Here is a 55605-nt window from a genome sequence, read left to right as displayed (position 1 = left end):
CTCCTTGTCGGGGAACACCTCGTCCCAGGTCGGCAGGTTCGCGCCGCCTGAATCGACCAGATAGATGCAGGGCAGCCGGTTCTCGCGCGCGATCTCCTGCGCCCGCAGATGCTTCTTCACGGTAATCGGGAAATAGGTGCCGCCCTTCACCGTGGCGTCATTGCAGACGATGACGCATTCGCGGCCCATCACGCGGCCGATGCCGGTGATGATTCCGGCAGCATGGATATCGCCGCCATACATGTCCCAGGCGGCAAACTGGCTCAGTTCGAGAAACGGCGAGCCCGGATCCAGCAAGGTGCGCACCCGGTCGCGCGGCAGCAGCTTGCCGCGCGCGAGATGCTTCTCGCGGGCTTTTTCGCCACCGCCCTGCTTGATCTTCTGCACCTTGGCCTTCAGGTCGTCGACCAGCGCCTGCATCTGCGCTGCGTTTTCGCGGAAGGCTGCCGAACGGGTATCGAGTTGGCTGGTGAGCACGCTCATGGTCAGGCGTTCTGCTTCTCGTTCTCGGGCAATACCGGGCGAACATGCCAGTGCCCCCTCCCCGCCGCAAGGGGCGCGGCGGCAAAAGGATAGGCTTCGCGCAATGACTTGATAATATCGCTTATCTATCGGCAATATCGAGAAAATCTATGGAGGAGACGCCCGTGGAAAATTTTGATCTCAAAGGCAAAGTCGCCCTGATAACCGGAGGCAACGGGGGCATCGGATTGGGCATGGCGGAAGGCCTGGCGGCCTCTGGCTGCGATCTGGTGATCTGGGGCAGCAATCCCGGCAAGAACGCTGCCGCAGAAGCCAAGCTGAAAGGCTTTGGCCATCGCGTGTTGGTCCAGAAAGTGGACGTATCCGATGAGAACCAGGTCGAAGCGGCTTTCGCCGAAGCCTTGAAGACGATGGGCCGGATCGATGGCTGCTTTGCCAATGCGGGCGTCAGCCAGAGCCGCTCGGCTTTCCATGAATTGAGCACCGCGGAATGGCGGCGCGTGCATTCCGTCAACACCGATGGCGCCTTCTTCACCCTGCGGGCTGCCGCGCGGCATATGGTCGAGCGCAGCAAGGCGGGCGATACGACGGGCGGCCGCCTGGTCGGCATGGCGAGCACCGCGGCGATCCATGGCGCGGCGCGCGCGCAATCGTATGCGGCCAGCAAGGGCGCGATGGTGGCAATGATCCGTGCCCTGGCAGTGGAGATGGCACGTTACGGCGTCACTGCAAATTCCATCCTGCCGGGCTGGATCGAAACCGAGATGACGGCTGGCGGCGTCGCCGATCCGAAATTCAGCGGCGCCGTGCTGCCCCGCATTCCGGCGCGCCGCTGGGGGCAGCCGGACGATTTCGGCGGCATCGCCGTTTATCTGATGAGCGATGCCAGCCGGTATCACACCGGCGACAGCTTCGTGATCGACGGCGCTTATACGATCTTCTAAGGCGCCGCCTGCTGCCTGGCCATCCGCGCCTGCAGCCACTGCATGCGAACCACGCCGGCGAGGATAATGATCCCGCCGGCGATCTGCTGCAGCGTAACCGTGCTGCCGAAGAACAACGCCGCCACCAGAACCGAGAAGACCGGCGCGAGGCTGGTATAAAGCGTCGCCACCGGCACGCCGACATGGCTGACGCCATAATTCCAGAACAGGATTGCAAGTCCCGCGCCGCCGATGCCAACCCAGGCCAGCATGGCAATCGCAGCGCTGGACGGCATCTCGCTGGGGATTCGCAGCGGGTCGAACCACGCCAGAACGGCGAACAAGCCGCAGATCAGAATGCCGCCGCATAGCGACGTCAGGAACGTGATGCGCATCTGGCTCCAGCCCAGTGGGCCGAGCCAGAACTGCACTTTGATCGAATACCAGCTCCAGCTCATCATCGCGATGACCAGCAGCATCTCGCCCAGATAGCCATGATCGCCTGGCGAGCCTGCTTTCGGGCGCACCGCATCCAGCGCCACCAAGGTCGCGCCGATCATTGCCGCGATGGCTGCGGGCCAGAAGCCGCGCGCCAGGGGAACGCGGATCATGATTTTCGTCATGATTGCAGCGATCAGCGGACTACAGCTCATCGCAATGGCGGCGCGCACGGGCTCAGACAACATGATCCCGATCGTGTAGAACACGGAAAATGACGCCATCCCGCCGCCGAGCAGGAAAACCTTCGGCCAGGGCAAGGGCGCCCGGAACGGTGATGCCCCGTCGAAGGCGACACTCATCGCCAGCAGCAGCGGCGCCGGGATCAGATACCGGATGGCCGATACGAAGAACGGATCGAGATGCCTGGTCGCCAGCGCATGCGTCATCGGGATCATCGCCCCCCACAGCAAGGCGGTGACGATGAGCCCGATGGCCGCAAGCGGCGTAGCGCCGCCTGATGATGATGCGTTCACGGCAACGCCTTAAGCGCGGCGCGCCAGCCAGCGGTCGATATGGTCGATGCGGTCGGAGCCCCAGAACATCTCGCCGTCGATCATGAACGTCGGCACGCCGAAAGCCTTGATCTCAACCGCCTCACTCGTGGCATCGATCACTTTCTGCCGCGCCTCCTTGTCCTCGGCGGCAGCAGCGATCTCTTCTTCCGGAATGCCGAGTTCCTTGAGGATCGCCGTCAGATGCTCCGGCGCGGCAATGTCCCGCCCCTCGCCCCAATATTGCCGGAAGACCGCCTTGGCAAAAGCCACAGCCTTCGCGGGATCCTGGGCTTTCAGGCGGTAAAACAGCAGCCGCGGCAGCTTGGCGTCGGTGGGAAATGGCGTCGGCAGCTTCACGATCGGCAGATCGGCCAACTGCGCCGAACGTTCCCAGTCGCGCATCATGTAATCCATCTTGATCTTCGGGAATGGCGTGCGGTCGGGGATCGCCTTCCACAGATGCCCAAGCGAAATGGGCCGCCAATCCACCTCGCGCCCATGCTTCTTGGCCACGGCCTCAATCAGGTTGGCACCCAGATAGGCGTAGGGAGAGGTGAAATCCCAATAGAAGATAATTGCCGCAGACATCCCGGAAGGCTCCTCTTCGTTGTCGTTTTTTGCAGATGTTCTGTGCCGATCTTTTACCAGCCGCCTCGTTCGAGCCAGCGGTCTATCATGTCGAGGCGGTCGGCACCCCAGAAAGGTTCGCCATCGACGAAAGTGAACGGCGATCCGAAGACGCCGCGATTCTGTATTGCGTCGTCGGTGATCTCGCGCAGCTTTGATTTGATCTCAGGGCTGTCGATGGCCTGCAGAAATGCGCCGCTATCCACGCCAACACCCGACGCGACATCGGCGACCAGACCGGGGGAGGATATGTCCCTGCCCTCGACGAAATAGGCCGCATAAACCGCCTTGATGAAAGGCACCGCCTTTTCCGGCATCGCCTCTTTCAGCCAGCAGGCGCCGCGCGCCGCCGCCTGGGTCGCCAGCGGAAACTTGGCTGGCATGTTAAACGCGATGCCATGCTCACGCGCACAGCGCTTGAAATCATGAATCGAATACTTCCCTTTCAGGGGATATTCGGTCAGCGGCTGCGTACCGGCCACCTTGAACACCGCGCCCAGCAGCATTGGCCGCCAATCGACGGTGCGGCCATGCTTGGCAGCGATACCGTCGATGCGATGGGCTGCGATATAGCCGTAGGGCGAGGAGAAGTCGAAATAGAACTCCAGCGGGGCGGCCATGTTTCCTCCACTTTCTTGTCAGCGTACCGTTTTATCTAGCCCCATTTAGTCAAAACCGAACGCGCGACGGAAGCCGCGCAGGATGGGATTCTCTTCGGGCTCCAACTCGATGCCGACGGAGCTGATCCGTCCGCCCCGCATCTCGCGCACGATGAGCTCGATAGGCCCAACGCGCAATCTGTCGCCTACGACCGCCGCACGCCGCAGCCGCCGGCGAATGAACGCGCCGATGGGATCGTTGCGGTCCTTCTCGTCGACGGGAATGCCATAGAGCGCCGAAACCTCGCCCATCAGCGCGTCGCCCGAGACGACAAATTCGCCGAATACCTCGTCGCCACGCCCCTGCTCTTTGCGCTTCGCCATGCGGCGGGCGGTGAACAGGCGATCCAGAGAAAAGAACTGCTCCGGCGGCGCCAGCACCAGCAGGAAGTCTCCGGGCTCCAGCCGCTCCAGCTTGCTGCGATCCATGACGGCGCCGCTGCGGATCACGGTGATCACCCGGCAGCGCCGTGGCAGCGGCAATTCGCTGAAGCGATAGCCCAGGGCAGGACAATCCGGCTCCACCCGATAGCTGGCGATATCGCGGTCCAGCGACGGATCGCCGAAGTCGATCTCGGTGCGGGTCGGCGCCTCCGGGCGCGCTGGCAGTTCCAGGCCGAAGAACCGAGCCACCGGGCCAATTGTCCATCCCTGCACGGTCAGCGAGGCAAGCACGCAGCAGAAGGCCGTGGTGACGTAGAGTTCGGAATTGGGCATGCCGGCCAGGACGGGAATCGTGGCCAGGAAAATCGGCACGCCGCCGCGAAGGCCGATCCAGGAAATGAAGCCGATCTCGCGCCACGTATACCGGAACGGCAGCAGGCAGATCAGCACCGCCAGCGGCCGCGCGACGAGGATCAGCGCAAAGGCGACGATCCCGCCGCCGATGGCATAAGGGGTCATCTTCTCCGGCGTCATCAGCAGCCCCAGCAGCAGGAACATGACGATCTGACTCAGCCAGCTCAGTCCGTCGTAGAAGCGCAAAATGACCTGAGCGCCGCGATGCCGCCGGTTGCCCAGCACAAGTCCGGCCACGTAGACCGCGACAAAGCCGGAGGCGTTGAGGAAATTGGCGCCCGAGAAGATCAGCAGCGCGGCCGCCATCGCGACAATCGGGTACAAGCCGCCTGCCACCGGAACGCGGTTGAACAAGGCAACCAGCAGAAAACCGCCGGCTACGCCGATCGCCAGACCGCCGACCATCTGGGCCGCGAACAGCCCGAGCAAGGTGAGGGTTTCCGGCGGCTGCCCCAGGCGGATCAGCTCGACGCAGGCCATGGTAAGGAAGATGGCCATCGGATCGTTGATGCTGGATTCCACTTCCAGCGTGCCGCTGACGCGCTTTTGCAGCGTCACGCCCTTCATGTTGAGCAGGAAAAAAACCACTGCCGCATCGGTCGAGCCGACGATGGAGCCGACCAGGAAGGCTTCCAGTACGGTGATATCCAGGGCGAAATAGGCCGCGACGCCAAGCAGGGCTGCGGTGCCTACCACGCCTATGGTGGCCAGCACGAAGGCGGGCCCGGCGACGAGCCGGACGGTAGAGAAATTGGTCCGCAATCCGCCGTCGAAGAGAATGATCCCAAGCGCTGCGGAGCCGATGGTGTAGGTGAGCTGATAATCGCTGAAGATGATCCCGCCAGGACCGCTCTCGCCGGCCAGCAGGCCGAAACCAAGGAACACCAGCAGGAACGGCACGCCAAAGCGGCTGGACGCTGATCCGAAGAAGATGCTGACCAGGACCAACAGAGATGCGATGAAGACTATCTCGTTGCCCTGATACAATCGCCCCCCTCTAGGTCTGGTTCAAAGCCCGGCTGATGACCAGCCGCTGGACGTCGCTGGTGCCCTCGTAGATCTGGCAGACGCGGACATCGCGATAAATCCGTTCGACTGGAAAATCAGCGAGATAGCCGTAGCCGCCATGGATCTGGATGGCATCCGAGCATACGCGTTCGGCCATTTCCGATGCAAACAATTTGGCCATGCTGGCCTCTTTCAGGCATGGCGCGCCGGCATCCTTCAGCCGTGCGGCGTTCAATACCAGTTGGCGGGCCGCCTCGATGCTGGTTGCCATGTCTGCCAGCCGGAAAGCCACCGCCTGATGGTTGATGATCGCGGTACCAAATGCCTGCCGCTCGCCCGAATAAGCCAGCGCCGCCTCGAACGCCGCGCGCGCCATGCCAACTGACTGCGCGGCGATGCCGATCCGGCCGGATTCCAGATTGGCCAGCGCGATCCGGTAACCCTCGCCTTCCGCGCCGAGCAAGGCATCCTCACCCACCGTCAGGTCTTCGAAGACGATCTGGCAGGTATCGGAGCATTTCTGCCCCAGCTTCTTCTCGATGCTGGCGACCCTGTAGCCGGGGGTGTCGGTTGGCACGACAAAGCAGGAGATGCCGCGCTTGCCCTGGTCCGGGTCGGTGACGGCGAAAACCAGGGCGACCTTGGCAATCGAGCCAGAGGTGATGAACTGCTTCACGCCGTTGATCACCCATTTATCGCCCTGCTTGCGTGCCCGCGTCTTGAGGGCAGCGGCATCCGAGCCAGCCTGCGGCTCGGTCAGGCAGAAAGCGCCGATCCATTCGCCGCGCGCCAGGGGCTTCAGGAAACACTCCTTCTGCGCCGGGCTGCCATAACGCAGCAAAGCCGCGCAGACGGGAGAATTGTTCACCGACATGATCGTGCTGACCGCGCCATCGGCAGCGGCGATCTCTTCCAGCGCCAGCACGTAGGAAATGAAATCGGCGCCCGCCCCGCCCCATTCCTCGGGTACGCACATGCCCATCAGGCCAAGGCTGCCCATGGCCGAAAGCAGGTCGCGTGGCGGCTCGGCGGTGCGGTCGCGCTCCGCTGCGCCGGGCAGCAGCTGCTCACGTGCAAAATTGCGCGCCATCTCGCGGACCATCTGCTGCTCTTCGGTAAACATCGCGTTCCCCCTATGCCCTTGCTGGCTATGCCCGTTGCCAGGCGCGTTTCCTGGCGGTCACTTCGATCTCCAGCTTCATGGCGGGATCGATCAACTGGCAGATCAAGGCCGTGGCCGCCGGCCTCGCCTTGGCGAAATGGCGGCCGCAAACCGGCGCGATCAGCGGGAAGTAGTTCGCATCGGTCAGGTAGTAATGAACCCGCACAACATCATCGAGGCTCGCGCCTGCCTGAGCCAGCGCGGCCGATATGTTGCGGAAAGTCTGCTCGGTCTGTTCGACGACATCCTCGGAGATCGTCATCGTGGAATAGTCGTAGCCGGTGGTCCCGGAGACATGAATCCACTCGCCATCCACCACGGCACGAGAATAGCCCATGGTCGCTTCAAACCTCGACCCGGAGGAGATCAACCGACGCTCAGCCATGGTTTCAGCCTGTTCTTGTTGTGGTTATTTCTTCATCTCGGGCGCTGGCGTTGCCGCTTCTCGGCCGAGCGTGAGCCCTTGCGCAACAGCGCTGGCGCGTGCACTCGTCATCTTTTCGCCTGCCGTGGCGCAATAGACGCCATCGACGCGGATGCTGCCTTCCGTCAGCATGATGCTTTTGGCTGGCGGCTTGCCATTTGGCGCCGCATAGAAGCCGATCACCAGACATTGCCGGGCGCCCAGCTCGAAACGCAGCGCTGAAGCCAGCCCATTCGGCGTGGCTTCCGCGTGATCGGCTTTATCCAGCGCCTTAGGCGTCGGGGCCTCCAGGCCCTTGAGGACCGTGGTAGCGAACTTCATCAAATCCACCGGACCGCTGAGATAGTGGTCGTCGCCGGTCAGGTCGCGCAGAACGACGATGGCAAAGGCACCAGCGGGCTTCTGCGCCCGCCAGAAATACCGCTCCAGCCGATAGCCCAGCGGCGCGGTGAAGACCTCGGCCATATGCGGCGTGGCCGCCAGTTCGTCGGCGGCCCACCGCACCTGCTGCTCATCCAGCGCAATCGGATCCCATGACTTGTCGCCTTCCGCCGCATGCGCTGACACGGCAGAAAGCAGCAAAGCCAGAGAGACGGCGCATTTCCGTAACAGCAGGGCCACGCTTATTTCGTCTCCTCGAAGATCTCGCGCCCGATCAGCATGCGGCGGATTTCCGATGTGCCAGCGCCAATCTCGTAGAGCTTGGCGTCGCGCAGCAGACGGCCGGTCGGATAATCGTTGATATAGCCGTTGCCGCCGAGGATCTGGATCGCATCAAGCGCGATCTTGGTCGCCTTCTCGGCCGCGAAAAGGATAGCGCCAGCGGCATCCTTGCGCGTGGTCTGGCCACGGTCGCAGGCCCGCGCGACGGCATAGACATAGGCTCGCGCCGCGTTCATCTCGGTATACATGTCGGCGATCTTGCCCTGGATGAGCTGGAAGGTGCCGATGGGCTGGCCGAACTGCTTGCGCTCATGGATATAGGGCAGAACGACATCCATCGCTGCCTGCATGATGCCCAGCGGACCGGCGGCGAGCACTGCGCGCTCGTAATCCAGGCCGCTCATCAGCACGTTCACGCCGCGGCCAACCTGGCCCAGCACGTTCTCTTCCGGCACTTCGCAATCCTCAAAGACCAGCTCACCGGTATCCGAGCCGCGCATCCCAAGCTTGTCGAGCTTCTGCGCCGTCGAGAACCCCTTGAAGCCCTTCTCGATGATGAAGGCCGTGATGCCGCGCGGGCCTGCATTCGGATCGGTCTTGGCATAGACCACCAGCACATCGGCCGTCGGACCGTTGGTGATCCACATCTTGTTGCCGTTCAGGATGTAGCGGTCACCCCTCTTCTCGGCGCGCAGCTTCATCGAAACGACGTCAGAGCCGGCATTCGGCTCGCTCATCGCCAGAGCGCCCAGATGCTCGCCCGAGATCAGCTTGGGCAGATAGCGCCGCTTCTGCTCCTCGTTGCCGTTACGGCGGATCTGATTGACGCAGAGGTTGGAATGCGCACCGTAGGACAGGCCGACGGAAGCCGAGCCACGGCTGACCTCTTCCATGGCGACACAATGTTCCAGATAGCCAAGGCCCGCGCCGCCATATTCCTCTTCAACAGTAATGCCGTGCAGGCCGAGATCGCCCAGCTTGGTCCACAGATCGCGGGGGAATTCGTTGGTCTTGTCGATGGCATCGGCGCGCGGCGCCAGCTCGTTGTCGACGAAGCTGCGGACGGTCTGGCGCAGCATATCGGCGGTTTCGCCGAGCCCGAAATCGAGCGTCGGATAAGTGTTGGCGATCATGATGGAACCCCTCTCGGAATCGGGTGAAAGAATAGTAGCGGATCGGAAACGGGAATGCAGCCCTAGCCCGGTGAACGGGGCGCATCGGGACGCCCTTGAAGACACATCATCGTCGCCAGCCCTGTTGCACAGGGCGTGACCTTCCCTGCCTTGTGGGCGAAGACGTCGATGGCGCAGATCGTCAGGGTGCGGCCATGCTTGGTCACGATGCTGCGCGCCACCAGACGCTCGCCATCGGCGGGCGCAAGCAAGTTCAGCTTGTATTCGACGGTGAGTACGGTTGAGTCTGCGGGAAACAGGCTGAAGGCCGCGTAACCCGCCGCGCTGTCGGCGATCATGCCGACCACGCCGCCATGGACGAAGCCATGCTGTTGCGTGATCTCCGTCCGCCGCGGCAATTCAATTTCGCAATGCCCGGGAGCCACCAGGCTGAGGCGTGCGCCGATCAGATGCATCGCGGGCTGGCGATTGAAACTGTCGCGCACCCGCGCCTCGAAATTCAGGTCGCTGGGTTTGAATTCGGCCATGGCATTCATGCGGCTGCCCTCGATCCAGGTCGATCCGGGCGGAATTCCCCCGCGCCGATGCCGGCCAGCCGGCTTTTGTGGCCTGTTGCCGACTCAGGTTCGTTTCCGCCCGTCTCTGGGATAACGCCTAGCGGAGCATAGAGGAAATCAATTGTCTTTATGGCATAAATAGTCTTTTTCTATGCCCATGAACCTGACCCTGATCCGCTACTTCATGGCGGTCGTCGAGACCGGCAGTTTCACCCGGGGCGCCGAGCGCGCCAATGTCACCCAGCCAACGCTTTCGGCCGGGATCAAACGGCTGGAAGAGGCCCTCGATGTGGCGCTTTTCGAGCGCGGCCGCGGCGCCCAGCTCACCCCGGCCGGGGCCCGTTTTCTGCCCCGCGCGCGGCTTCTGCTGCAGGAATGGACTACCGCCCGCCGCGAGCTGCGCCAGGCACAGGCGCCGCGGCAGCGGCTGCGTTTAGGCTATATCCCTGGCCTGCCGCAGCACCAGCTGACAACCCTGTTGGGCAGCTTCATCGCTGCCCATCCCGATACCTCGCTGGAGATCCTCGAAGCGCCCGCCGCCAACCTGTCGCGCCGTCTCCAGCTCGGGCGTATCGATGCCGCGATCCTGTTCCTCGACCAAGAACCAGGCGAAATGGCCCTGCCTCTGTTCCGACAGCGCTATGTTCTGGCGGTGCCGCCGCATCACGTGCTGGCTCATCGCAGCACGGCACGCATCGCCGACCTGCAGGATCAGCCCTTCGTCATCCGCCCTCATGCCGAGATCATGCCGGCCGCCGAGCGGTTGTTCGCCGCGCAGAATGTGCGGCCGCGCATCATCGGGCGCGTCGAAAGCGATGCGGGACTGTTGGCTTTGGTGCAGGCCGGCGTGGGCATCGCCATCGTGCCGCATTGGCTGCCGGGCAAGAATGTCGCAACGCTGACATTGCCCGAACTGCGTGAAACTCATCGCGTCGGGCTCATCTGGCGCGATGCCGAAGGCGCCGCTGCTGCGCAGCTACGGGAGTTCGCAGCTGGCCACGACTGGGATACCGAAGTCCAGCACCCCATCATCGGTCACTGACGGTCTCGGCTGGGACGGTATCAGCTCGCGGTCGGCAGCCAGTCCGGCGCACCGCCGAATACCGGGTTGAACTTTCCGGTTTCGGGATTGCGCACCAGAAGCTGCCCGCTGGCGATACCGAAATACGCGCCATGCAGCTGCAGCTTACCGCGCTCGACGAGGATCCGCACGCAGGGAAAGGTCATCAGATTCTGCAAACTGAGTTCGACGGAAGCGAACTCAAGCCGGCGCAGATATTCGAGATCGTTTGCCTTGCGCGGGCCGAGCGTTTCAGCCGCCGGCGCGATCTGCGACATCCAGCGCCCAATGAAGTCGCCGGGCGACAGCGGCTCCATATCATCGGCAAAGGCGCGGATGCCGCCGCAAAGCGCATGGCCCAGCACAACGATATGCTTCACCCGCAAGGCCTGCACGCCGAATTCCAGCGCCGCGCTGGTGCCATGCTGATGGCCGTCGGGATCGTAGGCCGGTACGATATTGGCGACGTTGCGCACCACCAGCAATTCGCCCGGCGCCGCGTCGAAGATGACTTCCGGCGAGACGCGGGAATCGACGCAGCCGATCACCATGATCTCCGGCCGCTGGCCTGCCTCGGCGAGCATTTCGTAGCGCGAACGCTCGCTGGAGAAACGGCCGTCGAGGAAAGCGCGATATCCCTTGGCCAGCCGTTCGGGAAGCATCGATCCCACCCTTAGCTCTTGAGCCACTGGCCCATCGCGCCATCGGCATGATCCTGGGCATCGACTACCGCCACGGCGCTCATATTGACCAGGCCGCGCACCGTGACATTGCGCGAAACGATATGGGCCGATTTCGCCATGCCCATCAGGATCGGGCCGACATAAAAGCCCTGATCGATCTGGCGCACCAGATTGGCGGCGATATTGGCCGCATCCAGGTTCGGCATCACCAGCAGATTGGCCGCGCCGCGCAACTTGCCATCGGGCAGCAGCTTGTCGCGAATGGCTTCCGACACGGCGGCGTCCGCCTTCATCTCGCCTTCGATCTCGATATCGGGCAGCAGTTCCTGCAGCCGCTGCACGGCCTCGCGCATCTTGCGCGAGGACGGCGTCGGCGCGCTGCCGAAATTGGAATGCGACAGCAGCGCGATCTTCGGCACCAGGCCGAAGCGGCGCACCTCTTCCGCCGCCAGCCGCGCGATGGCAACGATCTCGGCGGTGGTCGGATCGAAATTCACGTTGCTGTCGGCGATGAACAGCATGCCTTGCGGCAGCACCAGCAACTGCATGGCGGCGGGCAGTTCCGCGCCGGGACGCAGGCCGATCACGTCCATGATGTGCGGAAGATGCTGCTCGAACTGGCCGATGGCGCCACAGATCATCGCGTCCGCTTCGCCGCGATGCACCGCCATGGCGGCGATGACCGTCGTATTGGTGCGGATGACGATGCGCGCATCGTCTGGCGCGACGCCCTTGCGCTTCATCAACGCCAGATAGCCGGTCCAGTATTCGGTGTAGCGGTCGTCGCGCTCGGGGTCGATGAGCTGCACGTTCTCGCCGATCTTCAGGCGCAGGCCGAGACGCTTGATACGATGCTCGACCACCGAGCGGCGGCCGATCAGCGTCGGCTGCGCCAGCTTGTCGTCGAGCACGATCTGCGCCGCGCGCAAGACGCGTTCGTCCTCGCCCTCGGCATAGATCAGCCGCATCGGCCGGCGCTTGGCGCGCTCGAAGGTCGGCCGCATGACGAAACCGGTGCGGTAGACAAACCGCTCGAGGCTTTCGCGGTAAGCCTCCAGATCGGCAATCGGCCGTGTGGCCACACCGCTATCCATGGCCGCCTTCGCCACCGCAGGCGCGATCTGCAGGATCAGGCGCGGATCGAAGGGCTTCGGGATGAAATATTCCGGGCCGAAGCTGAGCTGCTCGTCGGCGCCGTAGGCGCGCGCGACGATGTCGGAAATCTCGGCCATGGCGAGATCCGCGATTGCGCGCACGGCCGCCAGCTCCATTTCGGTGTTGATCGTCGTCGCGCCGACATCCAGCGCGCCGCGGAACAGGAACGGGAAGCACAGTACGTTGTTGACCTGGTTCGGATAGTCCGAACGGCCGGTGGCCATCACCACGTCCGGACGGGCCGCCTTGGCCACTTCCGGCAGGATTTCCGGCGTCGGGTTCGCCAGTGCCAGGATCAGCGGCCGCGGCCCCATCTGCTTGACCATCTCCGGCTTCAGCACATTGGCGGCCGAGAGGCCAAGAAAGACATCCGCGCCGACGATTGCGTCGGCGAGGGTGCGATGGTTGGTCGCCCGGGCGTAGCGCGCCTTGAACTCGTCCATCTGCTCGGTGCGGCCCTCATAGACCACGCCGACGATGTCGGTGACGACGATGTTTTCCTTCTTCATGCCCAGCGCGACCAGCAGGTCGAGGCAGGCCAGGGCGGCTGCGCCAGCGCCGGAGGCGACCAGGCGAACCTCCTCAATCTTCTTCTCCACCACGCGCAGGCCGTTGAGGATCGCCGCCGCGACGGTGATCGCCGTGCCATGCTGGTCGTCGTGGAAGACCGGGATATTCATGCGCTCGCGCAGCTTGCGCTCGACCACGAAGCATTCCGGCGACTTGATGTCTTCGAGGTTGATGCCGCCGAAGGTGGGCTCGAGCGCGGCGATGATCTCGACCAGCTTGTCCGGATCGGTTTCGTTGATCTCGATATCGAAAACGTCGACGCCGGCGAATTTCTTGAACAGGACGGCCTTGCCCTCCATCACCGGCTTGGACGCCAGCGGCCCGATATTGCCCAGGCCCAGCACGGCAGTGCCGTTGGAGATGACGCCGATGAGATTGCCGCGGCCGGTCAGTTCGGCGGCCTGGGCGGGATCGTCGATGATGGCGCGGCAGGCGGCGGCGACGCCGGGGCTGTAGGCCAAGGCCAGATCGCGCTGAGTAGCAAGCGGTTTGGTCGGGGTGATTTCAAGCTTACCCGGCTTCGGCAGCCGGTGGTATTCCAGCGCCGCGCGGTCCAGGTCGGATGTCATCTTCGGGTAACCCTAATCGGAATCGGTCAAACGGTGAGCGGCAGTATGCCAAAAAGCCGCCCAGAGGCGGAAGCCTCAGGTCGCCTGAAATAACCGGATATGTGAGAACAGGCCCGGAATTAACATCCGCTGGCGCGGAAATCGATGGTGCGGTCGAAAAGACTCGAACTTTCACGGCCTTTCGGCCACAGCGACCTCAACGCTGCGCGTCTACCAATTCCGCCACGACCGCATATCGGGCGACGCGGGGAGATAGCAAATCCCGCCGCGGGGTTCAAGCCGGGGCGGCCGGTTAATCGTCTGACATCGTGTCGGTAATGGAGATCGCAACCTTCTCGCCGGAAATGACGATTTCCCCTCGGGCGATCAGCTTGTTGTTGGCATAGATCCAGGCATGGTCGTCCACGCTGGCGTCCAGCTCGATGACCGCGCCGCGGCCGACCTTCAGCACCTGGTGGATCGGCATGGTCGCCTTGCCCAGAACCACCGAGATCTCCACCGAGACGTCATTGACTGCTGTATTGGAGGCCATGGCATACCTTCCTTCCGGCCGCTACTGCCGCTAAGTAAGCGGGTGAAGGTTAGCACAGCGTTAAGCCTGATGGTCTGAAATGCTTATTCCGCCCCCCGCCTCCGAAATCATCGATACCCCCGCCGGCCCGGTGGAATGGGCGATCAGTGACGACCTGGTCCCCTACGAGGCGGCCCTGGCCGCCATGGAGGAACGGGTGGCGGCCATCCGCGCCGGACAGGCCCGGGAGCTGATCTGGCTGCTGCAGCACCCCCCGCTCTATACCGCCGGCACCTCGGCCAAGGCGGCGGACCTGCTGGATCCCCGTTTCCCGGTCTATACCGCCGGCCGTGGCGGCCAGTACACCTATCACGGCCCCGGCCAGCGGGTCGTCTACCTGATGCTCGATCTCAACCGCCGCGGGAAAGACGTCCGGGCTTTCGTCTGCCGGATGGAAGACTGGGTGATCGCCGCGCTGGCCCGGTTCAACATCAAGGGGGAGATCCGCGACGGCCGGGTCGGGGTCTGGGTCGACCGTTCGGCCACCCTGGGCCCGGGCCGGGAGGACAAGATCGCCGCCATCGGGGTACGGGTCCGCCACTGGGTCACCTTCCATGGCCTGAGCTTCAATGTGGAGCCGGACCTGAGCCATTACGACGGCATCGTCGCCTGCGGGATCAAGGCGACCGAAACCGAGCCCTACGGTGTGACCTCGCTGGCCGATCTCGGCCAGATGGTGACCATGCCGGAGGTGGACCTGGTGCTGCGGGATACCGTTGAAGGCGCCTTGCTAGACCGGCTGGGTGCGAAGGCCTGCGCGACCGCGATCTAAACTAATATCTCTATAATTCCATATAATATATGGAATTACTTGGCTTTTACCTTGCGCTCCAGCGCCCGCCGCTGCTGTCGAGATAGCCCCTCGGTGGACAGCGCACGCGTTTCAGTTTCTGTAACCTTGCCTGCCAAATAAAATACGTAAGCCGCTGTAAAAGCTATAAGAACGCCACCACCGATCCAGGGGCTGCTGGTGGCCCACCAGGCTAGGCCACCAAAGCCGAGCGAGCCGGCATAACAGATCGCCCACTGCTTTAAGGTGAGCTTGAATTTCTTTTTCTTTTCCATAATTTATGATTGTTTCTTTGCAGGTTTTATCATTTGGCCCTACTCTGTCGGCACCTGCTCGAAAACGGTTGCCGTCGAGGTCAGCTCGGTTTCTTCAGGCGTCACCGGAGCGGGTACGACACCCTGAACCAGGGCCGCAGGCGGGCCCTCCGCCAGCTCGCGCTCAAAGCCGTCCAGGACCGAGCGGTCGCCATAAGCCAGAACCTCGACGCGCCCGTCCCGCCGGTTCCGGACCCAGCCGACCAGACCGTGGTGTCTGGCCCTGCCGACCGTCCAGTAGCGGAAGCCGACGCCCTGCACGCGCCCCTCGATGAAATAACGCCGTGTCTCCTTGCTCATGGCCGGGAGTCTAGCGGCCCGCCTTCGTCCCGGCCAGCCGGTGCCCGCCTTCAGGACGAGGTTTTTCCGAGTTCTGGCCGGTTTACAAAGCCTCTATTCCAGGTTGCAGTCGTCCAGCCCTAAGACCGGGCCTCAGGCCGCGTGGACGGCCAGCACCTTTTTCACCGCCGGACGCTCCATCATCCGTTTCATATGCGCCTGCACCTTGGGGAAACGGGCGACATCAACCTCGTCGCCCTCCAGCCAGGTGGTGAAGGTAAAAAGATACGGGTCGACGATGGTGTAATCCTCCCCCATCGCCCAGGGGCCCCGGAACAGCTCACGCTCGATCAGATCGAAGCACTCGCCCATGGTCTGGGGCACCTTCCGCTGCATGTCGGCCAGGGCAACCGGATCGTCGGCCCAGCGGGTGCCGCGGACCTTATGGGCATGGGCGACATGGACGGTGGAGCAGAGATAGCTGTTGAAAGACTGCACCTGGGCAAAGGCAAAGGCGTCGTTCAGGGGCGCCAGCTTCGCCTCCGGGAAGCGCTGCGCGATATAGGTCAGGATCGCAGGGCTTTCAGTCAGCACCCCTTGCTCGGTCACCAGGGTCGGGACCCGCCCCTTGGGATTCATCTTCAGATACTCCGGCTTGCGCTGGTCCCCGGCTTTAAGATCCAGCCGCACGGCCTCATAGGGCACCCCCGCCTCCTCCAGCGCGATATGCGAGGCGAGCGAACAACTATTGGAGGAGTAAAACAGTTTCATCGTTTCTCTCTTTCAGAAGGTGATCGGATAACTCAGGAAGCCGCGGAAGCGCGCCCGGCCGCCGCGGACGAAATCCCCGCTGCGGCGGAAATTTGGAAATCGTGCCAGCAGGCGGCCAATGGCAATCTGTCCCTCGAGGCGGGCCAGCGACATGCCGGCACAGGCATGAATGCCTGCGCCGAACGCAAGATGGCGATTGGGCTGGCGCCCGACATCCAGACGGTCCGGATCGGGGAACTGCGATGGATCGCGATTGGCGGCGCCGATGCATAGCGTGATCAGTGTGCCGGGGGCGAAGGTCACGCCGCCGACGCTCACCTCCTCCACCACGCGTCGGTTGCCCAACTGGTTGGAGGATTCGAAGCGCAGGAATTCTTCCACCGCCATCCTGATAAGGCTCGGGTCATCCAGCAGACGCTGCTTCTGATCCGGCCAGTCGAGCAAGGCGGCGACGCCGTTGCCGATCAGGTTGGTGGTCGTTTCATGCCCGGCATTGAGCAGAAAGATGCAGTTCTGCACCAGTTCATCGGCGGTCAGGCTTTCGCCATTCTCACCGCGGATCAGAGACGTCAGCACGTCGCCATAGCCATCGCGCGGCTCCTGATCACGCCAGGCGGCGATGTGCTTTTCCAGATAGGCCTCGAACTCCATCATCGCCCTGTTGCCGGCCTCCGCCCGCTCGGGCGTCAGCACTGGCTCCAGCGCGCCGAGAATGGCCAGCGACCAGTCGCGCAGCAGATGGCGGTCCTCGCCGGGCACAGCCAGCATGTCGCCGATGATCTCGACCGGCAAAGCGGCGGCATAGTCGGTGATCACATCCATGCCGCCCTGTCTGGCGGCGCGATCCAGCAGACGATCGACCAAGGCAATGAACCGCGTTTCCAGCAGCTTCAGCGCCCGCGGCGTGAAAGCCGGCGCCAGCAGCCGCCTTACCCGCGTATGCAGCGGCGGATCATTGAAGACGAGGCTGGTGGTGTGATGGCGGTATAGCGGCGTGTCGCCGAATTTCGGCTTGAACTCAACCTTCTTGTCGGAACTGAACCGCTTGTTGTCGCGATAAACCGCCTGCAGGTCGTCGTAGCGGGTCAGGAAATAGCTGCCATCCGGCATCTGCCGGACCGGCTCGTATGTGCGCAGCAGATGATAAACGGGATAAGGATCGTCGAAGAAATCAGCGTCCAGCCGGCGCAGATCAAACGCGGCGACAAAGGCGCGCCGCTCTGCATCGTTCAGGCCGTCGAAACGGCCGAACCGTAATGCGCCGGGACCGTCAGGGCGTAAAGCCGCCGTTCGTTCCCTCGCTTGGCTTAAGCTGGCCAATGGGCTTTCCTCCTGCCGTGCTCTGCGGCACGTTTCTCTCCGGCGGCACGATCACGCCACAGGAGATGATCAGTTTCATAGCTTCGTCGACCGTCATCGACAAGATGATCACGTCGCTGCGGCGGTAATAAGTCATGTAACCGCCAGTGGGATTGGGCGTTGTCGGCACATATACGGTGACGAGATCGGTGCCGAGCTTATTGGCTACTTCGCCCTGCACGTAATTGGTGACAAAAGCGATGGTCCAGGACCCGGCTGAGGGCCAAGGCACCAGCGCCACCTGCCGGAAGGATTGCCCCGACTGGCTGAAGACGGTTTCAAAAATCTGCTTCAGCGCACCATAAAGGCCGCGGATCACCGGCATGCGCGCCACTAGCCGCTCGCCCACATTGAGCAGGGTGCGGCCAAGGAAATTGGTGGCCAGGAAGCCGATCAATGTCAGCAGCACCACGGCAACCACGATGCCCAGGCCCGGAAGACCGTAAGGCAGCTGGAACGGCAGGAAGCGCTCCAGTTCGTAGCCAGCTGGGATCAGGCCCTTCACGTTCCGGTCGATCGCCTCAATCGTGATGACGACCAGATAGATGGTGAGCCCGATCGGCGCAGTGACGATGATGCCGGCCAAGAAGTAGTTGCGCAGCCGGGCGAACACGCCGAGCCTCGGCGGCGGCAGGATGATCTGCGGCGCATTGGGGTCTTCGGAGGGAGAGTTGATCTGCTCGCTCACAAGGTCCTCTTCCTCAAATCGAATGCCTGGCGACCACCACCCTTTTGCAAGCTGTGCTTATAAAAAGGCCCAGGCAGCCTCCCGTAGGCATCCCGATATGCGTATCCCGGCGCTGATCGTCTGTCCAGACCGGGCTGGGGCGCACCCAAGTGAATTTTCGTAATATGGCAAAGCACTTGCACCGGCCCGCCCCACCGCTACGATGCAGGCCGGAGCAAGGGAGGAATGTCTATGCGTCTGGCGAATAAGGTGGCGATTGTAACAGGTGGCGGATCAGGCTTTGGCGAGGGGATCGCCAAGCGCTTTGCCGCCGAAGGAGCCGCCGTGGCAATTGGCGATCTCAACCTGCAAGCCGCCGAACGCGTCGCCGGCGAGATCGGCAAGGCCGGCGGCAAAGCAATCCCGGTCGCCGTGGACGTGAGCAAAAGCGATCAGATGCGGGCGCTGGTGGAGGTGACGGTGAAGACCTTCGGCGGCCTTGACATCATGATCAACAATGCCGGCATGCCGCAACGCAACGGCCCCATGCTGGATGTCGACGAGGCCACTTTCGACCGAATCTTCGCGGTCAATGTGAAGAGCATTTACCTCTCCGCCCAATACGCCATCCCGGAGATGCGCAAGCGCGGCGGCGGCGCCTTCGTGAATATCGCCTCCACCGCCGGCGTGCGCCCCCGTCCCGGCCTGGTGTGGTACAACGGCAGCAAGGGCGCGGTGATCACGCTGACCAAGGCGATGGCGGTGGAACTCGCACCCGAGCAGATCCGGGTCAATGCGTTGAATCCGGTGGCGGGCCTGACGCCCATGCTGAAGGAATTCATGGGCGGCACCGAGACCGAGGAAATGAAGGCGAAATTCGTCAGCACGATCCCCATCGGCCGCTTCAGCACGCCGCAGGACATCGCCAACGCGGCGCTTTACCTAGCCTCGGATGAAGCCAATTTCATCACTGGGGTATGCATGGAGGTCGATGGCGGAAGATGCATCTGATCCGTCCCTCAGCGCTGCTGATCGCTGGCTGCCTGCTGGCAGCGGTTCCCGTTGCCGCCCAGCAGCCGGCCCAGCAACAGCCACAGCAGCAGACGCAGCAGCAGACGCAGCAGCAGCCTCAGCCGCAAGCACCGCTGGCCCAGCCCGATCCACAGGCGCAGCAGCCTGAGAGCAAGCCGATTGCCCCTCAGGCCCAGCCGCAGCAGAAGCCGGCGCCGAAGCGGGACGCCAATGCGCCCCGTAACCGCACCATGCAATTCGATCTGCCGCCGCTGGTGCCGATTGCCGAGATTCCGCGCGGCAAGGCGGTGATGATCCAGGGCATCGTGCATTCGCCGCAGCCGACAACCTTCGTGCTCAATGACGGCAACGCATCGATGGTGATCAATCTCGGGGCTACGTGGCAGGAATTGACCAAGGTGAAGGCCGGCGACCGTGTGCGCGTGATCGGCCAGATGGATCCTTACGGCGCGTCCGTCTTCCGCGCCGGCAGCATCGTGCTGGAAAACAACCGGATCATCGTCGTCCCCAATAGCTGATCAGCGGCCGGTGCCAACACCGCCGCCCTTGCGCGGGCAGCGTCTGAACTGCGTTTTGACCTGGCCGAGTTCCGTACGCCGCGCATGGAGCAGGAAATCGTCCCAGCTCGTCAAACCGCCCACTACATTGGCCACGGCGAGGCATTCCTGAGCAGAGGGATGCACGATGCCGCGTGAAGTCAGGATCTCGTCGATCACACGCTGGCCCGCATAGGCGTCATTGGGATAGTTCCGCGCATAGGCCTGACTGCGCAATTCGACGGCATTGCGGAGCTGTTCGGCATTGGCCGCATCGAAGGCGCTCCATTGCGGAAGAATGCTGCCATCGATGCCGCGCCGGGCACAGTCTCGCGCATAGGCCCGCAGCACGATGCCGGATCTTACCACGGCCTCAGCCTCGAACTCGGCTTCCGTCATGCATAACTGGGGGCTCTTCGGCCGGCTGCCGGCACCGAGGCCCTCCTGCGCCGTGGCCGTGCTGGCGAGGCCCAGCCCCAAGGCCAGCAGCGCACCGAGCAGAAATGCGTGTTTCACCGCTTGTGGGCGGTCGCGGCCACGAAAGTCGCCGCGGCATCGGCCGCCAGATCGACCTGGGAGGACGGCACGGCAGGGGTTTGGTCGAGCGCCTGCTGGATCGCCTGCGCCTCTTGCGGCGGCAGACGCTTCAGAATCTCGGCAGTGCGCTCCGGCCCTGCCACGCGCAGAAAAGCAACCAGCTTTTCCCGGCTCATGCTGTTAGTCCCACCTGCTCAACGCCCGGCATTCTACTGCAGTCCTTCTGGAATACCAAACGAGGGTTAAGGAGCGGTTGTCGCAGTCCGGGTCGCTATCCGGCCCCTTACTTCGGCTTAGGCGCAGCCTTCATCATGGCGAGATACATGGGCATCACGACATTGGTGAACTTGTTCTGCCCGTATTGCAGTTCGTCCATGGCGGCCTTGACCATGTCCACGGTCGGATAATATGGCACCACCACATAGCCATGCTGCTTGAGTGCGGCGATCACCGCATTGGCCTGCTTGGTGTAATTCTCGAAGAAGTAGCTGGTATCGGCCTTTTTGATCGCCTCGGCGATCACTTCCACCGCCGGGATGGGCTTGATCGCCTGGGGCTTCCAGTTATAGCCCTCCGGCGGCTGGCCAGTTGGTTTCGCATTGCTGCGATCATCAGACGACGCCATGACAAATCCTTAAACGAGGGCGTCACTTGACCGGCAGCCGCGTCCCCGTCGGCCATTGCCGGGCGGTGTCCTTGAGCTCCGGTGCGACGACAGTCGGCCGCTTGCCGTCAAGCTGCCGTACGGCGGTGGCGACCTTGTGCTCGACCGCCACTTCGGACGGCACGCGCAGCCGCATCTTCACATAGGCCTCGCGCAGCGCTTCCGCCACGCGGCGCTCCAGCGTGCTGCCCGGGCCGGTGATCCGGCGCCGGATGATGATGCCGAGCGCATCGATGTTCAGGCCGATGATGGCATGCAGCCGTGACGTCGGATGCGTCAGCCCGGCGACAAGATTCTTCAGCACGTCAGCATAAAGCGTGACCAGCGGATAGCCGAAGAGGCTTCCCTGCCCCTTCAGGTCCATCGCCACGTCGTAGATCCACTCGTAATACCGCGCGCGGCCGACCGAGTTCAGGGACGCCGAATTCCAGGCATCCTTCAGGTTCCGCAGCGCTTCCACCGCCGAGGCTTCGAAATCCGCCTGGGTTTCGACGATGACCTTTTCGATCTTGCTGCGCAGTTCGGGGGTCAGGCGGACATCATGGCCACGCTTGAAATTGATCGCCTTGCGCCTCAGGTCGCCGCGGTTGGCGATCAACCTTGCGGCGGCATAAGAGTCTATCATGCGCCTCCTTGTCCCAGGCGTGCCGATGTCCTCGCGTGTCCTCGCGAATCGGACCACCCCGTCACGAAATCATCGTGGCAGGCAAACCAGTTAGCAACAGGAAAGCGCAGTGCGACCGCTAGGGCCGATTCGGCGGCGCGGACGCTTTCAGGCGTCGCGCTGAATGACTCGAAGACGGTGGTTGCAGATGTCGATCTTGTCCGCCATCCGGGCCCGCCAAACCTGATCGGCTTCCCGCTCGGTCTGAAACGGCCCGTAACGCTCCTCAGTTCCAGGAATGGGCGCCGGGTCGGCCAAGTCCTTGAAAATCCCACCTTCGACGTAGAAAACAGGCATTGCACTCATCCTCCAGGACGTAACGTATATTATTCCGCAAATGCGAAATAAAGACAAAGGCTGGCAGGGTGACGAAGCGATAACCTCCCGCCCGGCCGGACAATCCTCCCTGCCCGGCCAAGGGGTTATCTGAGGGCCGGGGCCCCGGCGGGATGGCAATTCTGGCGGCTGGCTGGTTGACGAGCCCAGCCCTGCCCCCTATGGTCGCCGCGCCCTGAACGGGGCCTTCCAAGACCTCTGTGAGCCCGTAGCTCAGCTGGTAGAGCAAGCGACTTTTAATCGAGAGGTCCCGGGTTCGAATCCCGGCGGGCTCACCACCTCGCACAATGCGCTGCGAATGGGTTAGCCGGCGGCCAGTCTGCCGGCCGCATCATCGTCCTCATCATCCTGCTGCTCGACATCCCTGCATCGCTGGCAGACGGAACCCGGCACGCTGCGGGCGGGTTCACTCCCCCACTCAGCCGGAGGATTGCATGGCAGACGATCTTAAGAACCGGGGCGAGCCCGACCGCAGCCGCATCAATACCAGCGAGGATCACGAGATCCGCTACTGGACGCAGAAGTTCGGCGTATCGGCGGACGAGCTGCGCACGGCAGTGCAGGCGGTCGGCACCTCCGCCGACGCAGTGGCGAAGCATCTCGCAGGCGGCAAGTCGCGCGGCGCGTGATCTGCGGAACACGACCACGGCATAGTCATGCCGCAGATGTCGCCGAGCTTAGTGAGCGCGCCGCGCAGCAATCTTGAGCGCCCGCAGTAAATTCACCATCCCCCCCGGCCCTGGCGATTCACAAAATCCGTGAAAACAATTACTTAGCTGTTTTCGCCGCTGTTTTCGCCCGCACCCCTCGCCGTCCTATATGCTGGACACAAGGAGAAGCGCCCTTGAACCGGCAAATGGTGAATACCCGATTTCGGTTCGATCCCGACCTGCAGTTCCATCGCCCGGAATTGCAGGCGCTGATGGCGCTTTGGCAGGAGAAGCGGGCCGGCCGCACCGTGCCGGACCGGGAGGATTTCACCGTTTTCGTGCTGCGGCCCTATCTGGCGCGTGTGCTGATCTATGAATGGCAGCCGCAAGGCCGCTTCCGCGTTCGCCTCTATGGCACGCAGATCAGCCGCTATTCCGGCCGCGATCCCACCGGCAAGTATCTCGACGAGATCCTGAGCGGCGAGGCGCTGGAGGATTTCAACAACGGGCTGACCTGGGCAATGCAGCATGCTTCGCCGCTAAGGGCGACGGGAACCTATTACTTTGTGGACCGCAGCTTCGTGCATTTTGAATCGATCACAATGCCGCTGACCGCGGGCAGCGATCAGATCACCCAATTGCTCACCGTCACTTACTTCGACGACGAGGAATAGCGGGAGCGGGCGCTGAAGCGGATACCGTCTCGAAGCCAGCCGGGCTGGTGATCTCAAGCATCTCGACATCCTTCGAAAAGGCGATCAGCTCATGCCGGATTTCCGGCGGCTGCAGGAAGCAGTCGCCGGCTTTGAAGGTGTAGGTGCCCTCGCCTTCGTAATCGAATTTGGCCCAGCCCTTCAGCATGTAGACCATCTGGAAGTCAAGCTTGTGATAGTGGCGCCCTGTCCCGCCTTGGCTTGCTTCCTTGGCCCGGATGACTTCCGCATTGAAGCGGCCATTCGTCGCCTCGGCGATCCCGAGATCGCGATAGACGAAGAAGGCGCGCAGCCCATCGCTGGCGAATGTCGCATCCTTCGCGCGGTTGACATGGAATTTCTGCTTCTGCCTTTTCGCAACCGGCATCCGATCCTCCCCTTTTTTAAGGGAGGCTACCACCAGTCGCGCGACAGATGGAACAGCAGATAGACAGCGCCATAGGCCAGCGCGGCGAAGATTGCCGCCACGGCCAGAACCCCAAGGTGGCGCAGCAGGCGCCGGGTCACGTCAGGGGCTCGATATCGCCGAGCGCCTGCCTGGCGTGGAAATCCTCGGCAAAGGCCGCCAACCGCCCCTCGGCAACCGCGGCGCGCATGCCCTGCATCAAATCCTGATAGTAGGTCAGATTATGCGCCGTCATCAGCATGGCGCCGAGGATTTCGTCCGACCGCACCAGATGATGCAGATAGGCGCGGCTGTAATTGCGGCAGGCCGGGCAGCGGCAATGCTCGTCCAGCGGTCGCGGGTCTTCGGCATGGCGGGCGTTGCGGATATTGATGCTGCCGCGCCGGGTGAAGGCCTGGCCTGTGCGGCCCGAGCGGGTCGGCAGCACGCAGTCAAACATGTCGACGCCCCGCATCACCGCGCCAACCAGATCGGACGGCTTGCCCACGCCCATCAGATAGCGCGGCTTGTCCTGCGGCAGATGCGGCGTGGTGACGTCCAGGGTGGCAAACATTTCTTCCTGGGTCTCGCCCACGGCAAGCCCACCAATGGCATAGCCGTCGAAGCCGGTAGCGATCAGCCCCTTCGCGGATTCCTCGCGCAGAGCCGCATCGGTGCCACCCTGCACAATGCCGAACAGGCCATAGCCTTCCCGAGGCTTGAAGGCCGCCTTGCTGCGCGCCGCCCAGCGCAGCGACAGGCGCATCGCCTCGGCCGCTCGCTTTGTCGTCGTCGGCAGCTTCACGCATTCGTCGAGCTGCATGGTGATGGTGGAATCCAGCAGATGCTGAATTTCGATCGAGCGCTCCGGCGTCAGTTCGTAGCGCGCGCCATCGATATGCGACTGGAAGGTGACGCTATGCTCGGTCACCTTGTTGAGCTGGGCCAGCGACATGACCTGGAAGCCGCCGGAATCGGTCAGGATCGGCCCGGGCCAGTTCATGAATTTGTGCAAGCCACCAAGCTTCGCAATGCGTTCCGCCGTCGGCCGCAGCATCAAGTGATAGGTATTGCCCAGAATGATCTGCGCGCCGGTTTCGGCGACCATCTCCGGCGTCATCGCCTTCACCGTGGCCGCCGTGCCGACAGGCATGAAGGCCGGCGTGTCGATAGCGCCATGGGCGGTCTCAAGCCGGCCCAAGCGGGCGGCGCCGTCCTGGGCGCGAACGGAAAATCGAAGAGTCATGGGGCAAACCTAGCGGAACAGCAGGCTTGTATCGCCATAGGAGTAGAAACGGAAGCCCTTCCCGACCGCATGCCGGTAGATGGCGCGCTGCCCCTCCAGGCCGACAAAAGCCGCGACCAGCATCAGCAGGGTCGATTTCGGCAGGTGAAAATTGGTGATCAGGCCTTCCGCCACATGAAACTGGAAACCCGGCGTGATGAAGATGTCTGTCTCGCCCTGAAACGGCCGCAGCGTGCCATCGGCGCGGGCGGCACTTTCCAGGAGACGCAGCGATGTGGTGCCGACCGCGATGATGCGCCCCCCGGCAGCCCTGGAGGCCTGCACGGCTTCAACAGCGGCAGGCGTCACCTCGCCCCATTCGGCATGCATCTTGTGGTCTTCCACCCTCTCCACCTTGACCGGCAGGAAGGTGCCCGCGCCGACATGCAGCGTCACACTAGCGGTACGCACGCCCATCTCCTTCAGCCGCTCAAGCAGCGGCTGAGTGAAATGCAGCCCGGCCGTCGGCGCGGCGATGGCGCCGAGTTTTTCGGCAAAGATGGTCTGATAATCCGTGCGATCGCGCTCGTCCACTGCACGCTGCGCCATGATGTACGGCGGCAGCGGCATGGCGCCGACCTTCTCCAGGACGAGAAGCAGCTCCGCATCCTCGCGATCAAAAGCGAAGATCAGCTGATCCCCTTGCCGCTCGATCATCTCGGCCGCCACGCCCCCCTCGAACAGCACCCGGTCGCCGGGTTTCAGACGCCGCGCGGGCTTGGCCATGGCGGTCCAGCGGCGCTGTCCCAGCGGCTTGAGCAGCAGGGCCTCGACCTTCACCTCGGCCGGGCCGCGTTCACGCCGACCGAACAGCCGCGCCGGAATGACCTTGGTGTCGTTGAAGACCAGCAGATCATTGGGCCGCAGCAAGGCCGGCAGATCACCCACCGTCCAGTTGCCGGGATCGATGGCGCCGCCATGGAAATACAGCAGCCGCGCAGCCTCGCGCGGCACCGCGGGCCGGTCGGCAATCAAAGCCGGCGGCAAGTCGAAATCGAAATCCGAAACCAGCATAGGCGCCCCCATCCTTGGGGGTGAGATCACGCCACGTCGGCGGCGACCCGCAGGGAGATGATGCGATCCGGGTCGGTCACAGCGCCATTACGCGCCTGATCGCCACGCTTGATGGCATCGACATGCTCCATGCCCTCGACGACTTCGCCCCAGACGGTGTACTGGCCGTCCAGGAAGCGTGCATCGGCGAAGCAGATGAAGAACTGGCTGTCGGCGCTATGCGGATCGCGGGCGCGCGCCATCGAGCAGGTGCCGCGGACATGCGGCGCGTCAGAAAATTCGGCCTTCAGATTCTGGCCCGAGCCGCCAGTGCCATCCCCGCGCGGATCGCCGGTCTGGGCCATGAAGCCCTCGATCACGCGATGGAATTTAAGGCCGTCGTAGAAATTCTGGCGCGCCAGTTCCTTGATCCGGGCCACATGGTTGGGCGCGAGATCGGGGCGCAGCGCGATGGTGACGCGGCCGTCCTTCAGTTCCAGGTACAGGGTGTTTTCGAGATCGGCCGCCATGGGAGCTCCTTGAGAAACGAATAAAGTTACTTCACGTCCGCCGCGACGCGCATGCGGACGATCTTGTCGGGATCTTCGACCACGCCGCTGCCGGGTGCGCCCTTCTTGATGCGATCGACGGCATCCATGCCGCTGATCACCCGCCCCCAGACGGTGTATTGCCCGTCCAGATGGGGCGCGTCGGCAAAGCAGATGAAGAACTGGCTGTCGGCGCTGTTCGGATCGCGGGTGCGCGCCATGGAAACGGTGCCGCGCTTATGCGGCTCACGGCTGAACTCGGCCGCCAGCTTCTGTCCCGAACCGCCAGAGCCCGTGCCGGTGGGATCGCCGGTCTGGGCCATGAACCCGCGGATCACGCGATGGAAGACTACGCCGTCATAAAAGCCCTTGCGGGTGAGTTCCTTGATCCGCCGCACATGGTTCGGTGCCAGGTCGGGGCGCATCTCGATAATGACCTGCCCGTCCTTCAGCTCCATGATCAGGGTATTCTCCGGATCGCGGATCTGCGCATGGGACGCCGCGGCGAATACCAGGCCGAACAAAGCCGCGGCAAGGACAACAAAACGACGCATCAAGCCTCTCCGGTGACTTTCAGGGCGGCAACCCGGCCGCGCAGCCGCTCGGCCACACGCGGCGAGACGAAGGGATTGATATCGCCGCCCAGCATGGCGATTTCCTTCACCAGGCGGGAAGCGATGAATTGATGGTTGTCGGAGGCCATCAGGAAGACCGTCTCGATATCCGAGTTCAGCCGCGCATTCATGCCGACCATCTGAAACTCGTATTCGAAGTCGGAGACCGCGCGCAGCCCGCGGATGATCATTACCGCGCCGATCTCCATGGCGAAGTGCATCAGCAGATTGGAGAACGGCTTGACCTCGAACTGGGTGGCGCCCGGCATCAGGGGGCCGATCTCCTCGCGCACCATCTCGACACGTTCTTCCAGCGAGAAGAGCGGGCCTTTGCCGGCATTCACCGCTACGCCGACGACAAGCTTATCGACCAGCTTGCCGGCGCGTTTGATGATGTCGTAGTGACCCTTCGTTACGGGATCGAAAGTGCCGGGATACAGACCGATCCGCTGTTTGGTCATTACTCCTCCCCAGTGTCATCTCCCGCGTCGTCCGCGGCCTGGCCTTCGTCTTGAGACGGGCCACTTTCCGGCAAATGGGCCACGGACGCAACCTTCTCGCCCTCGCTCAGCTTGAAGATGATGACACCCTGGGTATTACGGCCCGCGATGCGGATATCGTTGACCGGGCAACGGATCACCTGGCCGCCATCGGTGACCAGCATGATCTGATCGTCATGCTCCACCGGGCTGGCGGCGACGACCTTGCCGTTCTTTGCCGTGGTCTCGATGTTGATGATGCCCGAGCCGCCGCGGCTGGTGATGCGGTATTCGTACGCCGAGCTGCGCTTGCCGAAGCCCTTCTCGGTCACCGTCAGAATGAACTGCTCGGCGGCCTGAAGTGCCGTGAAGCGCTCGGCCGAGATTTCGGTCGGCAGTTCCACGCCGGTCTCGCCGTTGCGGATCCGCTCCTGCGCGGCTTCGTAGCGGAAATAGGCTTCGCGCTCTTCCGGCGTGACCTCGAAATGACGCAGCACCGACATGGAGATAACCCGGTCGCCTGGCGCCAGCTTCATGCCGCGCACGCCGGTGGACGAGCGGCTCTGGAAGGTACGCACGTCGGCCACGGGGAAGCGGACGCACTTGCCGTCATAGGAGGCCAGCAAAATGTCGTCCTGATCCGTGCAGGGCAGCACCGCCACCAGGCTGTCGTCGGCATCGTCGCCTTCGAACTTCATGGCGATCTTGCCGTTGACGTTGATCGAGACGAAATCGCTCAGATCGTTGCGGCGGACATAGCCCTTGGCGGTAGCGAACATGACATGCAGCTCGCCCCACTTGCTCTCGTCCTCGGGCAGCGGCAGCACGGTGGTGATCTTCTCGCCTTCCGACAGCGGCAGCAGGTTGACGAAGGCCTTGCCGCGCGATTGCGGCGTGCCTTCCGGCAGACGATAGACCTTGAGTTTGTACACCCGGCCAATATTGGAGAAGAACAGGACCGGCTGGTGCGTGCTGGCGACGAAGACCCGGGTGACGAAATCCTCGTCCTTGGTGCTCATGCCGGTGCGGCCCTTGCCGCCGCGCTTCTGTAGGCGGTAGGTCGACAGCGGGGTACGCTTCACGTAGCCCGAGAAGCTGACCGTCACCACCATGTCCTCGCGCTGTATCAGCGACTCTTCGTCCTGCTCGAATTCCAGGTCGACGATCTCGGTGCGGCGCGGCGTGGCGAAGCGTTCCTTGATGGCCACCAGTTCGCTGCGCAGGATGCCCATCAGCTTTTCGCGGCTGCCGAGGATCGAGAGATATTCGTTGATCTCGTCGGCGAGCTTCTTCATCTCGTCGCCGATCTCGTCGCGGCCCAGCGCCGTCAGGCGATGCAGGCGCAGATCGAGAATGGCGCGCGCCTGGGTCTCCGACAGCTTGTACTTGCCGTCGATGACGCGATGGCTCGGATCGTCGATCAGCGCGATCATGTCAGCCACGTCCGAGGCTTCCCAGTCGCGCTCCATCAACTGCTCGCGCGCGACCTGCGGATTGGGCGCAGCCCGGATCAGCGCGATCACAGCGTCGATATTCGCCACCGCGATAGCCAGACCGACCAGCACATGGGCGCGGTCGCGTGCCTTGCCCAGCAGATAGCGGGTGCGCCGGGCGATCACTTCCTCGCGGAAGTTCACGAAGGCGCCGATGAGCTGCTTCACATTCAGCAGCTCCGGCTTGCCGCCATTCAGCGCCAGCATGTTGACGCCGAAGGAGGTCTGCAGCGGTGTGAAGCGGTAGAGCTGGTTCAGCACCACCTCCGCCATTGCATCGCGCTTGACCTCGATCACCACACGCACGCCGTCGCGATCGGATTCATCGCGCAGATCGGAAATGCCTTCGATCTTTTTCGACCGCACGGCTTCGGCGATCTTCTCGATCATCGCTGCCTTGTTCACCTGATAGGGAATCTCGGTGATGATGATCGCTTCGCGCTCTTTGCGGATCTCCTCGATATGCACGCGGCCGCGCATGACCACCGAGCCTCGGCCGGTCCACATCGCCGCCTTGGCGCCAGCCCGGCCGAGGATGATGCCGCCGGTGGGGAAATCCGGCGCCGGCAGCAGCTCCAGCAGCTGCTCCAGCGTCACGTCCGGATTGTCGACATAGGCGCAGCAGGCGTCGATCACCTCGCCCAGGTTATGTGGCGGGATGTTGGTCGCCATGCCAACGGCGATGCCGTTGGCGCCATTGACCAGCAGATTGGGGAACTGCGCTGGCAGAACCACCGGCTCCTGCGTGCTGTCATCGTAGTTCGGCTGGAAATCGACAGTCTCCTTGTCGATATCCTCCAGCAACGCCTCGGCCGGCTTGTCCATGCGGATTTCGGTGTAACGCATGGCCGCCGGCGGATCGCCGTCCATCGAACCGAAATTGCCCTGACCGTCCAGCAGCGGCAGGCGCATCGAGAAAGACTGCGCCATGCGCACCATGGCGTCATAGATCGCCTGGTCGCCGTGCGGGTGATATTTACCCATCACATCACCGACCACGCGGGCCGACTTGCGGTAAGGCTTGTCCGAACCGTAGCCGTTCTCGTGCATCGAATAGAGAATGCGGCGATGCACCGGCTTAAGGCCGTCGCGCGCATCGGGCAGCGCGCGCGACACGATTACGCTCATCGCGTAACCGAGGTAGGAGCGCTGCATCTCCTCTTCGATTGAAATCGGCTGGATATCGTGCGGAAGCTTCGGCTGATCGGTCACGAAACGGGCGTCCGGATGCTATATGGATGTCGGCAAAAACGGCGTTTTTGGGCCACCCGAAAGGGCCGTTTCAGGCCCTGGAATCAGGCCCCGAAAACTACCACGCTAGGGGGGCTTACAGCAACGCCGGGCACCCCGGTTAAAGGCGCAAAATCAGGGGTCAAAAATGCCCGTTTTCAGCCAATTCCACTGCTGTTCGCCACAGCAGGGGATCAAGGGTACCCCCCAGGGCCTGTCGGCGGCGCGATAGCGGCTGCCGTCCAGCCGTTTTGCCACCCCGCCGGCCTCCTCGATCAGCAGGCATCCGGCCGCGTGATCCCAGGGCATGGCGCGGTTATAGACGGCGTAGTGGATGTGGCCTTCCGCCATCGCCAGATACTCCTGCCCGGCGCAGCGCAGGATGAGAACGCCCGCGGTCTTGTCGATGCGATGGGCGATGCGGGCGGCGAATTCGCGGTCGCCGTAGCGGATATTCGGCGCACCGGAGATATGCGCCAGCGACGGCGGTTTCGGCGTGACCAGCTTGCGGCGGCTGCCATCGGATTCATGCATCCAGGCGCCCTCGCCCTTCTTCGCCATTGCGGTCACGCCGCGCACCGGATCGTGAATCCAGCTTGCAATCGCATCGCCGTCATGCACCAGCGCTACCATCACGGCGAACAGCGCATTGCCCACCGCAAAGTTGGCGGTGCCGTCGACCGGATCGATCAGCCAGGCGCTGCCCGGCCGGCGCAGTGCTTCCATGATGCCTTCGTCGCCGCTGACGGCTTCCTCGCCGACGACAGTCGAGCCAGGCAGCAAGGCGCGCAGTCGCGGCTCGAGATAGGCCTCGGATTCCTTGTCGGCGATGGTGACAACGTCGTGCGGGCCGGCCTTCTGATCGACTTCGGATGTGCTGAGCTGGCGGAAGCGCGGCATGATCGTGAGGCGGGCCGCGTCCTCGATCAGCATCCGCACGGCATCCATATCGACCTGAGGCATAGTCACGCGCGTTTCCTATCCTGACGTTTCAGCCATTTGCCAGCCTCGGCCTGCGACAGCGCTACCGAGAGCTTGAGATGTCCCTCCTGCTCCTGCATGTCGAGGACTTCGCCATGACGATGCAGCCAGGCCAAAGCCGCGCCATCGCCGGCATCCAGGGTAACATCGAGTTCCACGCGATCCCGGCCCAGCATCGCATCGATGCGCTGCAGCAACGCGTCGCAGCCGGTGCCTTCCAATGCGGAGATCACCACCGCGCGTTCCTGGCGCTTGCCCTGATTTTCCAGGCTGGTGCGGCCTTGCGGGCTCAGCAGATCGGCCTTGTTCCAGGCCTCCAGAATGCGATGACCGGTATCGTCGCTGATGCCCAGCGAGGCCAGAACGTCATTCACGTCCTGCGCCTGGGCTTCGCTGTCCGGATGCGACATGTCGCGGACATGCAGGATGAGATCGGCGGCGATCACCTCTTCCAGGGTCGCACGGAAGGCGGCGACCAGATGCGTCGGAAGGTCGGAGATGAAGCCCACCGTATCGCTCAGGATGATCTGCCGGCCTGACGGCAGGCGCACCACACGCATGGTCGGATCCAGCGTGGCGAACAGCAGATCCTTGGCGAAGACCGCGGAATCCGTCAGACGGTTGAACAGCGTTGACTTGCCCGCGTTGGTGTAGCCGACCAATGCCACCACCGGATACGGCACCTTGCTGCGGGCCCGGCGATGCAGTGAGCGGGTATTCACCACATGCTCAAGCTCGGCCTTGATCCGGCTGATCCGTTCGCCGATCAGGCGGCGGTCGATTTCCAGCTGGCTTTCGCCAGGACCGCCGAGGAAGCCGAAGCCGCCGCGCTGACGCTCCAAGTGGGTCCAGGACCGTACCAGGCGCGAGCGCTGATAGGTCAGATGCGCCAGCTCGACCTGCAGTCGGCCCTCCTTGGTGCGGGCGCGGTCGCCGAAGATTTCCAGGATCAGGCCAGTGCGGTCGATGACCTTGGCCTTCAGCGCGCGCTCCAGATTGCGCTGCTGCACCGGCGATACCGCCGCGTCGACGATCACGACATCGACCGGATGCTCGGCAATAAAAGCTGCGAGTTCCTCCGCCTTGCCCGGACCGATCAGGGTCGACGGACGCCAGGCGGAAACCCAGATCAATTCGGAGTGAATGACATTGAGATTGATCGCTTTCGCCAGTCCCACCGCCTCTTCCAGGCGTGCTTCCGGCCGCCGGCGCAGGTCGGCCGCGGCCGGTTTCTGCGCCGATTTCAGAGCGGGATGTAGAACGAGCGCGTTACGCACGCGCTCGTCCCCAGGACCGTTATGATCTGCCATCACAGAACTATAACCGATACCGCAGCATTATGTGCGGTTCGTAATTCGATCAGCTCTGCTCTCCCTGGGCGCCCTGTCCCTGCGAGGCAGGATCGAACAATTGAATCGGACCCGACGGCATCACCGTCGAGATGGCGTGCTTGTAAACCAGCTGCATATGACCGTCCCGGCGCAGCAGCACCGAGAAGTTGTCGAACCAGCTGATGATCCCCTGCAACTTGACGCCGTTCACGAGGAATACCGTGACGGGGGTCTTGGTCTTGCGGATGTGATTGAGAAAGACGTCTTGGACGTTTTGAGGCTTTTCGGCGGCCATAATAGTTGGACCTTTCTTTTCTTATGTTGTTGTTTTATTTTGTTTTTATCGGACTCTGCCGACTTTGCGGGGGCGGCGGCCGCTGCCCCACGCACTGCTATTTAACCACTAACGGGCGAAAGTGGCAAAACAATGGCGTGAAGCTGCGCGGGTGGGATGCGAACCCCATCCGTGACCAGCCGTAACGCGGTGCTTTTTTAGGCCGCGAAATCTTGGAGAGCAATGCTCCGGGAGCGCAATGCCTCTAGGGAGCAATAAACGGTGCCTGCCAATCCGCCCCGCCAGCCGCATGCGTGGCAGCATGGGCCTCGTAGGCAGCGCGCAGCTTGCTGGCCAGGATGCCCGGCCCGCCATTGCCGATCGGCTTGCCGTCGAGCGACACGATCGGCATGACGAAAGACGTCGTCGAGGTAACGAACGCCTCCTTCGCCTCCAGGGCCTCGGCCACGGTAAAGGTCCGCTCCTCAACCTTCATCCCTAAACGCCGCGCCAGTTCCAGAATGGCGCTGCGGGTGATGCCGCCGAGGATTGCCTTGCTCAGGGCACGGGTGACCAGGACATTGTCCTTGGTCACGATCCAGGCGTTGGACGAGCTGCCTTCGGTAACATAGCCGTCGCGATCCACCAGCCAGGCTTCATAGGCGCCGGCTTCCTTGGCAGCCTGCTTGGCCAGTGCAGCCGCCAGCAATCCCACCGTCTTGATGTCGCAACGGCCCCAGCGGATATCCGGCTGGGTGATGGCGGCAACGCCCTTCTCCGCATTGGCCGCGGCCTTGACCAGGTTGAGGCTGCGGGCGATTGCAACCACCGTCGGCCGCGTATTGGCTGGGAAGGCGAATTCCCGCTTCGCCGCGCCGCGCGTGACCTGGATGTAGATGAGGCCGTCGCGGACGCGGTTGCGCCGCACGGTTTCCGCCATCACGGCAGTCAGGGCGCCCCGGCTCATCGGCAGCGCGATGCGCAATTCCTTCAGGCTGCGCTCCAGGCGGTCGACATGGCCGTCCGCATCGACAAGCTGGCCGCCGAGCACCCCGATCACCTCATAGACGCCATCGGCGAACTGGAAGCCACGGTCTTCGACATGAACTGCCGCGCGCGCATAGGGCAGATAGCGGCCATTGACATAGGCGACGCGAGACATCGCTTTCCTTTCTTTGGGATGCTTAGAAGAATTCCAGGCGGACGGCGAACAGCTTTTCTACTTTTTTCACGACATCCTTGCGGACGAACAGAATGACGCGGTCGCCAGCCTCAATCTCGCTATCTCCGCGAGCGATCATCACCTGTTCACCCCGAATGATGGCACCGATCATCAACCCGTCAGGCAGATTGAGATCGCGCAAAGGCTGCCCTACCAGCGCGCTGGTTTCAACGGCTTCGGCCTCCAGGACCTCCGCGGCGCCGTCGCGCAGACTGTAGACCCCGCGGATGCGGCCGCGGCGGACATGCTGCAGGATGGACGACACCGTCGTCGAACGGGGATTGACCACGACATCGACGCCGAGTGAGCCGATCAGGTTCTCGTAGGCCGGGTTGTTGACCAGCGTGACCGCGCGCTGGCAGCCGGCCCGCTTGGCCAGCAGCGAGGTAAGGATGTTCACCTCGTCGTCATTGGTCAGCGCGATGATGGCCTCGGAGGCCCCCACCTTGGCCTCGTTGAGGATTTCGATGTCCAGGGCATCGCCGTTCAGCACCACGCCATTACGGATCTGGCCGGCGATATAATCGGCGCGATCCTTGTTCGCCTCGATGATCTTCAGAAGCACCGAGGGCTGGCTCTCCTCGATTTCCCGTGCCAGGAAAAGCCCGATATTGCCGCCGCCCGACAGCACGATCCGGCGCGCCTCGCGCTCTTCATGGCCAAACAGCCGCATGCCGCGCTGCACATGATCGGACTGCGCGATGAAATAGATTTCGTCACCGACTTCGAGGTGATCGTCGGCCTCCGGCACGATCATGCGCCCGCCCCGGCTGATGCCGCAGACATTGACAGCCAGGTCCGGAAACAGCTCCGTCAGTTGCCGCAGCGGCGTGTTAAGAACTGGGCATTCCTCGCCAAGGCGCACGCCGATCAGGCGCAGACGGTCTTCCGCGAATGGGATCATCTCAAAAGCGCCGGGCGTCATGATCCGCCGATGGATTGCCCGCGCCACCTCGATCTCCGGTGAGATGATGTAGTCGATCGAGATATGCTTTTCGTTGAAGAGATCGGACCATTCCGGCTTGAGATAGCTCTGCGCGCGGACACGGGCGATCTTGGTCGGGACGTTGAACAGTGCCCGCGCCACCTCGCAGGCGATCATGTTCACCTCGTCCGCGAAGGTGACCGCGATCAGCATGTCGGAATCGGCGGCACCCGCCTGCTCCAGCACATCCGGATGCGAGGCATGGCCGACGATTCCGCGCAAATCGTAGCTCTCAGCGGCCTTGTGGGCGCGCTCAGGCGAGATGTCGATCATCGTCACTTCGTTGCCCTCGGCCGCCAGCTGGCGGGCGATGGTAGTCCCAACCAGACCGGCACCGCAGACGATGACCTTCATGGCGTCGCGCCCCTCTTAGCCTGTGCCGTTTCGGTCGAGATTGACCACGCCCAGTGCCTTGAGCTTGCGATGCAGGGCCGAGCGCTCCATGCCGATGAAGCTGGCAGTACGGGAAACATTGCCGCCAAAGCGCGTGATCTGCGCCAGCAGATATTCGCGCTCGAACATCTCACGCGCATCGCGCAGCGGTAAAGCCATGACTTCCGTCGTGGTTTCCGGCCGCAGGGCAATGGGCGGCGTGGCGCCGAGATCGGCAGGCAGCATATCAGCGTGAATGGCGCCCTTCTGCTCGGCCGGAAGCATGATCAGCAGACGCGCGATGGCGTTGCGCAGCTCGCGCACATTGCCCGGCCATTCCGCCGATTGCAGCGCGAGCAGCGCATCTTCCGCCAGCTCGCGCGGCGGCACGCCCTGGCGATGCGCCTCGACCTGGACGAAATGCTTGGCCAGCAGCGGAATGTCTTCGCGCCGGTCGCGCAAAGCCGGCACCTTCAGCGGCACGACATTCAGCCGGTGGAACAGATCCTGGCGGAACAATCCCTGCCCCACCCGCGCCGTCAGGTCGTAGCAGGTTCCGGAGATGATGCGGACATCGACCTGTACCCGCGTGCGGCCGCCGATGCGCTCGAAACTCTGCTCAGTCAGCACGCGCAGCAGCTTGGCCTGCGTCTCCGGCGGCATCTCTGCCACTTCATCGAGGAACAGCGTGCCGCCATGCGCCTCCTCCAGCACGCCGATCTTGTGATGGCGCTGGCCGTTGACGGCTTCTTCTATGCCGAAGAGCTGCTGCTCCATCTGCTCCGGCGACATTGCCGCGACACTGAGTGTCACCCAGGGGCCGCCGGCGCGCCGCGAACGCTGATGCAACTGGCGCGCGACGAGTTCCTTGCCCGATCCGGGCGGACCGGAAATCAGCACGCGGCTATTGGTCGGCGCCACACGCTCGATGGCCTGCCGCAGTGCGACGATGGCCGGCGACTGGCCGATGATGTCCAGCCCTGCGCCGGAACGCTGCCGAAGATCTTCGTTCTCGCGCTTCAGGCGCGCCTGCTCCAAAGCACGCTCGACCACCAGCAGCAGGCGGTCACTCTTGAACGGCTTCTCGATATAGTCGTAGGCGCCGCGTTTGATCGCCGCCACGGCGGTTTCAATATTGCCGTGACCGGAAATCATGATCACCGGCACGTTGGCATGATCTCGAATGATGCGATCCAGAATCTCAAGACCGTCGAGCTTGCTGCCCTGCAGCCAGATATCGAGAATCACTGCATTCGGCCGGCGCGCCTCGATCTCCCGAAGCGCGCCGTCGGAGTCCGCGGCCATGCGGGTCTCGTAGCCCTCATCCTGCAGAATACCGGCAATCAGACTGCGGATGTCGGCTTCGTCATCGACGATGAGTATGTCACGCGCCATGACTGCCCGAACCTAACTTTCGTACTGTATCGTGACTCATGAGACTAGAACTCTGCTGCTGCGGCTCGGTCTCACTGCCTGAATGAGCGGCAGCTTGCACAAGCGGCAGGCGAATGCGCGCCAAACTACCACTTTTCAAGGTCGGATCAAACATCGCCGCGTCGCTGAGGCTGATCGTGCCGCCATGCTCCTCGATGATCTTCTTCACAATGGCAAGGCCAAGGCCCGTCCCCTTGGCGCGGGTGGTGACATAAGGTTCGAACAGCCGGTCGCGATTCTCTGCCGGTAAACCGCGACCATTGTCGATCACCATGATCTCCGCCCCGCCCTCAACGGGACGCAGTTCGACGGTGACCGCCCCTTGGGGCAATGCTTCGCCCTCCGGCCTTTCCCGGCCGTCGATGGCGTCGATGGCATTCTGCAGGATGTTCGTCAGAACCTGCGCAATCTGGCGCGAATCGCAGCTCAGGCGGATCGGCTCATTGGGCAACCGGCTGTCGAAGCGGATATCCTGCCGCGCCACCTGCTGAAGGAAAACAGCCTGGCGAACAAGCTGGCCCAAATCCTCTTCGCGATAGACCGGCCGCGGCATGCGCGCAAAGGCTGAGAACTCATCAACCATGCGGCCGATATCGCCGACCTGCCGGATGATGGTGTCGGTGCATTGTTCGAACACCTCCGGATCGGTCTTCACCTCTTTGAGATATTTACGCTTCAGCCGTTCGGCCGAAAGCTGAATCGGCGTGAGCGGATTGCGGATCTCATGGGCGATGCGGCGGGCGATGTCGGCCCAGGCGGCATTGCGCTGCGCCGCGACCAGTTCGCTGACATCGTCGAAGGTCACGACGTAACCCAGCAATTCGTTGCCGGTGACTTCGCGGGCGACACGCACCAGCAAGGTGCGCGTTCCGCTGCTTCGCCGCATCATCACCTGGCCGCGCTCGACAGCCTCCGCCGTATCATCGCTGAGCTTGTTGAACAGCTCCGCCATTTCCGGTGCAACCTCAGCGAAAGGACGGCCAACCACCTCGTCGAAGCTCTGCTCCAGCATCGCCAAGGCAGACGGGTTGGGAAGTGTCACCAACCCGTCGCGGTCGACGCCGATCACACCGGCGCTGACGCCGGACAGCACGGTTTCGGTGAAGCGCCGGCGCTCATCCAGCTGCCGGTTGGCGGTGATCAACTCGGCCTGCTGCGCCGCCAACTGACTGGTCATGCGGTTGAAGGTGCGGCCGAGCGTGGCGATTTCGTCATCGTCCGGCCGCTCCGTGACCCGTGCCGTCAGATCGCCGCCGCGGATCTTCTCCGCCGCAGCCACCACCTCGCCGATTGGCGTCACGAGGCGATTGGCGATCAGCAGGCCAAACCAGATCGCCGCCAGCAGCAGCAGCAAGGAGATCAGCAGAAACAGGACGGCAAAATTGATCTCCAGCGCCGAACGCGCCTGCTCAAGCCGCGTATATTGCGCTGCCGCCAGGCGCGTGCGTTCCAGATCGGCCTGCACCTTCGCGTCGATGAAGCGGCCGACATAAAGATACGCATCGAGATAAGCATCCAGCCGCACTAGGGCGCGGACGCGGTCATCCGTCTCGGCCGTGATGATCACCACCTGGCCGGCATTGGCATCCTCAAGCGCGCGCAGCGGAATCCGGTCGAACTCCATCAGCAGGCTGAGTTCGTTGCGCGCGAGGATTTCGCCGGTGGAGGTAAAGACCATCGCCTCGCCCAGGCCGCGCATCCGGGAGAGCTGGCGAACCGCCTGCTGAAGCGCAAAGGGATTGAGCGCCAGACGCGGCGCCTCGCGGTTGAGATCCACCGCCATAGCCAGCACATCGGCTCGAATAGTCTTGCGGTGCTCCTGGATATAAGCCTCGGCAACGGCGACCGAGGCTTTCACGGCGACGTTGACTCGCTCACTGAACCAAGTCTGCAAACCGAGATTGAAGAACAGCACCGCGAAGACGGTCATCAGCACGGTCGGCAATGCCGTCACTGCCGCAAACAGCATGACCATGCGGGCATGCAAGCGCGAACCAGCCGCGCCACGCCGCCGCTGCATCCACAGCATCACCAGGCGGCGCGCCACCAGGGTGATCAGGCTCAAGAGGATGACCAGGTCGGTCAGCAGCAGGATCTGGACTTCCCTGGGCGTCAGATCTCGATTGGCGCCCGGGGTCATCGCAAGATAGGTCAGCGTGCCGGCAATCAGCGCGGCAACCGCGAGGGAAATCTCCAGATGACGAATGAGCTTATGGCGGCGGAACCAGTCGGCCGCGCGCCGCAGCATGCGGGCGGCCAAAGCGGCCCCCGCCGGCATCGTATTGTCGGTCATGATTCGCGTGCGCCTGGCCGGACCATGGCCCGATCATAGCCTAGCCCGCGGCGGCAGACACCAGTCGGGGGCTTACTTAAGCCCCCGGATGACCTGGATATTGTGATCCCGGATCTTCTTGCGCAGGGTATTCCGGTTCAGGCCCAGCATATGGGCGGCCTTGATCTGGTTGCCCCGGGTGGCCGCCAGGCTGAGCGAAATCAGCGGAATCTCCAACTCCCGCAGCATCCGGTCATAGACGCCGGGCGGCGGCAGATCTTCGCCTTGGGCGGCGAAGTATTTGGTGAGATGCCGCTCGATCGCCCCGCCCAAGGTCTCCTCCTCGCTCGGCTCGGCAGCCCGCGGCGCCTGCGGCGGCTCGGCCAGCTCGTTTTCGATCACCTCCAGACCGATCACATCCTCGGCGTAGAGGGCGGCCAGGCGGCGGACCAGATTCTCCAGCTCACGGACGTTGCCGGGCCAGCGATAGCGGCGGATGCGCTCCATCGCCTCGGGCGACACCGTCTTGAGCGGCAGGCCTTGGGCGGCAGCCTGATTGAGGAAATGCCGGACGAGATCGGGAATGTCCTCGCTGCGCTCGCGCAGCGGCGGCAGACGCAGCGGCACGACGTTGAGGCGGTAGAACAGGTCTTCGCGGAACAGGCCCTGATTCACCGCCTGGCGCAAGTCGCGGTTGGTCGCCGCCACGATGCGCACATCGGTGCGGATCGGCGTGCGGCCACCCACAGTGGTATATTCGCCCTGCTGCAGTACGCGAAGCAGACGGGTCTGCGCCTCGATTGGCATGTCACCGATCTCATCGAGGAACAGCGTGCCGCCTTCGGCCTGCTCGAAACGGCCGGCATAGCGATTGGCCGCACCGGTGAAGGCACCCTTCTCGTGACCGAACAACTCGGACTCGATCAGTTCGCGCGGAATCGCCGCCATGTTGATGGCAACGAAGGGGCCGTTGCGGCGCTTGCCGTAGTCGTGCAGCGCACGCGCCACCAGTTCCTTGCCGGTGCCGGACTCGCCATAGATCAGCACGGTCAGGTCCGTGCCCATCAGGCGCGCCATGACGCGATAGATTTCCTGCATCGCCGGGGAACGGCCGATCAGTGGCAGCTTTTCCTCATCGGCCGCAGCCTCCGCCGCTTCCGAGGGCAGCGCCTTTGGCTGGCTCAGCGCGCGCTCAACGACCCGCAGCAGTTCCTTCAGGTCGAACGGCTTGGGCAGATAATCGTAAGCGCCGCGCTCGGCCGCCTTAACCGCGGTCAGCAGCGTCTTCTGCGCGCTCATTACGATAATCGGCAGGTCTGGGCGGATGCGTTTCATCCGCGGCAGCAGATCCAGGCCGTTTTCATCAGGCATCACCACATCGGTGATGATCAGGTCGCCCTCTCCTTCCGAGGCCCACCGCCATAAGGTTGCGGCGTTCCCCGTCGAACGCACCTGGTAACCGACCCGGCCAAGCGCCTGATCCAATACCGTCCGGATCGAGCGATCGTCGTCGGCGACGAGGATGGTGCCCTTATGACTCATTCGAACTCTCCGACTTCTTCCGCACCGGGGTTATGTACCGGTAGCCGTGCGCTAAATACGGTTCGGCGCGGGCGGCTATCGCATTCGATGACGCCGCCGTGGTCGCCGATGATCTTGGCAACCAATGCAAGACCGAGGCCAGAGCCGCTGACCTTGGTTGTCACAAATGGATCAAACAGATATGGCCGGATATCCTCGGAAACGCCGGGGCCGTTATCCTGCACCGACACTTCCAGCGGTAAATGCAACCTGTCCTTGGAGCCTCGCACGGCCAGACGCACGCCATGGCGGTAAGCCGTGGTCAGGACAATCTCGCCGCTCGGGTCATCCCCGATGGCTTCTGCCGCATTTTTAACCAGATTGAGGAATACTTGGACTAATTGGTCGCGATTGCCGAAAACGGGCGGCAGCGAAGGGTCGTAACGCTCGACGAAACGGAGATGCTTCGCGAAGCCCGCCTGGGCCACCTTGCGGACATGCTCCAGCACCTGGTGGATGTTGACCGGACCACGCTCGATCGGCCGCTTGTCGGAAAAGACCTCCATCCGGTCGACGAGCGCGCAGATGCGATCCGTCTCGTCGCAGATCAGCCGGGTCAGTTCGCGATCCGCCTGGTTCGCATTGAGCTCCAGCAACTGAGCTGCGCCGCGAATGCCCGAGAGCGGGTTCTTCACTTCATGCGCCAGCACCGCGGCCATGCCTGTGACTGAACGTGCCGCGCCGCGATAGGTGAGTGCGCGGTCGATCTTCGCCGCCATGCTGCGTTCATCGAAGCGGATGATGGCAAGATCCGGCGCTTCCGGCACGGGAGAGATCTGCACGTCGACCAGCCGCTCGCCCAGGCGCGGCGTGCCGAGATCGACGTCGTATTCGGAAACGCTGTAGCGCTCACGGAACACCTGACTCGCCAGCTGCAGCACCGGGCTGCCGAAAGGAACAATGTCACGCAGGTTCTGTCGGCACAGCACGGCTGCGCCAGCCTGAAAGAATTGTTCGGCCGCAGGATTGGCGTAAACGATCTCGCCCTGCGAGCCGATCACGAGGATCGGATTGGGTATTGCACCGAGCACCTGTGCGGCGTCGATCGCCGGCATCTCGATATTGTGCTCCATCTGCGCCATCAAGCCGCCATCCGATCCAGTTGCGGCGCGTAGAAGTCGCGCACCGCCTGACGGACCTGCTCCGGCTCCTCGATCTGCATGATGCGCGTGCGGAACTCGGCAGAGCCCGGCAAACCCTTAGAATACCATGCCACATGCTTGCGCGCGATCTTCAGGCCGGTCTGCACGCCGTAATGCTCAAGCATCGCATCGTAATGCTCCAGCACCGTCGCCTGCTGCTCATGCAGCGGCGGATCGGGCAGGCGCTTTCCGGTCTTCAAAAACTCGATCACCTGGCGCAGGAACCACGGACGGCCATAAGCGCCGCGACCGATCATCACGCCATCGGCCCCCGACTGTTCAAGCGCTTCCTTCGCTTCATCCAGCGTGGTGATGTCGCCGTTGACGATCACCGGGATCGACACGGCTTCCTTCACCTTGCGCACAAAGGCCCAGTCAGCGCGGCCGTTATACATCTGACACCGCGTGCGGCCGTGCACGGTCAGCATCTTGATGCCCTCGCCTTCCGCGATACGGGCAAGTTCGGGCGCGTTGCGGTTTGAATCATCCCAACCGGTGCGCATCTTCAGTGTCACCGGCAGCTTCACGGCCTTCACTGTTGCAGTCAGCAGCGTCTTGGCATGCGCAAGGTCACGCATCAGCGCAGAACCGGCATAACCGTTGACGACTTTCTTCACCGGGCAGCCCATGTTGATGTCGATGATCGCAGCGCCGCGATCTTCGTTCAGCTTGGCCGCCTCGCCCATGACGCGGCCCTCGCAACCGGCAAGCTGCACCGCCATGGGAAATTCTTCGGGCACATTCTCCGCCATCTTCAACGACTGGCGCGATGCGCGGACCATCGCCTCCGAGGCGATCATCTCTGACACAACCAAGCCTGCGCCGTTGCGCTTTACGAGGCGGCGGAATGGGAGGTCGGTCACTCCAGACATGGGCGCCAGGACAACCGGGTCTTCTATGGAGACGGGACCGATTTTTATGCTCATTTTTTGCACAACGCTTAAAGCTGCACAGTTGTTGTTCAGATTAGTGGGATTCCTATTGCGCCGCAATATCATTCCGAAATGGTCCCGGCGCCTGCCGCTGACCCTTGGCCAGTTCCCGGCCCCTCGGCTAGGGTGCCCGGCATGCAAGCTGCCGCATTGATCGTCGCGGCCGGCCGGGGATTACGGGCCGGAGGAAACAAACCCAAGCAATATCAATTGCTTGGCGGAAAGTCATTGCTGCGGTACAGTATTGACGCCTGCCTGCGTCACCCCGCAATAGCACGGGTGACGGTCGTGATCCACCCCGATGATGTGGAAAGCTATCGCGCCGCGACCATTGGCCTGGAAAGCCAGCCCCGCCTTACCGCCCCTTGCCTGGGCGGGGCGACCCGGCAGGATTCCGTGCGGCTGGGGCTGGAAGCCCTGCAGCAATATGCTCCGGATACGGTGCTGATCCACGACGCGGCCCGGCCCTTCCTGCAGCCGGACCGGATCGATGCGCTGCTCGGCATGCTGAAGGAAGCGCCGGGTGCCATCCTGGCGATTCCTGTAGTCGATACTTTGAAGCGTGACGACGCCGGCCTCGCCAAAGGCGGCGTGGACCGCTCAGGCCTGTGGCGCGCCCAGACCCCGCAGGCCTTCCGCTTTGCCGATATTCTGTCTGCGCATCGCAAGGTTGCTGGACTTGCTTTGACAGACGATGCCGCCGTGGCGGAGCAGGCGGGCCTGGCCGTGCGCTTCGTGCCCGGCAGCGAGGAGAATTTCAAAGTGACCGAACCCGAGGATTTCGCGCGGGCCGAAAAACAATTGCTGCTGCAGCTGCCCGATATCCGCACCGGTCAGGGTTTCGATGTGCATGCCTTCACGGACGAGGCTGGCCGAAAACTGATGATCGGCGGCATCGAGGTGCCGCATGAGAAAGGCCTGGCCGGTCATTCGGATGCCGATGTGGCCTTGCATGCCTTGACCGACGCAATACTCGGCGCGCTCGGCACTGGCGATATCGGTCAGCATTTCCCACCCAGCGATCCGCGCTGGAAGAATGCTGACTCCGCTGCCTTCCTGGAACATGCCGTCAGCTTGGTGCGCGGGCGCGGCGGCATCATCGCCCATGGCGATGTGACGATCATCTGCGAAGCGCCCAAGATCGGCCCGCATCGTCAGGCGATGCGCGAGCGCATCGCTCAGATCATGGAGGTCACCGTCGACCGCATCAGCGTGAAAGCCACGACAACCGAGAAACTGGGCTTCACCGGCCGCCGCGAAGGCATCGCCGCGATGGCAACTGCAACGATCCGCCTGCCGGCCTGATCATGCGGCCGCTGATTTTCCTCCTCTGCACCTGGTTCGGCCTTGGCAAATTGCCGCGCGTGCCGGGAACGTGGGGATCGCTCGGCGCCCTGCCCTTTGCCTGGGGTTTGCAATATCTCGGCGGGCCCTGGGCACTGGCGGTTGGCACTGCTTTCGTCGCTCTCCTGTCGCTTTGGGCGATACGCCTGTATCTCATCTACTGGCCCGGCGACGATCCGGGCGAAGTCGTGATCGACGAAGTGGCTGGTCAATGGATGACCCTGGTCTTCGTGCCCCTCGACTTCACGCTCTACGCTTTCGCTTTTTTCGCCTTCCGCTTCTTCGACATGGTAAAGGTCTGGCCGGCTTCCTGGGCAGACCGTAACCTCACCGGCGCGCCCGGCGTGCTGATCGATGATCTCTTCGCCGGCGTCTATGGCATGCTGACCATGCTGGTACTGCTCTATTACTGGTGAAATCGATGGACGATACCCTGCTTCGCCTGGCCGAAGACCTGCTGGCCAGATGCCGCGCCAAGAAACTGATGCTGGCGACAGCAGAATCCTGTACGGGCGGATTGATCGCGGCGACGCTGACCGAGATCGCCGGCTCGTCCGATGTGTTCGAGCGCGGTTTCGTCACCTACTCCAATGCGGCGAAATCGGCACAGCTTGGTGTGCCCGCTGAAATCATCGCCGGGCATGGCGCGGTGTCGGAAGAAGTGGCGCGCGCCATGGCGGAAGGCGCATTGCGCAAAAGTCAGGCCGATATCGCTATTGCCTGCACTGGCATCGCGGGTCCGGGTGGCGGCACTAAGACCAAGCCCGTTGGCCTCGTTCACATCGCCGTCGCCGGGCGCGACATGGCAACCATGCATCAGCGCATGACCTACGGTTCCATCGGCCGCAGCGCCGTGCGCAGCGCCACGGTGGAGGATGCACTCTCCCTGGCGCGGGAAATGGTCGAGGAGATCGGCGTCGCCCGCTAAAGCGCCGCCAGACGCCTCACTTCGCTGGACGCCGCAATGGTGCCATCGCGCTGGAAGCGTTCGTGGTTCTGATCGATATCGTCCAGACGATAGAGATAATTCACCATGATCCCCGCCGACTGCGTCATGCCGTTTTTCGAGCGGTCGCCCAGCCAGTTCAGACGATGCACCGTGGCGCCGTTGCTCAAATGGAAGCGCGCCACCGGATCGCGCGGCCGGCCGCGCTCCTGCGCAGTCAGCAGATAGCGCGCGCATAGCCGCAGCAGAACCGGCTTCATCGCCTCAGCCAAAGGCGGATTGTCGACCCAGCTATTGTCCTTCAGCAGGCTGGGCAGCATGCCCTTGGAAAACCGCTTGCCGAGCGCCTCGCGGAGCTTCTCGCGCGCATCCGCGCTGACCAGGTCCGGCGTGCCCTGTGCAATCGCTTCGTTCAGCCATTTGCAGAAGCCCGGGATCGGCGACAGCGTCGAGAACTGCTTCAGATGCGGCAATTCGCGGGAGAGATCGTCCACCACGCGCTTGATCAGGAAGTTGCCGAACGAAATCCCGCGCAAGCCGACCTGCGTGTTCGAGATCGAATAGAAGATCGCGGTATCGGCCTCGCGCGGATCGAGCACGGGCGAGGATTGATCGAGCAGAGCCTGCACATTGCCGGCGATGCCTTTCACCAGTGCGACCTCGACGAAGATCAGCGGCTCCAGCGGCATGCGCGGATGGAAGAAAGCATAGCAGCGCCGGTCGCTGTCCAGCCGGTTGCGCAGATCGTCCCAGCTTTCGATGGCATGCACCGCCTCATAGGCAATCAGCTTTTCCAGCAGGGCCGCCGGGCTGTTCCAGGTGATGCGCTGCAATTCCAGGAAGCCGACATCGAACCAAGCGACGAACAGATCCTCCAGATCGGCATCGAGGATGGCGAGTTCCGGCGCGTCTTTCTTAAAGCGGAAAGCATCGGCGCGCAGATCGACCAGGAATTTGACACCCTGCGGCAGAGCCGTGAATTGTGTTAGCAGGCGCTGCCGCGGCGGGGTCAATGCCAACCGCAGCTTGCGTTCGGCCTTGTGGCGGGAGACTGGATCGGGCGCCGACTGGACTTCGGCGATGGCTTTATCCAGCTCGGCGGCGTCAGCGGAAAATCCGTTCGCCAAGGTCTGCAGGAAAGCGCGTTTGCCTTCGTCGGTCAGGCCCAGATAAAGCCGTCCCAGGGCTGCGGCACGGGCGCGTGCTGATACCTCGCCGCCGCGCGCCTCAAGGCATTCGCTGAACAGGTGCCGCAGCCGCTCGACATCCTTCTGCCCAAGCGCCCCCTCCCGGCCAATCTGGCCTGTCTCGTCGCCGCCTGCGATGCCGCGCCAGACGCCCACCAATCCTCGCAAGCCACGTTCCAGTAAGTTTCCGGAGACTGGCAAGGTGGGCAACGCGACCATCGGCGGGCCTCCATTTTTGCTGCGGATCAGGCAGCGGTTATCGTAGCACCAGGCGGTAACGATAATCCATTCTCGCCGTAAAGCTGGCGAGCGCGTGTCTCAAATGCGGCGACCATGCGGCGCACCGCTTCATTGAACAGTAACTCGATGGTTTTTTGCAGAAGCCGCGAGTTGAATTCGAAGTCGACATAGAAATCGATTTCGCAGCCTTGCGGATGCGGCAGGAACTTCCAGTGATTCCTCAAATATTTGAACGGCCCTTCGGCGTATTCGACATCGATCCGCATGGCCTGCGGATCGAGTGTCACCCGGGAGGTGAAACGCTCGCGAAACATTTTGAAGCCGATAATCAGGTCGGCCACCATCAGTTTCTCGCTGCGCTCGCGGATGCGGGCGCCCAGACACCAGGGCAAGAATTTGGGGTAGTGTTCCACACCCGCGACCAGAGCAAACATCTGGTCCGGCCGGTATGGCAGGACACGCTTTTCTGCGTGGGTCGGCACGCTGCTATTCTCCAGCCGCCGCCAGCTTGGCCTCTCGTGCAGCACGCAGCTTGGCAAAATCATCGCCGGCGTGATGCGACGAGCGCGTCAGCGGCGAAGACGCAACCATCAGGAAGCCCTTGGCATAGGCCAGTGTCTTGTAAGCCTCGAATTCGGCCGGCTCGACGAAACGCGCCACCGGGGCGTGCTTGCGGGTCGGCTGCAGGTACTGGCCCAGCGTGATGAAATCGACATCGGCGGCGCGCAGATCGTCCATGACCTGCATCAGCTCGATTTTGTCCTCGCCTAAGCCCACCATCAGGCCGGACTTGGTGAACATCGAGGGATCGATTTCCTTCACCCTGGCGAGCAGTTGCAGCGAGGCGAAATACCGCGCGCCCGGACGGATCGTCGGATAGAGGCGCGGCACGGTTTCCAGATTGTGGTTGAACACGTCCGGCTTCGCCTTCACCACCGCTTCGATGGCACCGGGCTTGCGCAGGAAATCCGGCGTCAGCACTTCAATCGTGGTCTTGGGCGACGCCTCGCGGATCGCTTCGATGGTGCGGACGAACTGGCTGGCGCCGCCATCGGGCAGGTCGTCGCGGTCGACCGAGGTGATCACCACGTGATGCAGCCCCAGCTTGCCGACGGCATCGGCGACATTCTGCGGCTCGTGTGGATCGAGGCTGCCCGGCTTACCGGTGGCGACATTGCAGAAAGCGCAGGCGCGGGTGCAGACCGCGCCGAGGATCATGAAGGTGGCGTGACGCTGCTTCCAGCACTCGCCCAAATTCGGGCAGGCCGCTTCCTCACAGACCGTGTTCAACTTCAGGTCGCGCATCAGCTTGCGCGTCTCCGCCACTTCCGGCGCGGTCGGCGCTTTCGCACGAATCCAATCCGGCTTGCGAAGCAGCGGCGTGTCCGGCTTATGGGCCTTCTCTGGATGGCGGAGCTGCGGTTGCTGTACGGTCACGATCTTACCCTCTGGGCCTGCCTCACGACTGAGGTAGCGCCCTCTTTTATACAGGAAACCCCCGTTTCTGAAACCGGCCCGCCCCGGCCGGAAAACTAGTAATTCAGGGCCCTGCCATAGGCATCCAGCACCGACTCATGCATCATTTCGCTCAAGGTCGGGTGCGGGAAAACCGCATGCATCAACTCGACTTCCGTGGTTTCCAGGGTCTTGGCAATGCCAAAGCCCTGGATCATCTCGGTCACTTCGGCGCCGATCATATGAGCACCCAGCAGCTCGCCCGTCTTGGCGTCGAAGACCGTCTTCACGAAGCCCTCCGGCTCGCCCAGGGCAATCGCCTTGCCGTTGGCGATGAAGGGATACCGGCCCACCTTCACCTCATAGCCCTTGGCCTTGGCGGCTGCCTCGGTCAGGCCGACGCTGGCGATCTGAGGCGTGCAATAGGTACAACCGGGGATGTTGGATGTATCCAGCGGATGTACATCCTTCAGCCCGGCGATCTTCTCCACGCAGATCACGCCTTCATGGCCGGCCTTATGCGCAAGCCAGGGCGGCCCGGTCAGATCGCCGATGGCATAGACGCCCGGCTCGTGGGTCCGGCTGTATTCGTCGACCACGATATGGGACTTCTCGACTTTGACCTTGGTACCTTCCAGGCCGATGTTTTCGACATTGCCAACGATGCCAACCGCCAGGATCACGCGATCGACCGTAAGCTGGCTTTCCTTCCCGGCCTTGTCCTTCAGTGTGGCAGTGACGGTGTCGGCGCCCTTCTTGAGCGCCGTCACCGTCGTGCCGACATGGATCTTCATCCCCTGCTTCTCGAAGGCCTTTTGGGCGAAAGCCGAAATCTCTTCGTCTTCCACCGGCAGGATGCGATCGAGCACTTCCACCACCGTCACTTCGCAGCCGAGCGTGCGGTAGAAGCTGGCGAATTCGATGCCGATGGCGCCGGAACCGATGACCAGCAGCGACTTGGGCAGAGCCGGCGGCACCATCGCTTCCTTGTAGGTCCAGACGAGCTTGCCATCCGGTTCCAGGCCCGGCAGCGCGCGCGCGCGAGCGCCGGTGGCGAGGATGATGTGCTTCGCCGTCAGGTCGGCGACCGGCTTGCCGTCCTTGGTGACTTTCACCTTGCCCGGGCCATTGAGCGCGCCATGGCCGTCGAACACCGTGATCTTGTTCTTCTTCATCAGGTGCTTCACGCCCGATGAAAGCTGCGCGGCGACTTTGCGCGACCGCTCGACCACCTTGGCGGTGTTGATCGTTACCTTGCCTTCGACGGTGAAACCAAAAGCCTCGGAATGTTTGATGTTGCTGTAGATCTCGGCTGAGCGCAGCAAGGCCTTGGTCGGGATGCAGCCCCAGTTCAGGCAGATGCCGCCCAGATGCTCGCGCTCCACGATGGCCGTCTTCATCCCGAGCTGGGCTGCGCGGATGGCGGTGGTATAGCCGCCCGGGCCCGAGCCGACGACGATGACATCGAAACTGGTATCAGCCATGGGCCTCTCCTCAGACTGAGCGGGTAATGCCGCCGTCGACGCGAATATTCTGGCCGGTGATGTAACTGGCCTGCTCCGACAGCAGGAAGGCCACCGTATCGGCGATCTCGCGCACGGTGCCGTAGCGCTTCATCGGGATGCGGGCGACGCGCTCGGGCTTCGAGGGCAGGCTGTCGATGAAGCCCGGCAGCACATTGTTCATGCGGATACCCTGGGCGGCATACTGATCGGCATAGACCTTCGAAAAGCTGGCGACCGCAGCGCGCACCGGACCCGAGATCGGGAAATCCGCCTCAGGCTCGAAAGTGGCGTAGGTGAGCAGATTGACGAAGGCGCCACCGCCCTGCTTCAGCATCACCGGCGTCACCAGCCGCACCATGCGGACGACCGCGAGATGCACCAGCTCGAAACCGGTCAGCCAGGCGGCATCGTCCAGGTCCTGCAGCGCGCCCTTGGGCGGATGGCCGGTATTGTTCACCACCGCATCGATGCGGCCGTATTTATCCAGCGTCAGATCGACCAGCGCTTTGAGATCTTCCGCCTTGGCATTCGAGCCAGCAAGGCCGACGCCGCCGAGGCTTTCCGCCAGAGTCTTCGCGGCCCCTGACGGCGACATTGCCGCCACCTTGTATCCATCGGCTGCGAGCTTCTTCAGCACCGCAGCCCCCATGCCCTTGCCGGCGCCGGTGACAATCGCGACTTTCGCTTCAGCCATGTCGCGCCCTCACAGCAGCATGGTCAGCGGGTCGTCGATGAACCCCTTGAAGGCCTGCAGGAACTCCGCACCCACGGCACCGTCCACAACGCGGTGATCGACCGACAGGGTGCAGGTCATCACCGTGGCCGGAACGATCTGGCCGTTCTTCACCACCGGGCGCTGTTCGCCCATGCCGATGGCAAGGATGCAGCCCTGCGGCGGATTGATCACCGCCTCGAACTGCTTGATGCCGAACATGCCGAGATTGGAGATCGAGAAGGTGCCGCCCTGATATTCCTCGGGCTTCAGCTTGCCCTCGCGGGCACGCGCGGCGAGATCCTTCATCTCGGCCGCGATTTGCGTCAGGCCCTTCGTCTCAGCCTGCTTCACGATCGGCGTGATCAGGCCGTTCGGCGTCGCCACCGCAACCGAAATATCGGCATGCTCGTAGAACAGCAGGCCGCTCTCATCATAAGAGGCATTCGCCGCGGGCACCTTCTTCAGCGCCAGGGCAACGGCGCGGATGACGAAATCGTTGACGCTGATCTTGGTCTCGGACTTCTCGTTCAGCCGCTTGCGGAAGGCCAGCAGTTCGTCGATCTCGGTGTCGATGGTGAGATAGAAATGCGGCACCGTCTGCTTGGCTTCGGTAAGCCGCCGCGCGATCGTCTTGCGCATGCTCGACAGCGGCTCCAGGCGATAGGGCATCTTGAGCAGATCGGCGAGCTGACGCGCGCCGGGGCCGCTTGCCACGGGCGCAGCTGCAGCACCGGGCTTCGCCGTCGCCGCCGTGCCCTTCGGTGCCGCTTCGATATCCGCCTTGACGATGCGGCCATGCGGGCCGCTGCCCTTCACCGTTTTCAGATCGATGCCCGCCTGCTGCGCCAGACGGCGCGCCAAAGGCGAGGCAAAAATGCGTTCGCCATCCTGCCTCGGTGCCAATACAGCAGCGGCCGGTGCAGCAGGCTTCGCTTCAGGCTTGGCTTCCGCTTTCGGCGCAGGTTCTGCCTTAGCTTCAGGCTTCGCCGCGGGCTGCGCGCTGCCAGCCTTGATGTCGGCGGCGGACTCGCCTTCCTCCAGCAGCACAGCAATCGGCGTGTTCACCGCCACACCCTCGGTGCCTTCGGCGACCAGGATCTTGCCCAGCTTGCCCTCGTCGACGGCTTCGAATTCCATCGTCGCCTTGTCGGTCTCGATCTCGGCGATGATGTCGCCCGCCTTGATCTCGTCGCCCTCTTTCTTGTGCCACTTCGCCAGCTTGCCTTCCGACATGGTCGGCGAAAGGGCCGGCATCAGGATTTCGATTGGCATCCGTCAGCCCTCCCTAGCGGTAGCACACGGCTTTCGCCGCCTGGACGATCTCATCCACGCTCGGCAGCGCCAGCTTTTCCAGATTGGCCGCGTAAGGCATCGGCACATCCTTGCCGGTCACGCGGGTCACGGGCGCGTCGAGATAGTCGAAAGCAAGCTCCATGATCGAGGCGGCGATCTCGGCGCCGACACCCGATTGCGGGAAGCCCTCTTCCACCGTCACCAGCCGGTTGGTCTTCATCACCGACTGCACGATGGTTTCCTTGTCCATCGGGCGGATGGTGCGCAGATCGATCACTTCGGCATCGATACCTTCGGCCGCGAGCTTTTCCGCCGCTGCCAGGGCATGGCCCACCGAAATCGAATAGCCGACCAGGGTGACGTCCTTGCCCGGACGCGCGATGCGCGCCTTGCCGATGGGAACGATGTAGTCGTCCAGCTTCGGCACGTCGAAGCTGCGGCCATAGAGGATTTCGTTTTCCAGGAAGACGACCGGGTTCGGATCCCTGATCGCCGCCTTGATCAGGCCCTTCGCATCGGCCGCGCTATAGGGGGCGACCACCTTCAGGCCCGGAATATGCGAATACCAGGCGGCGTAATCCTGGCTATGCTGCGCGGCGACCCGCGCAGCGGCGCCGTTCGGGCCGCGGAACACGATGGGGCAGCCCATCTGGCCGCCTGACATATACAGCGTCTTGGCCGCTGAATTGACAATCTGGTCGATCGCCTGCATCGCGAAGTTGAAGGTCATGAATTCTACGATCGGACGCAGGCCACCAAAGGCCGCGCCGACGCCAAGGCCCGCGAAGCCCTGTTCAGTGATCGGCGTGTCGATCACGCGTTCGGCGCCGAACTCGTCCAGCAGGCCCTGGCTGACCTTATAGGCGCCCTGATACTGGCCGACCTCCTCGCCCATGAGGAAGACGTTTTTGTCGCGGCGCATCTCTTCCGCCATGCCTTCGCGGATCGCTTCGCGCACCGTCATGGTGACGAACTGCGTGCCTTCCGGAATCTCCGGATCGGCGGCGATCTTCGGCTGCGGCGACGGCGCCGCAGTGACGGCGGACTCTCCGGGCTTGGTCGCCTCGGCGGGCTTGTTGTCGCTGGCCGGCGCCTGCGGCGCGGCTTTCGCTTCCGGTTCGGCCTTCGCCTTGGCCGGTGCCGCGCCCGGCTTCTCGTCTTCGCCGCGCAGCACCGCAATCGGCGCATTCACGGCGACATTCTCGGTGCCCTCGGGCACCAGGATCTTGTCGAGGATGCCTTCGTCGACGGCTTCGAATTCCATCGTCGCCTTGTCGGTTTCGATCTCGGCGATGATGTCGCCCGCCTTGATCTCGTCGCCTTCCTTCTTGTGCCACTTGGCCAGCTTGCCCTCGGTCATCGTCGGCGACAGCGCGGGCATCAGGATCTCGATTGCCATGATTGTTCCTCCCTACCCGCTTATGCTTCGACGTAGACGTCGGTCCACAATTCCGACGGATCGGGTTCGGGGCTTTGCTGCGAGAAGTCCGCGGCTTCCTGCACGATATCCTTCACTTCCTTATCGATCGCCTTCAACGCATCTTCATCGGCCAGCTTGTTGTTCAGCAGCAGGGCGCGCACCTGATCGATCGGATCGTGTTCGGCGCGCATCTTGGTGACCTCTTCCTTGCTGCGGTACTTCGCCGGATCGGACATCGAATGGCCGCGATAGCGATAGGTCATCACTTCAAGGATGATCGGGCCCTTGCCAGAGCGGCACCAGTCCACCGCCTCCTCGCCTGCTTCCTTCACCGCCAGCACGTTCATGCCATCGACCTGCCGCCCCTGGATGCCGAAGCTTTCGCCGCGCCTGTACAGAGCCGGCTGGGCCGAGGCGCGCGTCACTGCGGTGCCCATGGCGTATTGATTGTTCTCGATTACGTAGATGACCGGCAGCTTCCACAGCTCGGCCATGTTGAAGCTTTCGTAGACTTGGCCCTGATTGGCCGCGCCGTCGCCGAAATAACAGAAGGTGACGTTGTCGGTCTTGTTGTACTTCTGGGCGAAGGCGAGGCCCGTGCCTATCGGCACCTGCGCGCCGACGATGCCATGGCCGCCATAGAAATGCTTCTCGCGGCTGAACATGTGCATCGAGCCGCCCTTGCCCTTCGAATAGCCGCCGATGCGGCCGGTCAGCTCCGCCATGACGCCTTTCGGGTCCATGCCGGTGGCCAGCATATGGCCGTGGTCGCGATAGGCGGTGATGACGGCATCGCCCTGCTTGGCGCAGGCCTGCAGGCCGACGACCACCGCTTCCTGGCCGATATAGAGGTGGCAGAAGCCGCCGATCAGGCCCATGCCGTAAAGCTGGCCTGCCTTCTCCTCGAAGCGGCGGATCAGGAGCATATCTCGGTAATAGCGGAGCAGTTCATCTGCCGGGGGCAATTTGCCCGCCTTCTTGCCGCCTGCCTCAGCGGTTTTTCCCGCTTTCGCCATCGTTTCCTCCTGATCGCTCGAAACCTTGGCCCAGATCGCTGGCCGGAGGGGAAGATGGCGCCCAAGTTAAGTTAAAACAAGGATTTCTCCGGGATTAACCTGATTTCGGTTAATTCGTGTAATTCCCTTTCGCGCCACCCTCGGATCAGCGTCCGAGAATTACTAAATCGCGGTCCTTCACCATCCCCAGGACTCGGCGGGATTGCTCTTCCAGCATGTCGGCATCCAACCGGTCGGCCCGCAAAAGGTTCACCCGGCGCTCCAGGGTCTGACGCTCCGCCGTCACCTCGGCCAGGGCGGCTTCGGTTTCCTGGATCTGCAAGGTCAATCGGGTATAGGCATTGATCCCATGCTCACCTTCGACGGCGTGATAACAGAAATAGGCGATCGCAGCGAAACAGATCACCGGAACGACCGCGGCAAGCGAATGACGACGAATTTCGTGAAGAGCACTCATGGAACGAATCGAATCACATCCGAGTCGCCGGGTCAAACGATTTTCATCGGATTGGCCCGATTCTTATCTATGAGTCAAAGATTTAGGGAAGTTTGTATGCAGCGGGGCGGCCCCAGCCTCTTCCCCATCGCCCAAGGCGGCATTATGTTGCCGGCATGCACAAGAAATCTCGCCGCAGACCTCGTACAATTCGCCTCGCACTGCTCGGTACGGTCGGCCTGATCGGCTTGGCCGGCTGTGAACAGCAGGATCCCTTAGCGGGCCATGACGTGCTCCGCGATCAGGCCGAATGCTCCAGCCGGCCCGATCCCGACGCCTGCCGCATGGCCCTGGCCGATGCCCGCGCCGCCCATGTGCAGACCGCCCCGCGCTTCGCCAGCCTGAGGGAATGCGAGGATGCCTTTGGCGAGGGCAATTGCGGTACGCCGGACCGTATCCTGGCTGGCAACGACGCCTTCTCGGCCGCTCAGCCGGCCGGCGATCCCAATCAGCCGGCACAAGAACAGCAAGCGCGCTCTTCCGGCGGCGTCTTCATGCCGCTGCTGATGGGCTACATGCTGGGCCGCTCGCTCGGCGGCCCCTCGCCCTGGGGCGCGCAGCCGCTGTATCGCGATCCCAACAACATGGCCTATACCGGCAACCGTCCGCTGGGCCAGCTTAGCGGTACGCGTTTCCCCGATGCCCCGAAGGCGACGCCGACCAGCGTTGCGCGGGGCGGTTTCGGCCGCACGGGCGCCAGCTACTCCGCCGCGAGCTGAGGCCCTCCAGTCATGGAGCGCCTTGCCGTCGAGCCCCGTCCCAACTGGCGCGAGCGCGCCGAGAAAATCGGCTTTGCCTTTCACACGATCGACGGCGAACCCTATTGGTGCGAAGACGCCGCCTATCGCCTCACCGCCGCACAGGTCGATGAACTGGACGATGCCGCCCAGCGGCTCGAAGACATGTGCATGGAACTGGTCGACGAGATCGTCGCCCGGGGCGATTACGCGCCGTTCCATCTTCCCGACCAGGCCTGCAGCCTGATCGAGGAATCCTGGCGCCGCCAGGACAAGAATCTCTACGGCCGCTTCGATCTGGCCTGGAACGGCCATGGCGCGCCCAAGCTGCTCGAATACAACGCCG

61 protein-coding genes and 2 tRNA genes (2 of these 63 cut by a window edge) are annotated in these 55605 nt (G+C 63.0%); 13 read left to right on the top strand and 50 right to left on the bottom strand.

Annotated elements, in window-relative coordinates; genetic code table 11:
• On the bottom strand, positions 1-483 hold the beginning of the coding sequence (locus Q0603_RS02255) for a carboxyl transferase domain-containing protein (protein ID WP_298721395.1). 1125 nt of this gene lie to the left of the window's left edge; the window shows 483 of its 1608 coding nt (coding positions 1-483); it begins with the start codon at positions 481-483; its stop codon lies beyond the left edge, outside the window.
• A gap of 164 nt (positions 484-647) precedes the next feature.
• Here Q0603_RS02255 and Q0603_RS02250 point away from each other — a divergent pair, with 164 nt between their 5' ends.
• On the top strand, positions 648-1427 hold the full coding sequence (locus tag Q0603_RS02250; RefSeq protein WP_298721392.1) for an SDR family NAD(P)-dependent oxidoreductase: 780 nt from the start codon (positions 648-650) through the stop codon (positions 1425-1427).
• Here the strand turns inward: Q0603_RS02250 and Q0603_RS02245 are convergent.
• The 9 genes from Q0603_RS02245 to Q0603_RS02205 all read right to left on the bottom strand — a co-directional run bounded on the left by Q0603_RS02245 (position 1424) and on the right by Q0603_RS02205 (position 9402).
• Positions 1424-2380 (bottom strand): DMT family transporter, encoded by a 957-nt coding sequence (locus Q0603_RS02245; RefSeq protein ID WP_298721390.1) that lies wholly within the window; start codon positions 2378-2380, stop codon positions 1424-1426. The genes Q0603_RS02250 and Q0603_RS02245 overlap by 4 nt on opposite strands.
• Before the next feature lie 9 nt (positions 2381-2389).
• The gene (locus tag Q0603_RS02240) at positions 2390-2989 is read right to left on the bottom strand and encodes a 2-hydroxychromene-2-carboxylate isomerase (RefSeq protein ID WP_298721387.1); all 600 of its coding nucleotides are present in this window, start codon (positions 2987-2989) and stop codon (positions 2390-2392) included.
• A 53-nt stretch (positions 2990-3042) separates the two neighbouring features.
• Positions 3043-3648, bottom strand: coding sequence for a 2-hydroxychromene-2-carboxylate isomerase (locus Q0603_RS02235; protein WP_298721384.1), 606 nt, complete (start codon positions 3646-3648; stop codon positions 3043-3045).
• A 45-nt stretch (positions 3649-3693) separates the two neighbouring features.
• On the bottom strand, positions 3694-5472 hold the full coding sequence (locus Q0603_RS02230; RefSeq protein WP_298721381.1) for a potassium/proton antiporter: 1779 nt from the start codon (positions 5470-5472) through the stop codon (positions 3694-3696).
• 10 nt (positions 5473-5482) lie between these two features.
• Positions 5483-6616: an acyl-CoA dehydrogenase family protein gene (locus Q0603_RS02225; RefSeq protein WP_298721378.1), complete on the bottom strand. Its 1134-nt coding sequence runs from the start codon at positions 6614-6616 to the stop codon at positions 5483-5485.
• A gap of 25 nt (positions 6617-6641) precedes the next feature.
• Entirely contained in the window at positions 6642-7040 is a 399-nt protein-coding gene (locus Q0603_RS02220) for a RidA family protein (protein WP_298721375.1), read from the bottom strand.
• 24 nt (positions 7041-7064) lie between these two features.
• A complete protein-coding gene (locus Q0603_RS02215; protein WP_298721372.1) occupies positions 7065-7700 on the bottom strand; it encodes a hypothetical protein in 636 nt (211 codons plus the stop codon).
• Between the two features lie 2 nt (positions 7701-7702).
• A complete protein-coding gene (locus Q0603_RS02210) occupies positions 7703-8875 on the bottom strand; it encodes an isovaleryl-CoA dehydrogenase (RefSeq protein WP_298721369.1) in 1173 nt (390 codons plus the stop codon).
• Positions 8876-8937: 62 nt separating this feature from the next.
• Positions 8938-9402 (bottom strand): PaaI family thioesterase, encoded by a 465-nt coding sequence (locus Q0603_RS02205; protein WP_298721366.1) that lies wholly within the window; start codon positions 9400-9402, stop codon positions 8938-8940.
• Positions 9403-9583: 181 nt separating this feature from the next.
• Here Q0603_RS02205 and Q0603_RS02200 point away from each other — a divergent pair, with 181 nt between their 5' ends.
• The gene (locus Q0603_RS02200) at positions 9584-10474 is read left to right on the top strand and encodes a LysR family transcriptional regulator (protein ID WP_298721361.1); all 891 of its coding nucleotides are present in this window, start codon (positions 9584-9586) and stop codon (positions 10472-10474) included.
• A 20-nt stretch (positions 10475-10494) separates the two neighbouring features.
• Here the strand turns inward: Q0603_RS02200 and Q0603_RS02195 are convergent, their stop codons facing one another.
• The 4 genes from Q0603_RS02195 to Q0603_RS02180 form a co-directional block, all read right to left on the bottom strand.
• The gene (locus Q0603_RS02195) at positions 10495-11154 is read right to left on the bottom strand and encodes a carbonic anhydrase (RefSeq protein WP_298721459.1); all 660 of its coding nucleotides are present in this window, start codon (positions 11152-11154) and stop codon (positions 10495-10497) included.
• Between the two features lie 11 nt (positions 11155-11165).
• Positions 11166-13469 (bottom strand): NADP-dependent malic enzyme, encoded by a 2304-nt coding sequence (locus tag Q0603_RS02190; RefSeq protein ID WP_298721358.1) that lies wholly within the window; start codon positions 13467-13469, stop codon positions 11166-11168.
• A gap of 145 nt (positions 13470-13614) precedes the next feature.
• Positions 13615-13701 (bottom strand) — tRNA-Leu (locus Q0603_RS02185).
• A 60-nt stretch (positions 13702-13761) separates the two neighbouring features.
• Positions 13762-14001 carry a FliM/FliN family flagellar motor switch protein gene (locus tag Q0603_RS02180; RefSeq protein WP_298721355.1) on the bottom strand — a complete coding sequence of 80 codons (240 nt, stop codon included), beginning with the start codon at positions 13999-14001 and terminating at the stop codon, positions 13762-13764.
• A 130-nt stretch (positions 14002-14131) separates the two neighbouring features.
• Between Q0603_RS02180 and lipB the strand changes: the two genes are divergently transcribed.
• The gene (gene lipB / locus Q0603_RS02175; RefSeq protein WP_298721456.1) at positions 14132-14812 is read left to right on the top strand and encodes a lipoyl(octanoyl) transferase LipB; all 681 of its coding nucleotides are present in this window, start codon (positions 14132-14134) and stop codon (positions 14810-14812) included.
• A gap of 35 nt (positions 14813-14847) precedes the next feature.
• Here lipB and Q0603_RS02170 read toward each other — a convergent pair whose 3' ends face one another.
• From Q0603_RS02170 to Q0603_RS02150, 5 genes are all read right to left on the bottom strand, one after another.
• Entirely contained in the window at positions 14848-15105 is a 258-nt protein-coding gene (locus Q0603_RS02170) for a hypothetical protein (protein WP_298721352.1), read from the bottom strand.
• Between the two features lie 39 nt (positions 15106-15144).
• Positions 15145-15444: an acylphosphatase gene (locus Q0603_RS02165; RefSeq protein ID WP_298721349.1), complete on the bottom strand. Its 300-nt coding sequence runs from the start codon at positions 15442-15444 to the stop codon at positions 15145-15147.
• Between the two features lie 132 nt (positions 15445-15576).
• Positions 15577-16194 (bottom strand): glutathione S-transferase family protein, encoded by a 618-nt coding sequence (locus Q0603_RS02160; RefSeq protein WP_298721346.1) that lies wholly within the window; start codon positions 16192-16194, stop codon positions 15577-15579.
• Positions 16195-16206: 12 nt separating this feature from the next.
• Positions 16207-17514 (bottom strand): cytochrome P450, encoded by a 1308-nt coding sequence (locus Q0603_RS02155; protein WP_298721343.1) that lies wholly within the window; start codon positions 17512-17514, stop codon positions 16207-16209.
• Complete coding sequence (locus tag Q0603_RS02150) at positions 17465-18241, bottom strand: DUF502 domain-containing protein (protein ID WP_298721340.1); 777 nt, start codon at positions 18239-18241, stop codon at positions 17465-17467. The genes Q0603_RS02155 and Q0603_RS02150 overlap by 50 nt, the downstream gene beginning before the upstream one ends.
• A 231-nt stretch (positions 18242-18472) precedes the next feature.
• Here Q0603_RS02150 and Q0603_RS02145 point away from each other — a divergent pair, with 231 nt between their 5' ends.
• Positions 18473-19231: an SDR family oxidoreductase gene (locus Q0603_RS02145; RefSeq protein ID WP_298721337.1), complete on the top strand. Its 759-nt coding sequence runs from the start codon at positions 18473-18475 to the stop codon at positions 19229-19231.
• Positions 19222-19770 (top strand): hypothetical protein, encoded by a 549-nt coding sequence (locus tag Q0603_RS02140; protein WP_298721334.1) that lies wholly within the window; start codon positions 19222-19224, stop codon positions 19768-19770. The genes Q0603_RS02145 and Q0603_RS02140 overlap by 10 nt, the downstream gene beginning before the upstream one ends.
• On the opposite strand, the gene Q0603_RS02135 is transcribed toward Q0603_RS02140, so the two are convergent.
• From Q0603_RS02135 to Q0603_RS02115, 5 genes are all read right to left on the bottom strand, one after another.
• The gene (locus tag Q0603_RS02135) at positions 19771-20304 is read right to left on the bottom strand and encodes a hypothetical protein (protein ID WP_298721331.1); all 534 of its coding nucleotides are present in this window, start codon (positions 20302-20304) and stop codon (positions 19771-19773) included.
• Entirely contained in the window at positions 20301-20501 is a 201-nt protein-coding gene (locus tag Q0603_RS02130) for a hypothetical protein (RefSeq protein ID WP_298721328.1), read from the bottom strand. Before Q0603_RS02130 ends, Q0603_RS02135 begins: the two co-directional genes overlap by 4 nt.
• Before the next feature lie 107 nt (positions 20502-20608).
• Entirely contained in the window at positions 20609-20950 is a 342-nt protein-coding gene (locus Q0603_RS02125; protein WP_298721325.1) for a hypothetical protein, read from the bottom strand.
• A gap of 22 nt (positions 20951-20972) precedes the next feature.
• Complete coding sequence (locus Q0603_RS02120; protein WP_298721322.1) at positions 20973-21614, bottom strand: hypothetical protein; 642 nt, start codon at positions 21612-21614, stop codon at positions 20973-20975.
• Positions 21615-21761: 147 nt separating this feature from the next.
• The gene (locus Q0603_RS02115) at positions 21762-21950 is read right to left on the bottom strand and encodes a hypothetical protein (protein WP_298721319.1); all 189 of its coding nucleotides are present in this window, start codon (positions 21948-21950) and stop codon (positions 21762-21764) included.
• Positions 21951-22191: 241 nt separating this feature from the next.
• Here Q0603_RS02115 and Q0603_RS02110 point away from each other — a divergent pair.
• The 3 genes from Q0603_RS02110 (at position 22192) to Q0603_RS02100 (ending at position 23313) form a co-directional block, all read left to right on the top strand.
• Positions 22192-22267: transfer RNA gene (locus Q0603_RS02110), tRNA-Lys, on the top strand.
• A gap of 156 nt (positions 22268-22423) precedes the next feature.
• Positions 22424-22618 (top strand): DUF3606 domain-containing protein, encoded by a 195-nt coding sequence (locus tag Q0603_RS02105; protein WP_298721316.1) that lies wholly within the window; start codon positions 22424-22426, stop codon positions 22616-22618.
• A 215-nt stretch (positions 22619-22833) separates the two neighbouring features.
• Positions 22834-23313, top strand: a complete 480-nt coding sequence (locus Q0603_RS02100; RefSeq protein WP_298721313.1) for a PAS domain-containing protein — start codon at positions 22834-22836, stop codon at positions 23311-23313.
• On the opposite strand, the gene Q0603_RS02095 is transcribed toward Q0603_RS02100, so the two are convergent.
• The 17 genes from Q0603_RS02095 to dusB form a co-directional block, all read right to left on the bottom strand.
• A complete protein-coding gene (locus tag Q0603_RS02095; protein WP_298721308.1) occupies positions 23288-23719 on the bottom strand; it encodes a cupin domain-containing protein in 432 nt (143 codons plus the stop codon). The two genes, Q0603_RS02100 and Q0603_RS02095, sit on opposite strands and share 26 nt — an antisense overlap.
• 136 nt (positions 23720-23855) lie before the next feature.
• A complete protein-coding gene (gene tgt / locus Q0603_RS02090) occupies positions 23856-24983 on the bottom strand; it encodes a tRNA guanosine(34) transglycosylase Tgt (protein WP_298721305.1) in 1128 nt (375 codons plus the stop codon).
• A gap of 9 nt (positions 24984-24992) precedes the next feature.
• A complete protein-coding gene (gene queA / locus Q0603_RS02085; RefSeq protein WP_298721302.1) occupies positions 24993-26036 on the bottom strand; it encodes a tRNA preQ1(34) S-adenosylmethionine ribosyltransferase-isomerase QueA in 1044 nt (347 codons plus the stop codon).
• 26 nt (positions 26037-26062) lie between these two features.
• Positions 26063-26545: a peptidylprolyl isomerase gene (locus Q0603_RS02080; protein WP_298721298.1), complete on the bottom strand. Its 483-nt coding sequence runs from the start codon at positions 26543-26545 to the stop codon at positions 26063-26065.
• A 26-nt stretch (positions 26546-26571) separates the two neighbouring features.
• Positions 26572-27117 carry a peptidylprolyl isomerase gene (locus Q0603_RS02075; protein WP_298721296.1) on the bottom strand — a complete coding sequence of 182 codons (546 nt, stop codon included), beginning with the start codon at positions 27115-27117 and terminating at the stop codon, positions 26572-26574.
• A complete protein-coding gene (coaD, locus tag Q0603_RS02070; RefSeq protein ID WP_298721295.1) occupies positions 27117-27638 on the bottom strand; it encodes a pantetheine-phosphate adenylyltransferase in 522 nt (173 codons plus the stop codon). Before coaD ends, Q0603_RS02075 begins: the two co-directional genes overlap by 1 nt.
• On the bottom strand, positions 27638-30361 hold the full coding sequence (gene gyrA, locus Q0603_RS02065) for a DNA gyrase subunit A (RefSeq protein WP_298721294.1): 2724 nt from the start codon (positions 30359-30361) through the stop codon (positions 27638-27640). Before gyrA ends, coaD begins: the two co-directional genes overlap by 1 nt.
• A gap of 153 nt (positions 30362-30514) precedes the next feature.
• Positions 30515-31342 (bottom strand): inositol monophosphatase family protein, encoded by an 828-nt coding sequence (locus tag Q0603_RS02060; protein WP_298721453.1) that lies wholly within the window; start codon positions 31340-31342, stop codon positions 30515-30517.
• Positions 31343-31344: 2 nt separating this feature from the next.
• The gene (hflX, locus tag Q0603_RS02055; RefSeq protein ID WP_298721291.1) at positions 31345-32637 is read right to left on the bottom strand and encodes a GTPase HflX; all 1293 of its coding nucleotides are present in this window, start codon (positions 32635-32637) and stop codon (positions 31345-31347) included.
• 82 nt (positions 32638-32719) lie between these two features.
• The gene (gene hfq / locus Q0603_RS02050) at positions 32720-32986 is read right to left on the bottom strand and encodes an RNA chaperone Hfq (protein WP_298721288.1); all 267 of its coding nucleotides are present in this window, start codon (positions 32984-32986) and stop codon (positions 32720-32722) included.
• A 244-nt stretch (positions 32987-33230) separates the two neighbouring features.
• The gene (locus Q0603_RS02045) at positions 33231-34127 is read right to left on the bottom strand and encodes a D-amino-acid transaminase (RefSeq protein ID WP_298721285.1); all 897 of its coding nucleotides are present in this window, start codon (positions 34125-34127) and stop codon (positions 33231-33233) included.
• A 22-nt stretch (positions 34128-34149) separates the two neighbouring features.
• Positions 34150-35526, bottom strand: a complete 1377-nt coding sequence (gene trkA / locus Q0603_RS02040; protein ID WP_298721282.1) for a Trk system potassium transporter TrkA — start codon at positions 35524-35526, stop codon at positions 34150-34152.
• Between the two features lie 15 nt (positions 35527-35541).
• Positions 35542-36939, bottom strand: coding sequence for a sigma-54 dependent transcriptional regulator (locus tag Q0603_RS02035; protein ID WP_298721280.1), 1398 nt, complete (start codon positions 36937-36939; stop codon positions 35542-35544).
• Complete coding sequence (locus Q0603_RS02030; protein WP_298721277.1) at positions 36929-39271, bottom strand: PAS domain-containing sensor histidine kinase; 2343 nt, start codon at positions 39269-39271, stop codon at positions 36929-36931. Before Q0603_RS02030 ends, Q0603_RS02035 begins: the two co-directional genes overlap by 11 nt.
• A 72-nt stretch (positions 39272-39343) precedes the next feature.
• Positions 39344-40792, bottom strand: a complete 1449-nt coding sequence (gene ntrC / locus Q0603_RS02025; RefSeq protein ID WP_298721275.1) for a nitrogen regulation protein NR(I) — start codon at positions 40790-40792, stop codon at positions 39344-39346.
• Positions 40789-41913 carry an ATP-binding protein gene (locus Q0603_RS02020; RefSeq protein ID WP_298721272.1) on the bottom strand — a complete coding sequence of 375 codons (1125 nt, stop codon included), beginning with the start codon at positions 41911-41913 and terminating at the stop codon, positions 40789-40791. The genes ntrC and Q0603_RS02020 overlap by 4 nt, the downstream gene beginning before the upstream one ends.
• Positions 41913-42899: a tRNA dihydrouridine synthase DusB gene (gene dusB, locus Q0603_RS02015; protein WP_298721269.1), complete on the bottom strand. Its 987-nt coding sequence runs from the start codon at positions 42897-42899 to the stop codon at positions 41913-41915. The genes Q0603_RS02020 and dusB overlap by 1 nt, the downstream gene beginning before the upstream one ends.
• Positions 42900-43040: 141 nt before the next feature.
• Here dusB and Q0603_RS02010 point away from each other — a divergent pair, with 141 nt between their 5' ends.
• Genes Q0603_RS02010 through Q0603_RS02000 form a run of 3 tightly spaced genes read left to right on the top strand, consistent with a single transcriptional unit; the run spans position 43041 to position 45177 of the window.
• A complete protein-coding gene (locus tag Q0603_RS02010; protein WP_298721266.1) occupies positions 43041-44210 on the top strand; it encodes a bifunctional 2-C-methyl-D-erythritol 4-phosphate cytidylyltransferase/2-C-methyl-D-erythritol 2,4-cyclodiphosphate synthase in 1170 nt (389 codons plus the stop codon).
• Positions 44211-44212: 2 nt separating this feature from the next.
• Positions 44213-44665: a phosphatidylglycerophosphatase A gene (locus tag Q0603_RS02005; protein WP_298721264.1), complete on the top strand. Its 453-nt coding sequence runs from the start codon at positions 44213-44215 to the stop codon at positions 44663-44665.
• Between the two features lie 5 nt (positions 44666-44670).
• Positions 44671-45177 carry a CinA family protein gene (locus tag Q0603_RS02000; RefSeq protein ID WP_298721261.1) on the top strand — a complete coding sequence of 169 codons (507 nt, stop codon included), beginning with the start codon at positions 44671-44673 and terminating at the stop codon, positions 45175-45177.
• Here Q0603_RS02000 and Q0603_RS01995 read toward each other — a convergent pair.
• The 9 genes from Q0603_RS01995 to Q0603_RS01955 form a co-directional block, all read right to left on the bottom strand.
• On the bottom strand, positions 45174-46550 hold the full coding sequence (locus tag Q0603_RS01995; protein ID WP_298721259.1) for a malonyl-CoA decarboxylase: 1377 nt from the start codon (positions 46548-46550) through the stop codon (positions 45174-45176). The genes Q0603_RS02000 and Q0603_RS01995 overlap by 4 nt on opposite strands.
• A gap of 77 nt (positions 46551-46627) precedes the next feature.
• Positions 46628-47104 carry a type II toxin-antitoxin system RatA family toxin gene (locus tag Q0603_RS01990; protein ID WP_298721256.1) on the bottom strand — a complete coding sequence of 159 codons (477 nt, stop codon included), beginning with the start codon at positions 47102-47104 and terminating at the stop codon, positions 46628-46630.
• A 4-nt stretch (positions 47105-47108) separates the two neighbouring features.
• Entirely contained in the window at positions 47109-48062 is a 954-nt protein-coding gene (gene lipA, locus Q0603_RS01985) for a lipoyl synthase (RefSeq protein ID WP_298721450.1), read from the bottom strand.
• Between the two features lie 92 nt (positions 48063-48154).
• Entirely contained in the window at positions 48155-49561 is a 1407-nt protein-coding gene (gene lpdA / locus Q0603_RS01980) for a dihydrolipoyl dehydrogenase (RefSeq protein WP_298721253.1), read from the bottom strand.
• A gap of 10 nt (positions 49562-49571) precedes the next feature.
• Complete coding sequence (locus Q0603_RS01975) at positions 49572-50276, bottom strand: SDR family oxidoreductase (RefSeq protein WP_298721250.1); 705 nt, start codon at positions 50274-50276, stop codon at positions 49572-49574.
• A gap of 9 nt (positions 50277-50285) precedes the next feature.
• Positions 50286-51569 (bottom strand): pyruvate dehydrogenase complex dihydrolipoamide acetyltransferase, encoded by a 1284-nt coding sequence (locus tag Q0603_RS01970; RefSeq protein WP_298721247.1) that lies wholly within the window; start codon positions 51567-51569, stop codon positions 50286-50288.
• Between the two features lie 13 nt (positions 51570-51582).
• Positions 51583-52989: a pyruvate dehydrogenase complex E1 component subunit beta gene (locus Q0603_RS01965; RefSeq protein WP_298721244.1), complete on the bottom strand. Its 1407-nt coding sequence runs from the start codon at positions 52987-52989 to the stop codon at positions 51583-51585.
• A gap of 20 nt (positions 52990-53009) precedes the next feature.
• The gene (gene pdhA / locus Q0603_RS01960; RefSeq protein WP_298721241.1) at positions 53010-54026 is read right to left on the bottom strand and encodes a pyruvate dehydrogenase (acetyl-transferring) E1 component subunit alpha; all 1017 of its coding nucleotides are present in this window, start codon (positions 54024-54026) and stop codon (positions 53010-53012) included.
• Between the two features lie 145 nt (positions 54027-54171).
• Positions 54172-54483: a septum formation initiator family protein gene (locus tag Q0603_RS01955; protein ID WP_298721238.1), complete on the bottom strand. Its 312-nt coding sequence runs from the start codon at positions 54481-54483 to the stop codon at positions 54172-54174.
• A 155-nt stretch (positions 54484-54638) separates the two neighbouring features.
• Between Q0603_RS01955 and Q0603_RS01950 the strand changes: the two genes are divergently transcribed.
• Together Q0603_RS01950 and Q0603_RS01945 are read left to right on the top strand one after the other, a co-directional pair.
• Positions 54639-55241: a DUF1190 domain-containing protein gene (locus tag Q0603_RS01950; RefSeq protein WP_298721235.1), complete on the top strand. Its 603-nt coding sequence runs from the start codon at positions 54639-54641 to the stop codon at positions 55239-55241.
• 12 nt (positions 55242-55253) lie between these two features.
• Positions 55254-55605: the 5' end (the start) of a glutathionylspermidine synthase family protein gene (locus tag Q0603_RS01945; RefSeq protein WP_298721232.1), read on the top strand. The gene runs 779 nt beyond the window's last position; the window shows 352 of its 1131 coding nt (coding positions 1-352); it begins with the start codon at positions 55254-55256; its stop codon lies off the right edge, out of view.

Source organism: uncultured Ferrovibrio sp. (assembly GCF_937960835.1).
In the GTDB taxonomy this organism is placed as follows: Bacteria; Pseudomonadota; Alphaproteobacteria; order Ferrovibrionales; family Ferrovibrionaceae; genus Ferrovibrio.
This window is presented reverse-complemented; position numbering and strand designations above follow the sequence as displayed.

Coding starts and splice junctions, on each gene's coding strand:
- Q0603_RS02010 (WP_298721266.1), top strand. CDS start 43,041: ATGCAAGCTGCCGCATTGATCGTCGCGGCCGGCCGGGGATTACGGGCC.
- Q0603_RS02080 (WP_298721298.1), bottom strand. CDS start 26,545: ATGGCGGCCGATCTCGAAAACACCCTGTACCTGGAACTGAAGGACGGC.
- Q0603_RS02235 (WP_298721384.1), bottom strand. CDS start 3,648: ATGGCCGCCCCGCTGGAGTTCTATTTCGACTTCTCCTCGCCCTACGGC.
- Q0603_RS02035 (WP_298721280.1), bottom strand. CDS start 36,939: ATGGCGCGTGACATACTCATCGTCGATGACGAAGCCGACATCCGCAGT.
- Q0603_RS02145 (WP_298721337.1), top strand. CDS start 18,473: ATGCGTCTGGCGAATAAGGTGGCGATTGTAACAGGTGGCGGATCAGGC.
- Q0603_RS02200 (WP_298721361.1), top strand. CDS start 9,584: ATGCCCATGAACCTGACCCTGATCCGCTACTTCATGGCGGTCGTCGAG.
- Q0603_RS02020 (WP_298721272.1), bottom strand. CDS start 41,913: ATGGCGCAGATGGAGCACAATATCGAGATGCCGGCGATCGACGCCGCA.
- Q0603_RS02130 (WP_298721328.1), bottom strand. CDS start 20,501: ATGAGCCGGGAAAAGCTGGTTGCTTTTCTGCGCGTGGCAGGGCCGGAG.
- Q0603_RS02205 (WP_298721366.1), bottom strand. CDS start 9,402: ATGGCCGAATTCAAACCCAGCGACCTGAATTTCGAGGCGCGGGTGCGC.
- tgt (WP_298721305.1), bottom strand. CDS start 24,983: ATGACTCTTCGATTTTCCGTTCGCGCCCAGGACGGCGCCGCCCGCTTG.
- lpdA (WP_298721253.1), bottom strand. CDS start 49,561: ATGGCTGATACCAGTTTCGATGTCATCGTCGTCGGCTCGGGCCCGGGC.
- Q0603_RS02045 (WP_298721285.1), bottom strand. CDS start 34,127: ATGTCTCGCGTCGCCTATGTCAATGGCCGCTATCTGCCCTATGCGCGC.
- Q0603_RS02005 (WP_298721264.1), top strand. CDS start 44,213: ATGCGGCCGCTGATTTTCCTCCTCTGCACCTGGTTCGGCCTTGGCAAA.
- Q0603_RS02060 (WP_298721453.1), bottom strand. CDS start 31,342: ATGCCTCAGGTCGATATGGATGCCGTGCGGATGCTGATCGAGGACGCG.
- Q0603_RS02105 (WP_298721316.1), top strand. CDS start 22,424: ATGGCAGACGATCTTAAGAACCGGGGCGAGCCCGACCGCAGCCGCATC.
- Q0603_RS02000 (WP_298721261.1), top strand. CDS start 44,671: ATGGACGATACCCTGCTTCGCCTGGCCGAAGACCTGCTGGCCAGATGC.
- queA (WP_298721302.1), bottom strand. CDS start 26,036: ATGCTGGTTTCGGATTTCGATTTCGACTTGCCGCCGGCTTTGATTGCC.
- pdhA (WP_298721241.1), bottom strand. CDS start 54,026: ATGGCGAAAGCGGGAAAAACCGCTGAGGCAGGCGGCAAGAAGGCGGGC.
- Q0603_RS02195 (WP_298721459.1), bottom strand. CDS start 11,154: ATGCTTCCCGAACGGCTGGCCAAGGGATATCGCGCTTTCCTCGACGGC.
- Q0603_RS02160 (WP_298721346.1), bottom strand. CDS start 16,194: ATGAAACTGTTTTACTCCTCCAATAGTTGTTCGCTCGCCTCGCATATC.
- coaD (WP_298721295.1), bottom strand. CDS start 27,638: ATGACCAAACAGCGGATCGGTCTGTATCCCGGCACTTTCGATCCCGTA.
- Q0603_RS02115 (WP_298721319.1), bottom strand. CDS start 21,950: ATGCCTGTTTTCTACGTCGAAGGTGGGATTTTCAAGGACTTGGCCGAC.
- Q0603_RS01965 (WP_298721244.1), bottom strand. CDS start 52,989: ATGGCAATCGAGATCCTGATGCCCGCGCTGTCGCCGACGATGACCGAG.
- Q0603_RS02225 (WP_298721378.1), bottom strand. CDS start 6,616: ATGTTTACCGAAGAGCAGCAGATGGTCCGCGAGATGGCGCGCAATTTT.
- hfq (WP_298721288.1), bottom strand. CDS start 32,986: ATGGCCGCCGAAAAGCCTCAAAACGTCCAAGACGTCTTTCTCAATCAC.
- Q0603_RS01955 (WP_298721238.1), bottom strand. CDS start 54,483: ATGAGTGCTCTTCACGAAATTCGTCGTCATTCGCTTGCCGCGGTCGTT.
- Q0603_RS02120 (WP_298721322.1), bottom strand. CDS start 21,614: ATGATAGACTCTTATGCCGCCGCAAGGTTGATCGCCAACCGCGGCGAC.
- Q0603_RS02180 (WP_298721355.1), bottom strand. CDS start 14,001: ATGGCCTCCAATACAGCAGTCAATGACGTCTCGGTGGAGATCTCGGTG.
- Q0603_RS02030 (WP_298721277.1), bottom strand. CDS start 39,271: ATGACCGACAATACGATGCCGGCGGGGGCCGCTTTGGCCGCCCGCATG.
- Q0603_RS02140 (WP_298721334.1), top strand. CDS start 19,222: ATGCATCTGATCCGTCCCTCAGCGCTGCTGATCGCTGGCTGCCTGCTG.
- Q0603_RS01975 (WP_298721250.1), bottom strand. CDS start 50,276: ATGGCTGAAGCGAAAGTCGCGATTGTCACCGGCGCCGGCAAGGGCATG.
- Q0603_RS02240 (WP_298721387.1), bottom strand. CDS start 2,989: ATGTCTGCGGCAATTATCTTCTATTGGGATTTCACCTCTCCCTACGCC.
- Q0603_RS02165 (WP_298721349.1), bottom strand. CDS start 15,444: ATGAGCAAGGAGACACGGCGTTATTTCATCGAGGGGCGCGTGCAGGGC.
- Q0603_RS02075 (WP_298721296.1), bottom strand. CDS start 27,117: ATGCGTCGTTTTGTTGTCCTTGCCGCGGCTTTGTTCGGCCTGGTATTC.
- Q0603_RS01950 (WP_298721235.1), top strand. CDS start 54,639: ATGCACAAGAAATCTCGCCGCAGACCTCGTACAATTCGCCTCGCACTG.
- Q0603_RS02190 (WP_298721358.1), bottom strand. CDS start 13,469: ATGACATCCGACCTGGACCGCGCGGCGCTGGAATACCACCGGCTGCCG.
- Q0603_RS01970 (WP_298721247.1), bottom strand. CDS start 51,569: ATGCCAATCGAAATCCTGATGCCGGCCCTTTCGCCGACCATGTCGGAA.
- ntrC (WP_298721275.1), bottom strand. CDS start 40,792: ATGAGTCATAAGGGCACCATCCTCGTCGCCGACGACGATCGCTCGATC.
- trkA (WP_298721282.1), bottom strand. CDS start 35,526: ATGAAGGTCATCGTCTGCGGTGCCGGTCTGGTTGGGACTACCATCGCC.
- Q0603_RS02170 (WP_298721352.1), bottom strand. CDS start 15,105: ATGGAAAAGAAAAAGAAATTCAAGCTCACCTTAAAGCAGTGGGCGATC.
- Q0603_RS02210 (WP_298721369.1), bottom strand. CDS start 8,875: ATGATCGCCAACACTTATCCGACGCTCGATTTCGGGCTCGGCGAAACC.
- Q0603_RS02095 (WP_298721308.1), bottom strand. CDS start 23,719: ATGCCGGTTGCGAAAAGGCAGAAGCAGAAATTCCATGTCAACCGCGCG.
- Q0603_RS02125 (WP_298721325.1), bottom strand. CDS start 20,950: ATGGCGTCGTCTGATGATCGCAGCAATGCGAAACCAACTGGCCAGCCG.
- dusB (WP_298721269.1), bottom strand. CDS start 42,899: ATGAGCATAAAAATCGGTCCCGTCTCCATAGAAGACCCGGTTGTCCTG.
- Q0603_RS02220 (WP_298721375.1), bottom strand. CDS start 7,040: ATGGCTGAGCGTCGGTTGATCTCCTCCGGGTCGAGGTTTGAAGCGACC.